A 57243-nucleotide genomic window follows, 5' to 3' on the forward strand; every position below is an offset into this window, starting at 1 on the left:
CAACGTCCCTGGGCATCACACCTAGGAGGCCCCCGTGGACGTCGCCAAGACCCTCGCCGAGATGGCGATCGAGCTCGAGCAGGCGGGTGATCCCGACACCGTCCTGGACCAGGTGAGCCACTACGCGCGCCTGGTGCTGGGCGCCGACGACGCCGGAGTCCTGCGCACCCACTCGCGGTCGAGCATCGAGACCCCGGCGGCCACGTCCGACGTCGTCCACCGCGCCCACCGGCTGCAGGCCGAGCTCGACGAGGGGCCGTGCCTGGACGCGATCGAGGGCCGCGCCACCTACGTCGCCAACGACGTCCGGGCCGACCCGCGCTGGCCCCAGTGGGGTCCGGCCGCCGCCGACATCGGCGTGCTCAGTGCGGTCGGCGTGCGCCTGGCGACCCGCGACCGTGGGTACGGATCGCTCAACATCTACGCCCGCCGGGTCGACGCGTTCACCGACCGCGACGCCGAGGTGGCCGAGATGCTGGCCGCTCACGCCACGGCCGCCTTCGCGGCGGCCCACGAGGCCCAGGGACTGCGGACGGCGCTCGACTCGCGGTCGATCATCGGGCAGGCGCAGGGCATCCTGATGCAGAAGTTCGACATCGACTCCGGTGCGGCCTTCGAGTTCCTCAAGCGGGTCTCGCAGCACGAGAACCAGAAGCTCGTGAACCTGGCCGAGGCGATCGTCGTGCAGCGCGACGCGAACGCGCGTCCGGCGAAGCCCGGCGAGGCGAGTCAGACGACGTAGCCCTCGCGGTAGGTCGGGAAGGTGGGGCGCCACCCGCTTGCGCGGAGCCGGGCGTTCGACAACCGCTTGCCGTGGCCCCGGTCCGGGTCGGCGGCCTCCGGGGGCGCCACGTCGAGCTGGGCCGCGACATGCGCCGCGACGTCGCCCAGCAGGGCCGGCTCGTCGTCGGTGCCGACGTACAGCGGCTCCGGTGGTTCCTCGCGCGTCAGCAGGTGCACGACCGCGGCCGCGGCGTCGTCGCGGTGGATGCGGTTGGTCCATCGGTGCGGGTCGTCGACCCGGCCCTCGCGCACCTGCGTGACGATCCGGCCCGACTCGCCGCGGTAGAGGCCGGAGAGGCGCAGCACCGTGCCGCCGGGGACCCGTCCGGCGAACAGCTCCTCGGCCTCCAGGAGCATGCGGGCGGGGCCGTCGGCCGGTACCGCCGGCGAGGCCTCGTCGAGGACCGGATCGGGGTCGGGGTGTCCGTAGACGCCGGTCGAGGAGACCAGCACGGCCCGGCGGGGGGTCTGGCCGGCCGCAGCGAGGGAGTCGAGCGCCCGAGCCAGGCCGTCGACGTACGTCGCGCGGTACGCCTCCTCGGTGCGGGGGCGGGTCGTGAGGGCCACGACGAGCAGGTCGACGTCGACCCCGGTGAGGTCAGGGCCCTCGACCGTCAGGTCGGCACTGACGCCCCGCATCGGAGACGGCACGAGGTCGCCGCGGCGCCGCACCGCCGTGACGCCGTGGCCGAGTGCGGCGAGCCGGTGGCCGACGGCGGACCCGAGGTCACCGGCTCCGATCAGCAGCGCGTTCGAGCTCATGCTGCGAGGCTAGCCCGCCACTCCGCACCCCCAGGCGCCTCCGGCCCCGGCGGTGAGTGTTCCACCTCCAGAAGCCACCTGCCTGAGTGGGCGGTGAGTGTTCCACCGCACGAGCGCTCAGACGGTGGAAGACTCACCGCCCCGTCGGCGGCCGTCATCGCTGGGTGGAAGACTCACCGCCCCGTCGGCGGCCGTCATCACCGGGTGGAACACTCACCGCCCCGGCGGTCAGCTCGCGCGGCGCCGGCCGGTGGAGGGACCGACCTCGTCCGGCACGAGCCACAGCACCCCGGACGGCGGGAGCTGCACGAGCGCCGAGGCCGGCTGACCGTGCCACGGCGTGCCCTCGGCCTCCACCGCCCCGAGGTTGCCCACGCCCGAGCCGCCGTAGAGGCCGGCGTCGGTGTTGAGCACCTCGCGCCACGCGCCGGCGAGGGGCAGGCCCACCCGGTAGTCGTGGTGCGGGCTGCCGGAGAAGTTGGCGAGACAGGCCAGGCGCGAGCCGTCGCGCCCGATGCGCAGGAAGCAGACGACGTTGCCCTGCGTGTCGGAGGCGTCGATCCACGCGAATCCCTCCGGCACGGTGTCGGCCGAGTAGAGCGCCGGTGCGTCGCGGTAGATCGCGTTGAGGTCCGACACGAGCGTCTGCACACCGCCGTGCAGGGGGTCGGCGACCTGGTCCCAGTCGAGCGAGCGCGACTCGGCCCACTCACCCTCCTGGGCGAACTCGCCACCCATGAAGAGCATCTTCTTGCCGGGGTGCGCCCACATGAACGCCAGCAGCGCGCGCACGCCGGCGGCCTTGTTCCAGTCGTCGCCGGGCATCCGGCCCCACAACGAGCCCTTGCCGTGCACGACCTCGTCGTGCGAGAGCGGCAGCACGAAGTTCTCGGTGAACGCGTAGTCGATCGCGAACGTCATCTCGCCGTGGTGGTACGAGCGGTGCACGGGATCGTTGCCCAGATAGGACAGCGTGTCGTGCATCCAGCCCATGTTCCACTTGAACCCGAAGCCCAGCCCGCCGCTCTCGGTGGGTCGGCTGACGCCGGGCCACGCGGTCGACTCCTCGGCCACCATGACGACGCCGGGATGGCGCTTGTAGACCGTCGCGTTGAGCTCCTGCAGCAGCTGGACGGCCTCGAGGTTCTCGCGACCGCCGTGCCGGTTGGGCTCCCACTCCCCGTCGTTCCGGGAGTAGTCGAGGTAGAGCATCGAGGCGACCGCGTCGACGCGCAGCCCGTCGAGGTGGAACTCCTCGAGCCAGTACAGCGCGTTGGCCACGAGGAAGTTGCGCACCTGCGGGTGACCGAAGTCGAACACGTAGGTGCCCCAGTCGGGCTGCTCGCCGCGCCGGGGGTCGGGGTGCTCGTAGAGCGCGGAGCCGTCGAAACGGGCCAGGGCCCACTCGTCCTTCGGGAAGTGGGCCGGCACCCAGTCGACGATGACGCCGAACCCGCGCTGGTGGAGGTGGTCGACGAACCAGCGGAAGTCGTCGGGACTGCCGAACCGGGAGGTGGGGGCGTAGTACGACGTGACCTGGTAGCCCCAGGAGCCGCCGAACGGGTGCTCGGCCACCGGCATCAGCTCGACGTGGGTGAAGCCCGTGGCCTCGAGGTGGTCGGCCAGTGCCTCGGCCAGCTCGCGGTAGTCCAGGCCCTGGCGCCAGGACCCCAGGTGGACCTCGTAGATGCTCAGGGGGGCGTCGAGCCAGGTCGTGGCGTCGCGCTTCTCGACCCACGCGGCGTCCTCCCACGTGTGCGCCGGATCGACCACGACCGAGGCCGTCGCGGGCGGCAGCTCGGTGCCGAAGGCCATCGGGTCGGCCTTCTCGTGCCACGAGCCGTCGCTGCCCTGGATCCGGAACTTGTAGCGCTCGCCGGCGCCGATGCCGGGCACGAACGTCGCCCACACGCCCGGGCCGCCGACCGGACGCAGCGCGTGGGCGCTGCCGTCCCAGCCGTTGAAGTCGCCCACGACCTGCACCGCCTGGGCGTGCGGCGCCCAGACGGCGAAGGACGTGCCGGTCTGCTCCCCGGTGCGGTGGACGTGGGCGCCGAGCGCCTCCCACAGCCGCTCGTGGCGGCCCTCGGCGAACAGGTGCAGGTCGAGCTCGCCGATCGTGGGCGCGCCCGGCGTTGCCGGATGGGTGTCGGCCACGGTGATCAGCTTCCCTCGGTCGTGAGTCGTCGGATGGAGGCCAGGGGCACGAGCAGCCAGTCGGGCCGGTTGGCGTGCTCGTAGGCGACCTCGTAGACCGCCTTGTCCAGCTCGAACGCCCGCAGCAGGACGTCCTGGTCACGGGGGTCGCGCCCGCTCGCCTTGGCGTAGCCGTCGCAGAACGCGGCCCGGTTGTGCTCGGCCCAGGCGGCGGCCCGCGCGGCCTGGGCGTCGTCGTCGGGCTGCCCCACGAGGAGCTGCTGCGCGGCGTAGTCGAACGAGCGCAGCATGCCGGCGACGTCGCGCAACGGAGAGCGGAGCGACGCACGCTCGACGACGCTCGCGGCCGGCTCGCCCTCGAAGTCGAGCAGGAGCCAGCCCTGCAGCGTGCGCAGCACCTGCCCCAGGTGCAGGTCGCCGTGCACGGACTGCGCCGTGACGGGAGCGGGGACGTCGGCGACGGCGCGGAACGCCGCCACCAGGGGGTCGGTGTGCTCGGCGAGCTCCGGCACCTCGCCGACGACCCGCTCGAGGCGTTCGAGCATCGCGTCGACGGTCTCGGCCAGCTCGTCGCGGCCCGCCTCGCGCGTGCCGAGCGCCTCGGCCAGGTCGGCGTGGACGTCGGCCACGGCCTTGCCCAGGCGGTAGGCCTCGCCGGAGAAGTCGCCACCGAGCTCGCCCGGCGGCAGACCGGACGGGTCCGCCATGAAGTCGCGCACGCTCGTGGTGGCCATGACCCAGCCGTCGGCCGCGTCGGGCATGAACCGTTGCAGCATGCCGAACGTGACCGGCTCGCCGTCCAGCTCGCCCGAGATCGAGCCGAGCGGATCGGCGATGTGGTCCGAGCCGACCTCGCGCAGCGCCCGGTGCAGCACCAGGTCCTTGTTGGTGCCGGGGGTCAGCCGGCGGAAGAGCTTGAGGATGTACTGGCCGCCGAAGACGATCGAGGTGTTGCTCTGCTCGGTGCTGATCGGGTGGCCGCGCAGGCCGGTCTCCAGCTCGGCGCCCGGCTCGGTCGTGAACGCCAGCGCGTCGACGCTCGCGCCCTCGGCCAGGAGGTCGAGCAGGTGGCAGGTCAGGTCGGCGTCGCCGGAGGCCTCGTACACCGCCGGTCCGTCGGCGAGCGGGATCGAGGCCGTCGCCGGAACGTCGGGCACCTGGTCGTCGCGGTGGCCGATCAGCAGCTGGTACGGCTCGCGACGGTCACCCTGCTCGACCTCGACCACGAGGTGCAGCAGCAGGACGTCGTGACCCGCGGACGGCCCCATCGGCAGCTCGGTCGCGGCGAGCGGGCGCACCGCGGTGATCTCGCGGTCCTTGCCGCCGAACCAGCGCTGCGTGGGCAGCCACGTGGGCAGGGCCGCGGCGATCTGCGCCACGAGGTCGTCCTGGGGACCGGTCGGGTCTGCCCGGTGCGAGCCCGGGGTGATGTCTGACGTCATGCCATGCTCCTGCGTTCGCCATCGTCCTCGGTCTCGGTCAGCTCGAACCAGTAGAAGCCGTGCCCCGGTAGGGTCAGCAGGTACGGCAGCTCACCGACCCGCGGGAACCGCACGCGTCCGGTGAGCTCGACGGGTGTGCGTCCCTCGTGCTCGGCCAGGTTCAGCTCGACCGGCTGCGGGAACCGCGACAGGTTGTTGACGCACAGCACGACGTCGAGCTCGCCGTCGGGGCCGACCATCCGCCGCTCGTAGGCCAGGATGCTCGGGTTCGAGCCCCCCAGGTCGATGAACTCGCCCTCGGCGAAGGCGGGATGCTCCTTGCGGACCGCGATCATCTGCCGGGTCCAGTTCAGCAACGACGCGGCGCTGCCCTGCTGGGCCTCGACGTTGATCGCCTCGTAGCCGTACGTGGCGTCCATGATCGGTGGCAGGTACACCCGGCCCGGATCGGAGCGCGAAAAGCCCGCGTTGCGGTCGGGCGACCACTGCATCGGCGTGCGCACCGCATCGCGGTCGCCCAGCCAGATGTTGTCGCCCATGCCGATCTCGTCGCCGTAGTAGAGCACCGGCGAGCCCGGCAGGCTCAGCAGCATCGCGGTGAACAGCTCGAGCTGGTTGCGGTCGTTCTCCAGCAGCGGAGCCAGGCGCCGGCGGATGCCGATGTTGGCCTTCATCCGCGGGTCCTTGGCGTACTCGCGGTACATGTAGTCGCGCTCGTCGTCGGTGACCATCTCGAGCGTCAGCTCGTCGTGGTTGCGCAGGAAGATGCCCCACTGCGTGCCGTCGGGGATCGGCGGGGTCTGCGCCAGGATCTCCGAGATCGGGAAGCGGGACTCGCGGCGCACCGCCATGAAGATGCGCGGCATGAGCGGGAAGTGGAACGCCATGTGGCACTCGTCGCCGCCGACGGCCGGGTCGCCGAAGTACTCCACGACGTCGGCGGGCCACTGGTTCGCCTCGGCGAGCAGCACCCGGCCCGGGAACTCGCGGTCGATCGTGGCGCGCACCTCGCGCAGGTACTCGTGCGTGCGGGGGAGGTTCTCGCAGTTCGTGCCCTCCTCCTCGAACAGGTACGGCACGGCGTCGAGCCGGAAGCCGTCGATGCCGAGGTCGAGCCAGAAGCGCAGCACGTCGAGCATCGCCTCGCGCACGGCCGGGTTCTCGAAGTTGAGGTCGGGCTGGTGGCTGAAGAAGCGGTGCCAGAAGAACTGCCCGCGCACGGGGTCGTAGGTCCAGTTCGACGACTCGGTGTCGACGAAGATGATGCGCGCGTCGCTGTAGGCGGAGTCGTCGTCGGACCACACGTAGAAGTCGCCGTACGGCCCGTCGGGGTCCTGGCGGGAGGCCTGGAACCACGGGTGGGCGTCGGAGGTGTGGTTGAGGACCAGGTCGGTGATGACCCGGATGCCGCGGCTGTGCGCCTGCTCCAGCAGGTGCACGAAGTCGTCGACCGTTCCGAACTCGGGCAGCACGGCGCGGAAGTCGCTGATGTCGTACCCGCCGTCGCGCAGCGGGGACGCGTAGAACGGGGGCAGCCAGAGGCAGTCGACGCCGAGCCACTCGAGGTAGTCGAGCTTGTCGGCCAGGCCGCGCAGGTCGCCCGTGCCGTCGCCGTCGGAGTCGGCGAAGGCCCGCACCAGGACCTCGTAGAACACCGCGCGCTTGAACCACTCCGGATCGCTCGGGGCCTGCTCGGCGTGGGCGAAGTCGTCGGCCTGCGGCTCGACGAACGTGCCGTCGGCCTCGACCGCCTCGCCCGTGTGCGGGGTGTCGTCGAGTCCCTCCAGGGCGGCGTCGGGGGCGGTGTCCAGGTCGGGCTGGTCGTCACTCATGCGAGCGGCTCCTCGAGGTCAGGGGCGGAACGTCGGCTCAGGGCCACGACGTGGGCGCAGGCCCGCGTCGGATCGAGCCGGACGTAGTTGTGGGGGCCCCAGGTGTAGGTCTCGCCGGTCACCTCGTCGTGCGCCGTGAGCTGCTCGTCGGGACCGAACCCGAGGGCGGCCAGGTCGAGCGTGAGCGTGCCCTCGCGGGTCTCGTGGGGGTCGAGCGACACCACGACGACGACCGTGTCGTCCGTGGCGGGATCCTGCTTGGAGTAGGCGATCAGGGCGTCGTGGTCGACGTGGTGGAAGTGCAGCGTGCGCATCTGCTGCAGGGCCGGGTGCGCGCGGCGGATCTCGTTGAGCCGGGTCAGCCACGGCTCCAGGGAGCGCCCCTGTGCCAGCGCGGTCGCGAAGTCGCGCGGGCGCAGCTGGTACTTCTCGGAGTCGAGGTACTCCTCGCTCCCGGGCCGCACCGCCTCGTGCTCGAAGAGCTCGTACCCGGCGTAGACGCCCCACGTGGGCGACAGCGTCGCGGCGAGCGCGGCCCGCAGGGCGAACATGCCCGGGCCGCCGACCTGCAGGTGCTCGGGGAGGATGTCCGGGGTGTTGACGAACAGGTTGCCACGGCCCTCGTCCCAGTGCTCGCGCAGGTCCTCGCCGAACTCGGTGAGCTCCTCCTTGGTCGTGCGCCAGGTGAAGTACGTGTAGCTCTGCGTGAAGCCGAGCCGCGCGAGCCCCCACAGCCGGGCCGGGCGGGTGAACGCCTCGGCGAGGAACAGGACGTCGGGGTGGTCGGCCTTGACGTCGGCGATCAGCCGGGCCCAGAAGCTCGGGGGCTTGGTGTGCGGGTTGTCGACGCGGAAGATGCGGATGCCGCGCTCGACCCAGTGCAGCGTGATGCGCAGCATCTCGGCCTGGGCCGATGCCGGGTCGTTGTCGAAGTTGATCGGGTAGATGTCCTGGTACTTCTTGGGCGGGTTCTCGGCGTACGCGATCGAGCCGTCGGGCAACGTCGTGAACAGCTCGGGGTGCTCGGTGACCCACGGGTGGTCGGGCGCCGCCTGCAGGGCCAGGTCGAGGGCGACCTCGAGCCCGAGCTCGTCGGCGTGCGCGACGAACGCGCGGAAGTCGGCGTCGGTGCCGAGGTCGGGGTGGATCGCGTCGTGACCGCCCGCGGCGGACCCGATGGCCCACGGGGAGCCGGGGTCGCCCGGTCCGGGGGTCAGGGTGTTGTTGGGGCCCTTGCGGTTGACCTCGCCGATGGGGTGGATCGGCGGCAGGTAGACGACGTCGAACTGCATCGCCGCGGCCCGCTCGAGCTCGGTGCGGGCGGTGGCGAACGTGCCGTGCACCGGCCGGCCCTGCGCGTCGACCCCGCCGGTGGAGCGGGGGAAGAACTCGTACCAGGAGCCGTAGGCGGCCCGCTGGCGGTCGACCCAGAGCTGCCGGGTCACGCCCTTCGTGACGAGCTCGCGGACGGGGTGATCGTGCATCACGGCGCGCACCTCGGCGCCGAGTGCCGGGCCCACCCGGGCGCCCAGGGGAAGGTCGGCGTCGCGCAGCGCGTCCGCGGCACCCTGGAGCGCGGGTCGCTCGGCGTGTCGGTCGCGCCGGGCCGCGACGCTCTCGAGGAGGCGGGCTGCGAGCTCCAGGTCGTTGGCGAGCTCGGCGGGCGCCTGACCGGCGGCGAGCTTGGCCTCGATCGCGTGGGTCGTGGTGGCCCACGGGTCGCTCCAGGCGTCGACGCGGAAGGTCCACAGCCCGGGCGCGTCGGGCACGATGGTCGCCCCGAACCGGTCCAGGCCGCTGCCGATCTCGCTCGTCCGGGTGGACCGGTCGCGCGTCTCGCCCGGTCCGCGCCAGGCCACGGTGGCCGCGACCGCGTCGTGCCCCTCGCGCCAGACGGTGGCGACGACGGGCACGTGCTCCCCGACGACCGCTTTGGCCGGGTAGGTGGCGTCGCCGGAGACCGGTCTGACGTCGTCGATGCCGATGCGTGCGGTCATGGTCGAGCCTCCCCGTTCGTCGATGTCGTCGTTCGGTGGTGTGCGTCGTGCCGTCCCTCGGTGTCGAACGTACCGAGAGACCGGGGGCGGCGCGATCCGGCGCCGCTGTGTCAGAGCTGCAGCGGCGCGCGGGCGGCCAGGACCTGGCGGACCAGGTCGGACGGCTCGCGGTCGTCGAGCAGGCACGAGGCCGTGAACTCCGCGGCGAGCCGCTCGAACGTCCGGCCCCGGCGCAGCATCGCGTGCTTGCCGCCCGCGACGCGGACGTAGGACAGGTCGGCGGTCCGGGCGACGTTCTGGGCGGCGGCCTCGGACTTCGCAGGGATCGCGACGCGGTCGTCGGTGCCGTGCGCGATCAGCACGCGTCGCCCGGAGAGGTCGAGGTCGCCGTCGGTGGGGTAGACCCAGGGGTTGAGCGCCACGACGCTGCGCACGTCGGCGCGGTCACCGGCGAGCAGCGCGGCCCGGCCCCCGAGGGAGTGGCCCACGAGGCCGATCGGCAGACCGGCGGGCATGCGCTCCTGCAGCTGGGTGATCGCCCAGTCGACATCGTCGACCGGGGTGTGGCGCGTGTCCCAGCCGCGGGTGGAGTTGAGCAGCCGGTAGACGGCGAGTCGCCTCCGACCACTGCGGCCGACGCGCTTCGCGATCGGCACCATGCGCAGCACCGAGAGCTGGGTCGGGCTCACCGCCGGGTCGTCCTCGCGACTGGCGCCGCCGTGCAGCACGAGCACCGTGGCCTCCGGGTTCGCGGGCTCGGCGACGGGGATCAGGCGCGGGGAGTGGCTCACACCCCCAGTGTTGCCTGGCCTCCGCAACCCGGCCCTCCGCCGAAACCGTGACGCCTGCCCCAGCTTTGCGCCGAGATGTGCATTTCGCACGGCGGCCGGCTGCACATCTCGGCGCAAATCTGGCGCCGAGGCGGGAACGGGCTCGCCGGCCCTCCGTCAGTCCTCGCGGGGGGCCTTGAGGAGCAGCAGCGACCGGGGGCCGAGGGTCAGGGCGCTGCCGGCGGGCAGGGGCGCCTCCCACGCGGGCTCCCCGTCGGGGGCGTTCGTGTCGAGCGTCGGCCGGAACGTGGCGCCGAACTCGGGGCCGGGCAGGGCGATCTCGACCGGTTCGGCGCCCGCGTGCAGCAGCAGCAGCCACGAGTGGTCGGCGACGAGCTCGCCCTCACGGGTGCGGGACTGGCTGTTGGAGCCGTCGATCCACATGCCGAGCGTCTGCCGGTGCTCGTCGAGCCAGTCGGGCTCGGTCATCTCCTGGCCGTCGGGCCGGAGCCAGATCAGGTCGGGGCGCCCCGTCGGCGTGGTGCGGCCGTCGAAGAACTGCGCCTGGCGCAGGGCCGGGCTCTTGGCGCGCAGGTGGACCACGCGCCGCGCGAAGGCCAGCATCGCCTCCGCCTCGGCGGTGTCGCTCCAGTCGACCCACGTCGTGGGGTCGTCGAGGCAGTAGGCGTTGTTGTTGCCACCCTGGGTGCGCCAGCGCTCGTCGCCCGCGACGAACATCGGCGTGCCGGTCGAGAGCAGCAGCGTCGCGAACAGGTTGCGGGCCTGGCGCGCCCGGAGCTCGCGGACCTCGGCGTCGTCGGTCTCGCCCTCGACGCCGTGGTTCCACGAGCGGTTGTCGTCGGTGCCGTCGCGGTTCTCCTCGCCGTTGGCCTCGTTGTGCTTGTGGTCGTAGGACACGAGGTCGCGCAGCGTGAAGCCGTCGTGCGCCGTGACGAAGTTGATCGACTGCCACGGCCGGCGCAGCGAGTGGTCGTAGAGGTCCGAGGAGCCCGACAGGCGGTACGCGAGGTCGTCGACGCCCCCGGAGTGCCCGCGCCAGAAGTCGCGCACGGTGTCGCGGTAGATGCCGTTCCACTCGGCCCACTGGGCGCCGAAGTCGCCGACCTTGTACCCCTCGCCGGTCGCGTCCCACGGCTCGGCGATGAGCTTGCAGCGCGCGAGCACGGGATCGGTCGCGATGGCCGTGAGCAGGGCGGCGTCACGGTCGAAGGTGCCGCCGCGCGGGCGTCCCATCGTGCTGGCCAGGTCGAAGCGGAACCCGTCGACGCCCAGCTCGGTGGCCCAGTAGCGAAGCGAGTCGGTCACGAGGCGGATCACGGTGGGCGAGGACGCCTCGAGGGTGTTGCCGCAGCCGGTGATGTCGGCCATGTGGCCGTCCTCGTCGTGCAGGTAGTAGGCGGGGGCCTCGTAACCGCGAAAGCTCAGGGTCGGGCCGTCCGGGCCGCCCTCGCACGTGTGGTTGTAGACGACGTCGACCAGCACCTCGATGCCCGCGGCGTGCAGCGCGGCGACCATCGTGCGGAACTCCTCGACCTCGCGACCCGGCTCGGTGGCGTAGCCCGCGTGCGGGGCGAAGTAGCCGAGCGGGGAGTAGCCCCAGTAGTTGTGGCGGCCGTCGCGGATCAGGGAGGGCTCGTCGCTGAAGGCGTGGACCGGGAGCAGCTCGACCGCCGTGACGCCGAGGCGCAGGAGGTGCTCGATGACGGCAGGGTGGGCCAGGCCCAGGTACGTGCCGCGCAGCTGCTCGGGCACGTCAGGGTGCTGGGCCGTGAGCCCCTTGACGTGCAGCTCGTAGACGACGGTCTCCTCGAACGGCACCTCCGGCTTCGTGCCGGTGTCCGGTCCGCCGGGGCTCGTGACGACGCTGAGCGGGACCGAGCCGAGCGAGTCGGCCGTGGACATCTCCACCCCCTCGGGTCCGTCGGCGTAGCCCAGCGCCGCGTCGAGATCGGTCAGCGAACCGCTGATGCGCCGGGCGTAGGGGTCGACCAGGATCTTGTGCGGATTGCAGCGCAGGCCGGTCTTGGGCTCGTACGGGCCGTGGACGCGGAAGCCGTACTTCTGGCCCGGCAGCACGCCCGGGACGAGGCCGTGCCACACCCCGAAGGTCCGCTCGGTCAGCTCGACGCGGCGCTCGGAGCCGTCGTCGTCGACCAGGCAGAGCTCGACCCGCTCGGCGACCGAGCTCGCCACGGCGAACCGGACGCCACCCGCCTCAGGATGGGCGCCGAGGGGGAACGGCCGCCCGGCGAGGACCTGGGTGTCGTGCGTGGGGGTGACCATCGCCCCAGTCTGTCAGGCGAGGCGCCCCGGCCGCGGCGCTCAGGCGGCGTCAGGCGTAGGGGCCGGTGAACGGCGCGGGCGCGTCCGGGTCGTCGGGCTCGGACTCGGTGCCCGGGTCCGTGGTCTTGTGCTTGGGGTCGTCGTCGGGGTCCTCGGAGATCCGTGGGTCCTCCTGCGGGATGTCGGTCATGCTCGTCAGTCTGTCCCGGGCGGCCAGGCCTCGCGCGCCGAGAACGACCAGACGGTCTCGGCGCCGCGGCGCACCTGGACCGACTCGGCGTCGCGGTCGACGTGGATCGCGAACGGGCCGCGGTGCAGCGTGAGGCGGGGGCCGTCGTGCTCGACACCGACGTCGGCCAGCGACGCGTCGCGCAGCTCGGCGTGCTGCCGGCGCAGGGCCACGAGCGCGCGATAGGCCTCCAGCACCTCGCGGTGGCCGGGTGCCTCCGTCTCGTCCCAGCGCAGCGTCGAGCGCTCGAGCGTCGCGCCGTCCATCGGATCGGGCACGTCGGACTCGCCCCACCCGTGCCGGCCGAACTCGCGCCGCCGGCCCGCGCGGACCGCGTCGGCGAGCTCGGGGTCGGGGAACGAGGCGAAGAACTGCCAGGGCGTGCTCGCGGCCCACTCCTCGCCCATGAACAGCATGGGTGTGAAGGGTCCGAGCAGCACCAGCGCCGCTCCACACACCTGACGTCCCGGGGAGGCCGCGGCGGAGAGCCGGTCGCCCGTGGCGCGGTTGCCGACCTGGTCGTGGTCCTGCACGTACGTCACGAACGCGGTGCCCGGGATCGAGGCGGTGTCGACGGGGCGTCCGTGACTCCGCTCGCGAAATGACGACCACGTGCCGTCGTGGAAGAACGCTCCGCGCAGGGTCTTCGCCACGGCGTCGGGCGCGGCGAAGTCGGCGTAGTAGCCGGAGGTCTCGCCGGTCAGCCACACGTGCAGCGCGTGGTGGACGTCGTCGGCCCACTGCGCGTCCATCCCGAGGCCGTGCTCGTCCCGGGGCGTGACGGTGCGGGGATCGTTGAGGTCGGACTCGGCCACGAGCGACAGCGGCCGGCCGAGGCGTTCGGCGAGCTCGGCGGTCTGCGCTGCGAGCGCCTCCAGCAGGGTCAGCGCCCGGGTGTCGCGCAGCGCGTGCACGGCGTCGAGGCGCAGGGCGTCGACGTGGAAGTGCTCGAACCAGTCGTGCGCGTTGTCGAGCACGTAGCGGCGCACCTCGTCCGACTGCGGGCCGTCGAGGTTCAGACCCGCACCCCAGTCGGTCGTGCCGGCGAAGTAGGGCCCGAACCGGTCAAGGTACGCCCCCGAGGGTCCGAGGTGGTTGTAGACGACGTCGAGCACGACGCCGAGCCCGCGGGCGTGGCACGCGTCGACGAACCGCTTGAACCCGTCGGGCCCGCCGTACGGTTCGTGGACCGCGCCCCAGAGGACGCCGTCGTAGCCCCACCCGTGTGATCCGTCGAAGGCGTTGACCGGGAGCACCTCGACGAGGTCGACGCCGAGGTCGACGAGATGGTCGAGCCGCTCGATCGCGCTGTCGAACGTGCGGCCCGGCGTGAAGGTGCCGAGGTGCAGCTCGTAGACCAGCGACCCCCGCAGCGGCCTGCCCGCCCAGGTGGCGTCGGTCCAGGCGAAGCGGTCGTGGTCGACGGCGCGGGAGGCCGCGTGCACGCCGTGCGGCTGCCACCGAGAGCGGGGGTCCGGCAGGGGCGTCTCGTCGTCGTCCAGCAGGAACGCGTAGTCGGTGCCGTGGTCGACGTGCAGGTCCGCCGCCCACCATCCGCCGGCGTCGCGGGTGAGCTCGTGTTCGTCGTCGGCGACCCGCGCCCGGACACGATCCAGGTCAGGTCCCCACACGCGGATCTCCATGCCTCGAGGCTAGGTCTCGGCGGGTTTCGCCGCGCTCCGAGCGGGTACCGCTGGACGTGACAGAGGTCACGTGAGGTCGATGGTGCGATTCGGGTCTCGCCAGGGGATCCTGACGCTGTCGGTGGTCGGTGACCGCGGATCTCGGGACGGGGGAACGATGCAGGAGACGAAGAGGATCGGTCTGGAGCTGTGGGTCGGTCTGTGGGCCATCGCCGGTCTGACGGCCCTGTGCCTGGCCGTGGTGGGTGCCGGGTGGCACCACCTGCTGATCAGCCTGGTGGCCTTCGCGCTGGCCTACGCGCCGCTGCGGATCGGTGAGGAGATCCGCCGGCGACGCGCCGCCGGCGACGAGGACGGCCCGGCGACGTCATCGAGTCGCGACGTCGACCAGGTCGCCTGAGCCTCAAACCACGCGCGCCTCGGGCGACCGCGTCTTGCCCGGGTCGGTCTCGGGAATGTCGCCGAGGGCCTCGTCGACCGCCCGCAGCACGTCCGCCTCGAGCCTGAGGCCGGCAGCCTCGGCATTGGACTCGACCTGCTCGGGCCGCGAGGCGCCCACGATCGCGCCCGCGACGTTGTCGTTGGCCAGGACCCACGCGACGGCCAGCTGGGCCTGCGTGACCCCGAGGTCGTCGGCGATCGGCTTCAGGCGCTGCACCGCGGTCAGCGTCTCGTCGGTCAGGAAGCGCTTGATCATGTCGGCGCCGCCCTTCTCGTCGGTCGCGCGGCTGCCGGCCGGGGGCTCGGCGCCGGGCTGGTACTTGCCCGAGAGCACGCCCTGCGCGATCGGCGACCACACGATCTGCGAGATCCCCAGCTCGCGCGACGTCGGCACGACCTCGTCCTCGATGACCCGCCACAGCATCGAGTACTGCGGCTGGCTCGAGATCAGCTGGATCCCGAGGTCCTGCGCCAGCGCGTGACCCGCGCGGATCTGGGCGGCGGTCCACTCGCTGACGCCGATGTAGAGCGCCTTGCCCTGGCGGACGACGTCGGCGAAGGCCTGCATCGTCTCCTCCAACGGCGTCTCCACGTCGTAGCGGTGGGCCTGGTAGAGGTCGACGTAGTCGGTACCCAGGCGGCGCAGCGATCCGTCGATCGACTCCAGGATGTGCTTGCGGGACAGGCCGGTGTCGTTGGGCCCGCCGGGTCCGGTCGGCCAGTAGACCTTGGTGAAGATCTCGAGGGAGGCGCGACGCTCCCCCTGCAGGGCCTGGCCCAGCACCGACTCCGCCTTGCCGTTCGCGTACACGTCGGCCGTGTCGAACGTCGTGATCCCGGCGTCGAGCGCCGCGCGCACGCAGGCGAGGGCCGCGTCGTTCTCGACCTGGGACCCGTGGGTCAGCCAGTTGCCGTAGATGATCTCGCTGACCTTGAGGCCGCTGTTGCCGAGGTACCTGAACTCCATGGCTCGAGCCTAGGTCCGCAGACCGAACCCGCACGGTGGGCGGTGAGTCTTGCGCCGAATTCGCGCGGTGGGCGGTGAGTCTTGCGCCGAACCCGGGGGCGGGCGGTGAGTCTTGCGCCGAGTTCGGCTCGGATTTGGCGCCTAGCTCACCGCCCGCTCGTGGTTCGGCGCGTAGCTCACCGCCCGGGGGCGGGTCAGGTGCGGAGGAGGAGGGCGACGGGGTAGGTCGCGAGGAGGTCGGCGACGAGCTGGGGGCCGCCGGCGTGCTGGGCGCCGGTCAGGAGGTCCGTCCACGCGCCCGGGTCCAGGCTCAACCCCGCGTCGTCACCGAGGTCGAGCACCGTGCCGTCCCACCCGGCCGGTCGGCGCTCGAGCCCGACCGGCAGCCGGGTCGCGACCACCACGAGGTCGCGGTGGCGGGTGAACGCCACGACGTGGTCGGCGGCCGACCCGTCGGCGAGGAGCGGCCGGTAGCCCTCGAACAGCTCGGGTCGCTCGCGGCGCAGGCCGAGCACGCGATGGGTGAGGAGCAGCTTGGCCGCCCCCGACGCATCCACCGGCGGGACCCAGCCTCCGGCCACGCGCGACAGCAGGTCGTGGCGAGCCGCGAAGTCGACCTCGCGCCGGTTGTCGGGGTCGACGAGCGAGAGGTCCCACAGCTCGGTGCCCTGGTAGACGTCGGGCACGCCCGGGCCCGCGAGCTGCAGCAGCTTCTGCGACAGCGCCGTGACCCAGCCAGCGGCCTCGAGGCGAGCGACGAAGGACTCGACCTCGTCGCCCACCGTGGCCCGCACCTGCGCCGGCCACGCGCGCACGGCGTCCTCGAACGCGTCGTCGGTCTCGGTCCAGGTCGTGCGCAGCTTCGACTCGCGCGCGGCCTTGAGCAGGTAGTCGATCAGGCGCTCGTCGGAGATGGGCCAGGCGGCGACCAGCGTCTGCCAGGCCAGGAGGTCGAGCGAGGGTTCGTCGATCCCGGCCTGCGCCGACCACCGCTCGACGGCCTCGGCGAGCTCGTCGGCCACCTCGGCGAGCGCGAGCGTGCGGGCGCGGGTGTCCTCGGAGCGCTTGGTGTCGTGGGTCGTGAGCGTCGTCATCGTGGCCGGGCGGTCACGGTCGCGGGCGGCAGCGAGCTCGTGGAACCGGTCGGGGTCGACGCCCCACACGTCGGGCGAGCCACCGACCTCGGTCAGGGCTGCGAAGCGGGTGTACCGGTAGAACGTCGTGTCCTCGGTGCCCTTGGCCACGACCATCCCGGACGTCTGCTGGATCCGGGTCGCGAGCTCGCCGTGCGGGTCGGCCCTGACCTGGTCGTCCAGGGCGCGCAGGGCCGGGGCCAGGTCGGGGCGGCGGGTCAGCGCGCGATCGATCGCCTGGGCCCAGTCGCCCTCGCCCTGGGGCAGGTAGGAGCGGTAGACGCCGAACGCGATCATCGTCTCGGCCACCGCCGTGCGGGCCGGCTCGGGGGCGACCTCGTCGAGCAGCGCCGCGATGCGGTGCACCTCGGCGACGAGGATGCGATCGGTGACCATGCGTCGTGCCTGCTCCTCGACCGCTGCGTAGTCGGTGGGCACGCCCCGACGCTCGGCGAGCGCGGTGATCGGCGCCTCGCCGGCCGGGTCGAGCAGCACGCCAGCCACCTCGCGCAGCGCGTCGTAGCCGGTCGTGCCCTCGACGGGCCAGCTCGGCGGCAGTGCCTCGCCGGGGTGCAGGATCTTCTCGACCACGATCCAGGCCTCGGGAGCCGCCTCGCGCAGGCGCTGCGCGTAGCCGCCGGGATCGGCCAGGCCGTCGGGATGGTCGACGCGCAGACCGGTGACCTCGCCGGCCTCGACCCAGCGCAGCACCTCGCGGTGCGCGTCGTCGAACACCGCCGGGTCCTCGACGCGGATCGCGGCGAGCGAGGTGATGTCGAAGAAGCGGCGGTAGCCGAGCTCGGCATTGCCCCGCCGCCAGCCCACGAGCTCGTAGTGCTGCCGGTCGTGCACCTCCTGGGCGGTGCCCCCACCGGTACCGGGGGCGATCGGGAAGCGGTGGTCGTAGAAGGCCAGCGTGTCGCCGTCGACCCGCAGCTCCGCCACGTCGGCGTCGTCGCCGAGCACCGGCAGCAGCAGGCGGCCGCGCGACCAGTCGATGTCGAAGTGGCGCGCGTACGGCGACGTCTGCCCGTCGCGCAGCACCGACCACCACCACGGGTTGGCGCCCGGCACCTCGACCGACATGTGGTTGGGCACGATGTCGACCACGACGCCCAGCCCGAGCTCGCGCGCCTCGCGCATCAGCGCGGCGCGCTCCGGCTCACCGCCCAGCTCGGGCCGCGCGAGGGACGGATCGGTCACGTCGTAGCCGTGGGTCGAGCCGGGTGTGGCGTCGAGCACGGGCGACAGGTAGACCGCCCCGACGCCGAGGTCGCGCAGGTACGGCAGCAGCGCTCGCGCCTCGGCGAAGCCGAACCCCGGCCGCAGCTGCAGCCGGTAGGTCGAGGACGGAACCCCGGGTGCGGTCACGAGTCCACCCGCTGCAGCACCACGAGGGATCGACCCACGACGTCGAGCGTCTGTCCCGCCAGCAGGGCCTCGGCGCCCGCCGGCTCGACGACCCCCTCGGCCGTGTCGACCACGACCCGCCACCGATCGCCGTACTCGCCGTCGGGCAGCGTGAACGTGATCGGTTCGTGGTAGGCGTTGAACGCCAGCAGGAACGAGTCGTCGGTGATCCGCTCGCCCCGCTCGTCACGCTCGGCGATCGCGTCGCCGTTGAGGAACACCGTGACCGAGCGACCGAAGTCGTCGCCCCAGCTCTGCTCGGTCATCTCTTCCGCTGTCGGCGTGAACCAGGCGATGTCGGGCCTGCCGCCGTCGCGCCGCACAGGCCGCCCGGAGAAGAACCGGCGCCGGCGGAACACCGCGTGCCGGCGACGCAGGCGAGTCAGGGCCGCCGTGAACCGCAGCAGATCGGCCTCGTCGTCGGCCAGGCTCCAGTCGACCCACGCGACCTCGTTGTCCTGGCAGTACACGTTGTTGTTGCCGCCCTGGGTGCGTCCCAGCTCGTCGCCGTGCAGCAGCATCGGCACCCCCTGCGACAGCAGCATGGTCGCCAGGAAGTTGCGACGCTGCCGCTCGCGCAGGGCACGGATCTCGGCGTCGTCGGTCTCGCCCTCCGTGCCGTGGTTCCACGAACGGTTGTCGTCGGCACCGTCGCGGCCGTCCTCGCCGTTGGCCTCGTTGTGCTTCTCGTCGTACGACACCAGGTCGTTCAGCGTGAAGCCGTCGTGGGCGGTGACGAAGTTGATCGAGGCGTAGGGGCGGCGGCCGTCGTCCTGGTAGAGGTCGGACGACCCGGTGATGCGCGAGGCGAACTCCCCGAGCGTCGCGGGCTCCCCGCGCCAGAAGTCGCGCACGGTGTCGCGGTACAGCCCGTTCCACTCGGTCCACAGCGGCGGGAAGTTGCCGACCTGGTAGCCGCCGGGGCCGACGTCCCACGGCTCGGCGATGAGCTTGACCTGGCTGACCACCGGGTCCTGCTGCACGAGCTCGAAGAACGTCGCGAGCTTGTCGACGTCGTAGAACTCGCGCGCGAGCGTGGCGGCGAGGTCGAAGCGGAAGCCGTCGACGTGCATCTCGGTGACCCAGTACCGCAGCGAGTCCATGATGAGCTGCAGCGTGTGCGGGTGGCGCACGTTGAGCGAGTTCCCGGTGCCGGTGTAGTCCATGTAGTACTGCGGGTCGTCCTCGACCATGCGGTAGTAGGCACAGTTGTCGATGCCGCGCATCGAGAGCGTCGGCCCGAGGTGGTTGCCCTCCGCGGTGTGGTTGTAGACGACGTCGAGGATGACCTCGATGCCCGCGGTGTGCAGGGCCCGCACCATGCCCTTGAACTCCTGCACCTGGCGCCCCGGACGCGAGGCGTACGCGTCGTGCGGCGCGAAGAAGCCGATCGTGTTGTAGCCCCAGTAGTTCGTGAGGTCCTTCTCCACGAGGTAGTGGTCGGTCAAGAACTGGTGCACCGGCAGCAGCTCGATCGCCGTGACGCCGAGCTCGCGCAGGTGCTCGACGATCGCCGGGTGGGCGATCCCGGCGTAGGTGCCGCGCAGCTGCTCCGGGACGTCGGGGTGGGTCATCGTGAGGCCCTTGACGTGGGCCTCGTAGATCACGGTCTCGTGGTACGGCCTGCGCGGCAGACGGTCGTTGCCCCAGTCGAAGTACGGGTTAGTGACGAGCGAGAACGGCACGTGCCCGGCCGAGTCGTCGTCGTTGCGCGCCTCGGACTCGTCCATGTCGTAGGCGAACAGGGAGGGGTCCCAGTCGACCTGGCCGCTGAAGGCCTTCGCGTAGGGGTCGATCAGGAGCTTGGCCGGATTGCAGCGCAGGCCCTGCTCCGGGTCCCACGGCCCGTGCACGCGGTAGCCGTAGCGCTGGCCCGGGGCGATGCCGTCCAGGAAGCCGTGGTGGACGAATCCGTCGACCTCCTCCAGGCGCACGCGCGTCTCGGTGCCGTGATCGTCGAACAGGCACAGCTCGACCTTCTCGGCGATCTCCGAGAACAGGGCGAAGTTGGTGCCCGTGCCGTCGTACGTGGCGCCGAGCGGGTAGGGCGTTCCGGGCCACGCGTGAAGGCGGGGTGGGTGCACGGTGGGGGTCTCCTCAGGGAGGCGGGTCACGTGGATGGGTCGGTGGGGGACGTACCCCGATGGGGAGGTCGCGCTTCGCGCTGTGTCGTCGCGGGTCGCGCTTCGCGCAGGGGGGCGATCGCGGCCGCGACCCGGGGATCGGTGAAGAAGTCCTCGAGCCGCACCGGCAGGGGGATCCGCCAGTTCGGGTACTCGTCGACCGTGCCGGGCAGGTTGGGCTGGTCGAGCTGGCCGACGGCGTCGGCGGGGGAGCTCAGCACCAGGCGGGAGGCGGCCGGGGCGATCACGGCGTGCAGGGCCACGACGAGGTCGTCGCCGGCGATCCCCTCGTCGCGCAGCAGGTCCAGGAGCGCGGCCCGGTCGGCGGCCGCCGTGGCGAGCGCGTCCGACAAGGACTCCTCGAGCAGGCCGAGCCGGTGCTGCACCCGGACCCGCTCGTCGGCGATCCAGCCGGCCACCGTGGGCAGGTCGTGCGTGCTGATGCTCGCCATCGTCTCGGGCTCCCACCGCTGCGGCGGGACGTGCGGCTGACCGGGCGCCTCCCAGTCGCGCTCGAACCAGAGCACGGCCGAGCTGAGGATGCCGCGCCGGTGCATCGTCTCGGTCACGACCTCCTCGACCGTGCCGAGGTCCTCGCCCACGACGATCGCGTCCTCGCGCGTGGCCTCGAGCAGGAGCGCGGCGAGCATGACGTCGGCGTCGTAGTGCACGTAGGTGCCGCGGTGAGCGGGCTCGCCCGGCGGGATCCACCACAGGCGCCACAGCCCCGCGACGTGGTCGACCCGGATGCCGTCGCCGTGGCGCAGCACGCTGCGGACGACGTCGCGAAAGGCCGCGTAGCCGGTCTCGGCGAGGCGGTCCGGGCGCCAGGGCGGCAGGCCCCAGTCCTGGCCGAGCGGGTTGAACGCGTCGGCGGGGCAGCCGACCCGGACGTCGGAGGCGAACACGTCCTGCTGGGCCCACGCGTCGGCCCCGCCCGGGTCGACCCCGACCGGCAGGTCGTGCACGAGGCCGACGGCCATGCCGGCGTCGTGGGCTGCGGCACGGGCGCCGTCGAGCTGCTCGCGGCAGAGCGCCTGCAGCCACAGGTGGAACGCGACGCGGTCGTCGAGCTCGTCGCCGGCGGCTGCGACGGCGGGCGAGGCGGGGTCGCGCAGCGGCTCGGGCCAGCGGCGCCAGTCGGACCCGTGCACCTCGGCGAGGGCCGACCAGATGGCGAAGGCGCGCAGGTCGTCGTCGGCCTCGGCCGGCACAGGACGTTCGGTCGTGTGCTCCCACAGCAGCTCGAGCGCGGTGCGCTTGGCGCGCCAGACGTCGTCGTGCTCGATCAGGGCGGTGGCGTTCGGCGGTGCGAGCCGCTCCACGGCGGCCCGGACCTCGCTCGATGCGTCACGGAACGCCGCGGTGTCCGCGACCCGGAGGTAGAGCGGACTCGCGAACCGGCGGCTGGCGGGGGAGTAGGGCGAGCGCTGCAGCGGGGTCGACGGCACGAACGCCTGCACGGGATTGACCAGCAGCACGCCGGCGCCCTGCTCGGTGCCCGCGCGGCGCGCGATCTGCGCGAGGTCGCCGTAGTCGCCCATGCCCCACGAGGCGTCCGACCGCAGGGAGTAGAGCTGCAGCATCCAGCCCCACGTGCGCGGCACGTCCGGCAGGCGCGCGGGGCCCACGACGACCGTGACGTCCCTGTCGTCGGTCGAGAGCCGGTGCCAGCCGAGCGGAAGGTCGGCCGGGAGCGCTCCGTCGACCTCGACGCCGCCGCCGTCCTCGAGGTGGAGCGTGCCCGCGATGCCCTCGCCCAGCTCGCGCCCGAGCCCTTGCGTCGCGGCGATCGTGCCGGGAAGTCGGCCGCTCGTGCGCTCGGCGGCCTCGATCGCGCGGGTGACCGCGGCGTCGCTCGTGGCGTCGACGCCGAGCTGGCCCAGCACCGCCACGACGATCTCGTCGTCGACCGTCACCGGCGTGCGGTCGGAGCCCTCGTAGCTCGTGGCCACCCCGTGGGCCGCCGCGAGGCGCGCGAGCGCGTCACGGTCCGGGGCGGGGGGCATGTCTCAAGCATCGGGGCCGGGCCAACCCGGCGCACCCCCGCACGCCGTGACGCGCGTCGCCCCACCGGCACGTGTTACGGAGTTCACTCCGTCACACGTGACTTCGCACGGGACATGTGCCGTGGGAAGTCACGAGCTCCCGTGCCCAGTGCCGACGGTTCCGGCCGGTGGCGCGTTCTTCGCGCAGCGCTAGCGTCGAGGGAGTTCTCCTGTTGGCTCCACGTCTCACGGAAGTCGGTATTCATGTCCCTGCCCCAACGCTCCCTCGGTGACGTCCAGGTCTCGGCGATCGGGCTGGGGGGCATGCCCATGTCGGTCGACGGACGGCCCGACGAGGACCGGTCGATCCGCACGATCCACGCCGCGCTCGACGCCGGGCTGACCCTGATCGACACCGCCGACGCCTACCACCGCGCGACGGCCGACGTGGGGCACGACGAGTCGGGTCACAACGAGCTCCTGATCGCGAAGGCGCTGCGGGCCTGGGGCGGCGACGCGAGCTCGGTCCTGGTCGCGACCAAGGGCGGACACACGCGCACCGCGTCCGGCGACTGGCCGCTCGACGGCAGTCCGGAGCACCTCCAGTGCGCCGCCAAGGCCTCGGCCCAACGGCTCGGCGTGGAGGCGATCGGGCTCTACCAGCACCACCGGCCCGACCCGGCCGTGCCGTACGAGGAGACGATCGGCGCCCTGCGAGACCTCCTCGACGAGGGCGTCATCCGCCAGGCGGGCATCTCCAATGCCGATCTCGACCAGATCCGGCTCGCGCACACCCTGCTCGACGGTCGACTCGCGTCGGTGCAGAACCAGTTCTCGCCCGCCTTCCGGTCCAGCCGCGCCGAGCTCGAGCTGTGCGCCGATCTGGGCGTCGCCTTCCTGCCGTGGAGCCCGCTCGGTGGCATCGGCAGCGCGGCCGAGCTGGGCGACCACTACGCCGAGAACGCCGCGATCGCCCACGAGCGCGGGGTCAGCCCCCAGCAGGTGGCGCTGGCCTGGGAGCTCGCACTGTCGCCCACCGTCATCCCGATCCCGGGGTCGTCGCGCCCCGAGAGCATCCTCGACTCGATCGCCGCCGCGCACCTCACGCTCACGCCCGACGAGATCGCGCGCCTCGACGCCGTGGCCTGAAGCCGGACTGCGCCGCCACCACTCCCGTGCGACGGTGGAGGGATCGTCCCGGACCCGTGAGCCGGGACGTTCCTGACCACCACACCGAACAGGGGAACCGGCATGGCCGTCAAGGTCGCGATCATCTACTACTCCTCCTACGGCGCCACGCACGCGATGGCCGAGCGCCTGGCCGAGACCGCCGAGAAGCAGGGCGCCGAGGTCCGCCTCCGCCACGTCCGCGAGACCGCGCCGGCGGAGGCCTACGAGTCGCAGGATGCCTGGAAGGCCCACCTCGACGAGATCGCCGACCGTGCAGTCGCCGAGCCTGAGGACATCGAGTGGGCCGACGTCGTGGTCATGGGGTCGCCCACACGGTACGGACACGTGACGAGCCAGCTGCAGGGCTACCTCGACACGCTCGGCCCGCTGTGGTCGGAGGGCAAGCTCGCCGACAAGGTCTACACGGCCTTCACCTCGACGCAGACCAAGCGTGGAGGGCAGGAGACGACGCTCCTCGCGCTCCACACAACCTTCATGCACCTCGGCGGCATCATCGTCGCGCCGGGCTACACCGACCCGTCGAAGTTCGTCGACGGCAACCCCTACGGCGCGAGCAAGGTCACGGGCGAGTCCTCCGAGCTGGACGGCACCGACACCGACGCCCTCGACCACCTCGTGACCCGGGCGATCGGCGTCGCGCAGAAGCTGACCGCCTGACGGCGTGATGGCGTGACTGCGTGATCGGGCTCGGGGCTAGTGCGACGACCCGAGCTCGATCAGCAGGACGCCGCCGATGATCAGGGCGATCCCGGCTCCCATGAGCCGCGTGAGCGGGTCGCGGAAGATCAGCCGCGACAGGATCGCCGTGGCGGCGACACCGGCGGCCGCCCAGATGCCGTACGCGACGTTGAGCGCCAGGCCCTCGCGCAGGCCGAGCGAGAGCATCGCGAACGCCGTGACGTAGCCGATCAGCACTCCGGCGGCCCAGCGACGGCGACCCTCGGCCACGACCTTGAGCGACATCGTGGCCGTGACCTCGGCGGTGATCGCGAGCGCGAGGTAGACCCACGCCATCAGCCCGCCCCCGTCGGTCGGGAGGCGCGTTGCGAGCCGATCTCGACCAGCAGCACGCCCGCCATGACGAGCACCATCCCCGCGATCATGAGCCGGGTCAGCGGTTCGTCGAACAACGCCGACGACAGCACCGCCGTGCCGGCGACGCCGAGTGCGCCCCAGATGCCGTAGGCCACGCCGAGGGGCATGCCGGCCCGCAGCACGAGGGCGAGCAGGAGGAACGAGGCGAGGTACCCCGCGACGACGACGGTGTAGAGCCACGGTCGCTCCAGGGCGCCCTTGAGCGAGAGCGAGGCCGTGACCTCGACGCTGATCGCCCCGAGCAGCAGGGCCCACGTCCTCACGGGACGACTGTGCCACGGCCCCGGCGGACCGGTGCTGCCGGGACGCCGGCCGCGGCGTGCGCGAGACTGGGCCGCGTCGCGTCAGTCGAGAGCCCGGGAGGCGCCATGCAGGAGATCGTCGAGATCGGGACGGGCACGAGCCTGGCCGTGGAGACCGCCGGCGCGGGCGAGACCCTGCTGCTGATCCAGGGCATGTCGGGGCACGGCGGCATGTGGGGCCCGGCCCTGGTCGACGAGCTGGCTCGGGACTTCGAGGTCGTGACGTACGACCACCGCGGCATCGGAGAGAGCGCCCGAGCCGACGACCCGTTCTCGATCGCCGGCCTCGCGGCCGACGCCGACGGTCTGCTGGCCGCGCTCGGGCGGGAGACGGCCCACGTCATGGGCATCTCGATGGGCGGCATGGTCGCGCAGGAGCTGGTCCTGCGCTGTCCTGAGCGCATCCGCACCGTGACCTTCGGCTGCACGAGCCCGGGCGGCCCCGGGGCGTTCGACGCTCCCGGGCCCGGCCGCGTGGTCGAGGCGATCAGCACCCGCGACCCCGAGCTCGCGACGCGGGTCGGGTTCGAGGTCAACGTGTCGGCCGAGTTCGCCGCCCGCCCGGGCGAGCTCGATCGGTTCCGCGCGACCTCGCTCGCGCGGCGCGTGCCGTTCCCCGTCGTGCGGCAGCAGTCGATCGCGTGCCTCGAGCACGACGCGACGGACCGGCTGGGCGACCTGCGCGTGCCGGTCGCCGTCGTGCACGGCGAGGAGGACCAGATGATCCTGGCCACCGAGGGCGAGCGGCTCGCCGCGCTGGTGCCGGGCGCCGAGCTGCACCTCTGGCCCGGCGTCGGCCACCTGTTCTGGTGGGAGCGTCCGACCGAGACGGCTGCGGTCGTCCGCGAGCTGGCCGCCCGGGCCTGAGCCGGGCCGGCCGCCGGCTCTCGCGAGTCGAGTGCCCGGCGGGCGGTCGAGTGCTCGGCGAGCCCTGGCGAGCCGGCGTATCGAGACCCCGCGGGTCGACCCGGGCCTCGGCCGCGGGCTGGTCCCACGCCGTGCCGTCACCGGGCCCGGTCAGCTCCGCGCGACCGAGGCGTCGATCAGGTCGGCGAGCAGACGGTACGCCGTGGCGTCGTTCAGGGAGGTCGAGGCCTCCATCTCGCCGGCCTGGATGCTGGCCATCACGGCGGCCGCGACGGCCCCGACGAAGGTGGCGTCGACGGCGCGATCAGGTCCCGTCGCCTGCGACACGAGCTCCTGCACCCGCCGCGCGGCGATCGCGGTGTTGCGACGGTAGACCTCCCGTGCCGGGGCGAAGTCGTTGACGTCGGCGTAGAAGGTCGCCGAGGCCGGGGCGAGCGCCTCGGCGATCGCGTCGAGGTACGTGCGGATCCGCCGGCGCGGGTCCGGCTCGGCGGCGAGGCGCTGCTCGACCTGCTCGGTCGAGCGCCGGAAGAACTCCCGCGTCACGGTCGTGATGAGCTGCTCCTTGCTCGGTGCCACGACGTAGAGCGTCGACTTCGAGCACCGCAGGCGCGCCGCGATCTCGTCCAGGCCCAGGTCCAGGAAGCCGTCGGCGAGGAACATCGCCACGAGACCGTCGAGCACCTCGGCACGGCGGGTGCGGGCAGGAGTCACCATGAGGCAACTGTACTCAGTGGTGGCCTGCAGTACAGTTGTTGGTACACGACCGCCGTGCCGGAGAGGAACGTCCGCGATGCCCGCTGAGCGCCTGATGCCCACCGAGGAGTCCACCGAGCTGATCGACCTGACCCGGTCGATCGTCGACAAGGAGCTGCGGCCGATCGTCGACGAGCACGACCGCGAGGCGCGGTTTCCTCGCGAGGTGTTCCGCACGCTCGGGCGCGCGGGTCTGCTGGGCCTGCCGTACCCCGAGGAGGTCGGCGGTGGCGGCCAACCGTACGAGGTCTACCTGCAGGTCGTCGAGGAGATCGCCTCGGCCTGGGCGGCCGTGGGGGTCGGGGTGAGCGTGCACGCGCTGAGCTGCTTCGGCCTGTTCGAGCAGGGCACGACCGAGCAGCAGCAGGCGTGGCTGCCGGAGATGCTCGCCGGTGACCAGCTCGGCGCGTACTGCCTGTCGGAGGCGCACGCGGGATCCGATCCCGCGGCGATGCGCACCAGGGCGGTGCGCGACGGCGACGACTACGTCCTCACCGGCGCCAAGGCCTGGACGACCCACGGCGGACAGGCCGACTTCTACAAGGTCATGGCCCGCACGTCCGACGACGGTGGGAAGGGCATCAGCTGCTTCCTCGTGCCGGCGGACTCCGCGGGGCTCACGGCCGACGTGCCCGAGCAGAAGATGGGGCTGATGAGCTCCACGACCGCGACGATGCTGTTCGACGGCGTGCGCGTCCCCGCCGAGCGTCGCCTCGGGCAGGAGGGGCAGGGCCTGCCGATCGCCCTGGCGGGGCTCGACGCCGGCCGGCTCGGCATCGCCGCCGTCGCCACGGGGGTCGCGCAGGGCGCGCTCGACGCCGCGATCGCCTACGCCCAGGAGCGCGAGGCGTTCGGCAAGGCGATCATCGACCACCAGGGCCTGGGGTTCCTGCTCGCCGACATGGCCGCTGCGGTCGAGTCGGCCCGCGCCACCTACCTGCACGCCGCGCGGCTGAAGGACGCCGGGCGCCCCTACGGGCGCCAGGCGTCGGTGGCCAAGCTCGTCGCGACCGACAACGCCATGAAGGTCACGACCGACGCGGTCCAGGTGCTCGGCGGCGCGGGCTACACCAAGGACTTCCCCGTGGAGCGGTACATGCGCGAGACCAAGGTCATGCAGATCTTCGAGGGCACCAACCAGATCCAGCGCATGGTCATCGCCCGCCACCTGGCTCGCTGATCGGGGCCCGTTGACCTGGCCCGCGGGTCAGGCGGGCTCGAGGCCGACGCGCAGGATCCGGTCGTCGCCACCGGCCGGGTCCCCGCGTCCGTCGGTGTTGTTGGTGAGGAACCACAGATCGCCGTCGGGTGCCACCACGACGTCACGCAGCCGGCCGTACTGGTCGGCGAAGTGCTCGATCGAGGTAGTGGGGTCGGCCACGGGCACCGAGCGCAGCACGGCTCCCCGGAGGTTGGCGATGAATACGGTGCCGTCGGCCACCGCGATCCCGCTGGGGCTCGCGGTGCTGGGCTCCCACTGCTGCACCGGGTCGACGAAACGGTCGTCGCCGCCGATGCCCTCGACCTCGGGCCAGCCGTAGTTGGCGCCCGGGGTGATGATGTTGAGCTCGTCCCACGTGTCCTGGCCGAACTCCGCGGCGAACATCGTGCCGTCGTCGGCCCAGGCGATCCCCTGGGGATTGCGGTGGCCCAGGGTGTAGACGATCGATCCGGCGACGGGGTTGTCGTCCGGGGCGGCGCCGTCGGGCGTCAGGCGCAGGATCTTGCCCGCGAGGCTGTCGGGGTCCTGGGCGGCGGGGCGGTCGTTGGCGTCGCCGGTCGCGACGTAGAGCATCTGGTCAGGACCGAAGGCGATGCGTCCGCCGTCGTGGTTGCGGGCCGCGGGGATGCCGTCGAGGATCGTCTCGACCGCGCCCAGCTCGTACGACCCGGGTGCGCCGTCCAGCGCGAAGCGCTGCACCCGGTTGCCGCCGGCGGCCGTCGAGTACGCGTAGAGCCGGTCCTGCTCGTCGACCGCGAGGCCCAGGAGCCCGGACTCGCCCTCGTGCACGACCCCGTCGACCGTGCCGACGAGGCGGGTCGAGCCGTCGGCGGTCAGCTCCCAGATGTCGCCGTCGTCGCGCGAGCTGATCAGGGCGGTGTCACCGACGAAGGCGATCGACCACGGCGCGGTCAGGTCGGTGGTGACGTCCTGCGGCGAGCCGGCCGGCAGGACGGCTGTGCCGCCGTCGGCCGGTTCTGCCGGAGCGCTCGAGGTGGGCCCGGGGTCGCCGTCACCGCCGCCGCAACCGGCGACCACGAGCGCGAGCGCGGGCAGCAGCGTGAGGATCCGGGACCGGCGGGCGAGCAACCTGGGGGTCATGCCCTGACGCTACGTGCCCCACGGTCGTCCCGCTGGCCAGCTGCCGCGTGCCGCTCGCGAGAGAGTTTGTGTGTGCACAGGAGAGACTTCGTGCGCACGAACTCTCTCGTGACCACCAACAAACTCTCTCGCGAGCGGAACTTCAGGAGGTGGCGCGGTCGTGGCCCTCCCAGTGGGGGCGACGCAGCTCGCGCTTGAGGATCTTGCCGGAGGGGTTGCGCGGCAGGATCTCGACGACCTCGACCGACGTCGGGCACTTGTAGCGGGCGATGCGCTCGCGCGTGTGCTCGATGATCTCGGCCTCCGTCACGGTGTGGCCGGGGCGCGGCACCACGACCGCGTGCGGCGTCTCGCCCCACTTCGGCGACGGGATGCCGATGACCGCGACCTCCAGGACGCCGGGGTGCGACATGATCGCGTTCTCGACCTCGGCCGGGTAGACGTTCTCACCGCCCGACGTCAGCAGGTCCTTGATCCGGTCACGCAGGTAGACGAAGCCCTCGGCATCGACGTACGCCGCGTCGCCGGTGCGGAACCAGCCGTCGGCGTCGAGCGACTCGGCGGTGGCCTCCTCGTTGCGCCAGTAGCCCGGCGTGACGCACCCGGCGCGGACGACGACCTCGCCGGTCTCTCCCGGCGCGCACCGGGCGCCGGTCTCGGTGTCGCGGATCTCGAGCTCGACGCCGTCGACCGGCCGGCCGGCCGACCGCAGGAGCCCGCTCGTGGCCGAGGTGTGGCACTCGGGCCCGAGGATCGTGGCCACCCCGATCGTCTCGGTCAGGCCGTAGGTCTGGGCGAGCCTGGCCCCGAAGACCTCCTGGGCGCGGACCATGACCGACTCCGAGATGGGGGAGCCGCCGTACACGAGCCACTCGACGCAGGAGAAGTCGACGGCGGAGACCTCGGGGCTCGAGACGAACGCCTGGATCACGGTCGGGACCATGACGACGTGGGTCGTCTGGTGCTCGACCATGTGGGAGACCATCTTCTGCGGCGCGACCTCCGTGAACTGCACGATCCGGCCTCCGGCGGCGATCGCGATGAGCGACCACCCTCCGGCGGCGATGTGGTAGTACGGCGTCGGCACGAGGCTGACGGAGGCGGGCGACACGTCGAAGTTGGCGCCGAAGCGCTCGACGGCCCAGAGGAATCCGGCCACGGTCGTCATGACGCCCTTGGGCCGTCCGGTCGTGCCCGAGGAGTACATGATGAACGCGAGGTCGTCGCCCGTCGCGTCGCGGCGGGGGTCCTCCTCCGCCGCGGCGCCGGCGACGAAGTCCTCGAACGCGGCCCACGCGGCCGGGACCTCGAGCGGCTCGGAGCCCTGGGTGAAGGCCAGCAGCGGTCCGTCGACCACGGCCGTGGCCGCCTCCGTGACGTTCTCGAGCAGCACGTCCTCGACCAGGAGCGCGCGCGGGGCGACGTCGGAGACGATGAACTCGACCTCGGCCGGCGCGAGCCGGAAGTTGATCGGCACGATCACGAGCCCGGCGCGCGAGGCCGCGAAGAACAGCTCCCAGTACTCCGAGGCGTTGCGGGCCAGCATCGCGACGCGGTCGCCCGGCTCGAGCCCGGCCGCCACGAGCCCTGCGGCGATCCGGCTCGACCGCGCGTCGAGCTCGCCGTGGGTCAGGCTGCGGCCGTCGCCGACCACCACGGGGGCGTCAGGACGGTGCGCCGCCGTCGTGCGCAGCAGGTCGGCCACGCTCGCGGCGCCGCGGACGGTGGCGAGGAAGTCCAGGTCGAGGCCCTCGGTGGTGCCCATGGTCGTGTCCGTTCGATCGGGAGCAGTCGGCTCAGGCGTAGGTCGACCGCAGGGCGGTCTTGAGGAGCTTGCCGCTCGCGTTGAGCGGCAGGGCGTCGACGAAGGCGACGTCGACGGGGCACTTGAAGCCGGCGAGCCGCTCGCGCGACCAGCCGATGAGTCCGGCGGACGTCAGCTCGGCGCCCTCGGGCGTCGCGGCGCGCACGACGACCGCCATGGGGGACTCGCCCCAGCGCTCGGACGGGACCCCGATGACGGCGACCTGGGCCACGCCCGGGTGTGCCGTGAGCACGCTCTCGATCTCGGCCGGGTACACGTTCTCGCCGCCGGACACGATCATGTCCTTGAGCCGGTCGTGCAGGTACAGGTACCCGTCGGCGTCCATCGAGCCGCCGTCGCCGGTGCGCAACCAGCCGTCGGGGGTGATCGCGCCGGCCGTGGCGTCGGGATTGCCCCAGTAGCCCTTCATGACGTGGCCACCGCCGATCAGCACCTCGCCGCGCTCGCCGAAGGGGAGGTCCTCCAGCGTCACCGGGTCCACGATCCGCACGGGCACGTTCGGCATGGGGCGACCGACCGAGCGCAGGCGGTGGGCGGTCTCGGGGGTGGGCAGGTGGTCCTCCGGCGACAGCATCGTGACGCCGCCGGTCGACTCGGTCAGGCCGTAGCTCTGCAGGAACTTGCAGCCGAGCACCTCGGTGGCCTCGCGGAGCACCGGCTCGGGCATGGGCGAGGCGCCGTAGATCAGGAAGCGCAGGGCCGACCAGTCCGCCTGGCGCGCCTCGGGCAGGTTCAGGATGAACTGGATCACCGTGGGGACCGCGACGGCGTGCGTCACGCGGTCCTCCTGCAGGATCTGGATCAGCTGCTGCGGCGACTCGGGGTTGCGCAGCAGCAGGGCCGCGCCGTTGACCGTGGCGATGATCGCCAGGCCGAAGCCGCTGACGTGGAAGAACGGGACCGGTGCCATCGCGACGGCGGTGGTGTCCAGGTCCAGCAGGTAGTGCATCGCGGCGATGGCCTGGCCCAGGTTGTCGCCCGTCAGCTCGATGCCCTTGGGGAAGCCCGTGGTGCCGGAGGAGTAGAACATCAGGGCCGTCTCGTGCGGGTCGCGCGCGAAGCCGGGGTCGACGGGCGAGGCCGCGCCGAGCCAGGCGTCGTACCCGGTCGAGTGTTCGCTCGCGTCGACCGTGACGACGCGGCGCACCGAGGCCTGCGCGGCGGCCATCTCGGCCAGACGCTCCTGGCCCCGGCCGAGCACCACGACGGTGGGGCTGCTGTGGCCCAGGATGTACTCGACCTCGGGGCCGGTCAGGCGGAAGTTGACCGCCGTGGGGATCGCGCCGGCCTTCGAGGCGCCGTACAGCACCGCCAGGAACGAGGGCGCGTTCTCGCCGATGTAGGAGACCCGGTCGCCCGGCTGCAGGCCGTCGGCGAGCAGTGCCTGGGCGACCCGGTTGGCCATCTGGTCGAGCTCGGCGAACGTCGTGGTGCGTCCCGGCTCGATCACGGCGGGCAGGTCCGGCGTCGCCGCCGCGCGCTGGCGCAGGATGTCCTCCACGCGCTCGACGCGCGACCCGTCGGGATGCAGGGCGTAGTGCGGGTCGGTGTACTCCGGTGGGGTCGGCGTCATGTACGGCGCGACCTGGGGGCGCGTGTCCATGGTCATGCCTTCGTGCTCAGGGCGTCGGCGAACAGGAGCTTGCCGAGGCCTCGCTCGTAGCGGACCGGGTCGAGGGCCATCCGTGCCCGCGACTGGAAGGCCATCGTGTCGGTGTCGGCGGTCCAGTCGCCGCGCTGCATCGCCTTGAGGCCGGCGACCGCGATGTCGCGCGGGTCCTCCTTGTGGCCGTCGACGTGCGCCGCCATCTGGGTGTCGACCGAGCCGACGATGAGCGAGGTCACGGTGATGCCGTCGGGCTCGAGCTCGGCGCGGGCGATGCCGCCGAGGTAGAGCGCCGCCGCCTTGGCCGGGGAGTACCCGCCCATGAAGGCGGTCGGGGCGATCGCCGCCACGGAGAGCACGTTGACGATCGAGCCACCGCCGTTGGCGGCGATGACCGGCGCGAAGGCGCGCGTCGTGGCGAGCGGGGCGAAGTAGTTGACCTCCATCTCGCGCCGGGCGGCCTCGTCGTCGCTGCACTTCACGAGCCGGTCCTGGGCGTGCAGGCCGGCGTTGTTGATCAGCACGGTGGCGTCGGAGCAGGTGTGGGCCGCCGCGGCGACGTCGGCGGCGTCGGTGACCTCGAGCTGCACGATCTCGGCGCCGGTGGCCCGGAGCTCGTCCGTCACGGTCGTGGTGTCGCGGACGCCGGCGTAGACCTTCGCGGCCCCGCGGGCCAACGCCTCGGTGACGAAGGCCAGTCCGATGCCGCGGTTCGCCCCGGTCACGACGATGGTGGCTCCCGCCACGCTCGCTCCTCGCACGCTGATCACCGGCACCTTTCGCTCGACGGCGCAGAGTGCTTGGCTTATCACTCTGCTTGATGTAGTAATCTCTATCACACTGCTTGCTGAAGTGTCACGAGCTGATCACGACGGAAGGACGAGCGAACGATGGCGATCTCCCGAGGACTGCACGCGCCCGACAAGGTGGCGGACTACCAGGCGCGGGGCTGGTGGTCCGACGAGACCGTCGACCAGCTCCTCGACCGTCAGGTCGCCGACCGACCCGACGAGCTCGCGGTCGTCGATCCGGCCAACCGGGCCGACCTGATGGGATCGGCGCCGCGCCGCCTCACCTGGCGAGAGCTCGACGCCGAGGTCGTGGCGCTGGCCGCCCGCCTCGACGACCTCGGCCTGCAGCGCGGTCACGTGCTCGGGGTCCAGCTCCCCAACGCGATCGAGCTCGTCGAGGTGTACCTCGCGGCCTGGTCGCTCGGCATCGTCGTCTCGCCGCTGCCGATGCAGTACCGCCAGCGCGAGATCCTCGGCATGGCGAACCAGGCCGAGTTCGCCGCCTTCGTCACGAGCGCGACGTTCGGCGGGCGCAGCCCCGTGCTGGACGTGCTCGACGTCCGCGAGCAGATCCCGAGCCTGCGCACCGTCGCGGTGTTCGGCGACCCGGCCGAGCTCGAGGACGTCCCGGGCACCGTCGTGGCCTGGGCCCCGGCGGTGGCCACGGACGCCGAGCGCGCGCAGGTGGCGAGCCGTCGCGCAGACGACCCCAACGACGCCAACGACTGCCTGACGATCTGCTGGACCTCGGGCACCGAGAGCGAGCCGAAGGGCGTGCCGCGCGCCCACCTGGAGTGGCTCGCGATCTGCCGCGCCACGGTCGAGGCTCCGCGGGTCGTGGCCGAGGACGTGCTGCTCAACCCCTTCCCGATGGTCAACATGGCCGGCATCAACGGCATGTTCCTGCCGTGGCTGCGGACCGGCTGCGTGCTCGTGCAGCACCACCCGTTCGACCTGCCGACGTTCCTGCAGCAGATCGCGGTCGAGCGCGTGACCTACACCGTCGCCCCGCCGGCGCTGCTGTGGATGCTGCTGCACAACGAGGAATTGCTGGCTCGAGCCGACCTCTCGAGCCTGACGCGGCTCGGGTCCGGCTCGGTGCCGCTCCAGCCGGCGATGGTCCGGGGCTGGCAGGAGAAGTTCGGGATCGGCGTCATCAACTTCTTCGGGTCCAACGAGGGCATCGGCCTGCTGTCGAGCGTGGAGGACTTCCCCGACCCGGACGACCGCGCCCAGTACTTCCCCCGGTACGGGGCCCCCGGCATCACGTGGTCGTCGAGCCTGTCCGATCAGGTCGGGGTGACTCTGGTCGACCCGGCCACCGACGAGGAGATCACCGAACCCGGCGTGCCGGGCGAGCTGCGCCTGAGCGGTCCGACGGTGTTCGCGGGATACCTCAACCCCGAGGGTCGGGCGAATCCGTTCGACGAGCAGGGTCGGCTGCGCACGGGCGACATCTTCGAGATCGCGGGTGACCGGGACCAGTTCCTGCACTACCTCGACCGGGCCAAGGACCTCGTGATCCGGGGCGGTATGAACATCGCGCCCGCCGAGCTCGAGGGCCTGATCGGCGACCACCCGGACGTCGTCGACGTCGCCGTGATCGGCGATCCGGACGACGTGCTCGGCGAGCGCGTCGCCGCGGTCGTGACCTTGCGCCCCGGCGCCACGATGACCCTGGAGGAGCTCGTCGCCTTCCTGCGCGGGAAGCAGATCGCCTCCTACAAGCTGCCCGAGCGGCTCGCGGTGATGGGCGAGCTGCCGCGCAACCCGGTGGGCAAGATCCTCAAGCGCGAGCTGCGGCAGGGAGCGTGACCGTGACGGCCGAGCCGACCTGGGCCACCCCGGTCGCGGACGCGATGGCCCGAGCGGGGCATCGCGTGGCCTTCCGGACGCCGGACGCCACCCGGACGCACGCCGAGTCGCTCGCCCGGGCCTCCCGACTCGCGCACGCGCTCGCTGGCCAGGGCATCGGTCCGGGCGACCGGGTCGCCCTCGTGGTCGACGCGGAGGCCGACGCCGTCGAGTCCTATCTCGCGGTCGGCCTGACGGGGGCCACCGCGGTGCAGGTCAACGACCGGCTGCAGGGCCCGGAGATCGCCGAGGTGCTCGACCTTGCTGCGCCACGCGCCGTGATCCACACCGCCGCGCACGCCGAGCGCCTCGCGCCGCTGCTGGCCGGCAGTGGCGTGCTCGTCGTGGGGCACGGCGCCGCGGGCCGGCTCGACCTCGACGCCTCCGCCGCGATGGCCTCCTCCGGCACCGCCAGGCCTCCGCGGGTCCTCGTGCCGGCGGGCACTCCGGGGATCGTGGGCTTCACGAGCGGCACGACCGGACGTCCGAAGGGGGTCGTGCACACCCACGCGAACCTGGCCCGGATCGTGCGGCACATGCCGGCCCACGACGGCCTGCGCTGGGGCAGTCGCTGCGGCTTCACCGGCACCCTGGCGTTCGCGGCCGGCATCTGGGGCGTCGTGCTGCCGCACCTCTACGTGGGCGGCGAGATCTCCTGGATGGCCGGGCTCGCGCCCGATGCCTGGGTCGACCGCATGATCGCCGAGCGCACGACCTTCACCTATGCGCCGACCCCGCTGATGGGCGCGTTCGCCGATGCCGTGCGGCGTCGACCCGAGGTGCTCGACCACCTCGACGGGGTGCTGCACTCCGGCTCGCTCGCGCCGCGGGAGGCCACGGTCGACCTCGTCGACGCGATCGGCCACCGCTACGTCGAGACGTACGGCATGACCGAGACGGGAGCGCCGGTCACGGCCACCGTGCCGGCCGACTGGCGACCGGGCGCCGAGGCCGACGATCCGTTCTCCTCCGCGGGACGGGCCACCTCGATCGCGCGGGTGCTGGTGCTGGACGAGCACGGGGCCGAGCTCCCCGCCGGTGAGGTCGGTGAGGTGGTCGTGGAGAGCGAGACGCTGTTCGCCGGCTACCTCGACGACCCGGTCCAGACGGCCGAGGCGCTGCGCGACGCGGGCTCGGGCAGGCCGCGTCTGCACACCGGCGACCTCGGGAGCCTCGACGCGGCCGGTCACCTGTACGTCAGGGGGCGGGCCAAGGACATGATCGTGACGGGTGGCATGAACGTGTACCCCGCGGAGGTCGAGCGGGTCATCGCCCGGGCCGAGGGCGTCGCCGACGTCGCGGTGCTGGGCGTGCCCGACGAGCGCTGGGGCGAGACCGTCGTGGCGGCCGTGGTGCCGACCCCGGGCGCGTCGCTCGACCTGACCGCGCTCGAGGCCTTCGTGCGTGGGCAGCTCGCCGGCTACAAGAAGCCCACGCGCGTGCGGGTCGTCGACGAGCTGCCCCGCAACGCGAGCCTGAAGGTGCGCAAGGACGTCCTGCGCCGAGAGTTCGAGGAGACCCCGTGACCCAGACCCTGACGAACCGGCCGGCCTGGATCGACACCCTCACGGTGCCCGTCGTCGCCGCACCCATGTTCCTGGTGTCCGGGCCCGATCTCGTGATCGCCACGAGTCGGGCGGGGGCGGTGGGCACCTTCCCGGCGCCGAACTGCCGCACGCCCGAGGAGCTGGACGCGTGGATGGGCACGATCGGCGACGCACTGGTCGACGAGCCCTGGGCCCTGAATCTCGTGACGCACCGCACCAACGCGCGCCTGGAGGACGACCTGCGCCTCGTGGCCGAGCACCGACCGCCGGTCGTCATCACGGCGCTCGGCTCGCCCCGACCCGTGATCGAGACGGTGCACGCCTATGGCGGCCTGGTGATCGCCGACGTCGTGACGCTGGGGCTGGCGCGCAAGGCCATCGCGGCCGGCGTCGACGGTCTCGCGTGCGTCTCGGCGGGGGCCGGCGGGCACACGGGCTTCCTCTCGCCCTTCGCGTTCGTGTCGGCCGTGCGTCGCGAGTTCGACGGACTCGTGACGATCGGCGGCGGCATCAGCGACGGGTTCGGGGTGGCCGGCGCGATCGCCGCGGGTGCCGACCTGGTGTACATGGGCACGAGCTTCCTCGCGACCCGCGAGAGCATGGCCGTGCCGGAGTACAAGCAGATGGTCGTCGACCACGAGGTCGACGACCTCGTGGTGAGCGACGGCATCACCGGCACCGCGGCGTCGTGGCTGCGTCCGAGCCTGGTGGCGAACGGGCTCGACCCCGACGCGCTGGTCGGGCCGGCCGAGCGCGTCTACGACGCGACGCAGTCGCCCGCGAAGCGGTGGAAGGACGTGTGGGCCGCGGGTCAGGGGATCGGCGCGGTCACGGCGGTCGAGCCCGCTGCGGACGTCGTGGCCCGGCTCGCCGAGGAGTACCGCCAGGCGCTGGAGCGGATGCGCACCCGCTGACCCCGCCGCCCCGCCCACCCGGCGGGGCGGGCGCGCGGTGAGTCAGGTCAAGGGGCGGATGAGGGCCTCCTGGGTGATGCGGCACGCCTGGGCGCCGTCCGCGCCGAACACCGCGGCGTCGATCAGCGCGCGCGAGTCGTGCGCCGCCGACGTGGCGTGCTCGAAGAGCAGCCACTCATCGGCGCGGACGTCACGGTGGAACCACATGGTGTGGTCGAGCGAGACGGCCCACCAGGTGCGCCCGAGCGTCGTCTCCGCGCCGGTCGTGTGACCGTGCGGGGTCACGGCGGTCGACATCAGCATGAGGTCGCTCGCGTAGGCCACCGCCGCGCGGTGCAGGAGCGGGTCGTCGCCGAGCGGATCGACGGCCCGCATCCAGATGTTCTGCGGTGGCGCCGCGCCTGGCGCGACGGCGTCACGGTCTGCGCCGGGCGCCGGCTCGGGCTCGACCCGGATCTCGATCGCGCGGAAGTCGTCCCAGAACCGGCCCAGGCCGCCGTCGGGCTCGGCCAGGACCCGCAGGTCGACCGCGGCCTCGGGACCGAGGGCGCGCGGCGTCGGGCGGGAGTGGCTCAGCCCGGAGTCGATCCTGGTGCAGGAGACGACCGTGCGGCACAGCAGCCGGTCGTCCTGCCACGCGCTGACCTCGCGGGTCGAGACGCTGCGGCCGTCGCGCAGACGTTCCACGCGGAACGACACCGGCTCCCCCGAGCGCCCGCCCCGCAGGAAGGTCGTGTGCAGCGAGTGCGGCAGGCATCCCTCCGGCACGGACCGACCGGCCGCCATGAGCGACTGGCCCACGAGCTGGCCCCCGAACAGCTGGGGGAGCGCCAGCACGTCGACCGCACCGACCCAGAGGTCGTCGTCTCGCTGCTCGACGTGGAGGACCTGCGACAGGTCGGCCTGCGCCGGGCCTGCGGTCGTCACCGGTCCGAGGTCGCGCGAGGCGTGCGGCGCGGCGGCATCGGGAAGAAGCCGCTCGTCGTGGCGATGTAGTGCTCGTACGCCTCGCCGCGCTTGCGCCGCATGCCCTTCTCGAGCAGCTTCTTGCCGCTGTACGAGACCAGGAGCTTGGTCATGACGATGGGCGCGATGATCGTGACGAGACCACCCCAGTGGCCCAGGGCCAGCAGGAACAGCCCGACCCACACGCACGAGTCGCCGAAGTAGTTGGGGTGACGGGTCCAGGCCCACAGGCCCCGGTCCATGATGCGCCCCTCGTTGGCCGGGTCGGCCTTGAACCGGGCCAGCTGCCAGTCACCGACGGCCTCGAACGTGAAGCCGATGGCCCACACCGCGATGCCGAGCCAGCCCAGCACGCCCAGCGGCGCGTCCTGGTACATCGCGAACTGCACGGGCAGTGAGACGACGACGATCAGGAGTCCCTGCAGGCCGTAGATCTGCTTGACGAGGAACACCACGAGGCTGCCGCCCTGGCGCGACGCGAGCAGGCGGGTGTAGCGCGGGTCCTGGCCGTGGCCGAGATTGCGCCGACCGATGTAGAGCCCGAGGCGCAGGCCCCAGACCGCGGTGAGGGCGAGCACGACGAGACGCCGGGCGTCGTCGCCGTCGGCGCCCATCGACGCGAGGTACGAGACCACGGCGACGACGACGAAGCCCGGTCCCCAGCAGATGTCGATGATGGAGTGGTTCGAGATGGCGGAGGCGATCGCCATGACGACGCCGATGAAGACGACGACGGCGGCGATGCTGATCACCAGGTTGAGGGCGAGGTCGCCCCAGGGGAACGCGGAGTTCATGGATCGGTCCTTCGGGATCGGTCGAGATGGTGCAGGGTCGAGGTGAGGGGCGTCAGGCGAGGTCGGCGAGAAGGCTCTGGAAGGCCTCCTGGGCGCTGCTGTAGGTGTGCGGCTCTCCCTCGCGGCTCCGGTCGAGCAGGTCCTCGAGGTCGCGCGGGTCCAGGCGCCCCGGGGGGTGTGCGACCGTGGCGTGCTCGACGACGTCAACGGCTCGGACGGCGGACCCTGCGGCCACGACGACCTGGCCGTTCAGGACGCAGGCCGGATCGGCCAGAGCGCCGATGACGGGCGCGACCAGCTCGGGGCGCAGGTGCTCGGCCTGCTCCGGCGCGATGCCGTCGGTGGTCATCTGGGTCAGGGCGTAGGGGAGCAGCACGTTCGTCAGCACGCCCTTGGGTGCCCCTTCGAAGGCGGCGGTGCGCGCGAGCGCGATGACCGCACCCTTGCTCGCCGCGTACGCCGCGGCCGCGAGCTCGCCGTGCAGGCCTGCGCCAGAGGCGACGACGATGATGCGGCCGTGCCCGGCCGGACGCATGGCGGCTGACGCGGCAGCCACGACCAGCGCGGTGCCGGTGACGTTGACGTCCATGACGTGGCGGAACGTCTCCGGGGAGGACTTGTGCAGCATCTCCAACGGGTTGATCGCCGCGCTCGTGACGCAGATGTCGAGCCGCCCGAAGTGGCGCGTCGCGTCCTCGACGAGGCTCGCGGCGGTCGCGGGGTCGGCGACGTCGCCGTGATGGGCGACGGCGCGGCCTCCGGCGGCCTGGATCTCGGCCACGACGTGATCGGCCGGACCGAGGCCGTTCTCGTCGACCTGCCGGTTGCGGTTGTTGACGACGACCGCCGCGCCGAGCTCGGCGAGATGGAGCGAGAAGGCGCGGCCGAGGCCCTTGCCACCTCCGGTGACGATCGCGACCTGCCCGGCGAGGGGCTGGTCGGGCTGGGCTTCGGACATGCGACACCTCTGGCGTTTCGGGGTCCGGGCGTTGCCTGGGGCAACTTTTCTGGCCTCGGACGGTGGAGTTACTCTGATAGTAGTAGTACGGTGTGACGCAGATGACAAGGCCCCGGCGGAGATCGGTGGGGCGAGACGAAGGGGAACTTCCATGGATGTCGAGCTCGTCGGACGCCTCCTGTCCACGCTGCCGGAGGACGACGACCACCCGTACCGCACGGGTCCGTGGCAGCCGCAGACGAACGAGTGGAAGGCCGACGGCCTCGAGGTCGTCGAGGGCGAGATCCCGACCGATCTGGACGGGGTCTACCTGCGCAACACCGAGAACCCGGTGCATCCGTCGCTGAAGAACTACCACCCCTTCGACGGCGACGGGATGATCCACGTCGTCGGCTTCCGCGATGGTGAGGCGTTCTACCGCAACCGCTTCATCCGCACCGACGGGCTGCTGGCCGAGCAGGAGCACGGCGGGCCGCTGTGGGCCGGGCTGGCCGAGGCGCCGCAGTGGGCCCTGCGCGAGGACGGGTGGGGCTCGCGCACCCGGATGAAGGACGCCTCCAGCACCGATGTCGTCGTGCACCGCGGTGTCGCGCTCAGCAGCTTCTACCAGTGCGGTGACCTGTACCGGATCGATCCGTTCACGGCCGAGACGATGGGCAAGGAGAGCTGGAACGGGCACTTCCCCTTCGACTGGGGCGTGTCGGCCCATCCGAAGGTCGACGGCCGCACCGGCGAGATGCTGTTCTTCAACTACAGCAAGGAGGCGCCGTACATGAAGTACGGCGTCGTCGACGAGAACAACGACCTCGCGCACTACATCGACGTCCCGCTCCCGGGTCCGCGTCTGCCGCACGACATGGCTTACACCGAGAACTACGCGATCCTCAACGACTGTCCGCTGTTCTGGGACGAGGAGCTGCTCAAGCGCGACGCTCACGTGGCACGGTTCCGTCCCGACCTCCCGACCCGTTTCGCGGTCATCCCGCGTCGCGGCCAGACCTCCGACATCCGCTGGTTCGAGGCCGAGTCGACCTACGTGCTGCACTTCGTCAACGCCTACGAGGACGGGGACGAGATCGTCCTGGACGGCTTCTTCCAGGGCGACCCGGAGCCGGCCGACAACGGCATGGGCGACAAGTGGCAGCGCGCGTTCCGCTTCCTCGCACTGGATCGCATGCAGTCACGCCTGCACCGCTGGCGCCTCAACCTCGTGACCGGTCAGGTCAAGGAGGAGCAGCTCAGCGAGTCGATCACCGAGTTCGGGATGATGAACGGCGACTACACCGGCGAGAAGTACCGCTACGCCTACGCCGCGACGGGCAAGCCCGCCTGGTTCCTGTTCGACGGTCTGACCAAGCACGACCTGCACACCGGCACCGAGGAGCACTACAGCTTCGGCGACAACGTCTACGGCAGCGAGACCGCGATGGCACCGCGCGTCGGATCGACCGCGGAGGACGACGGATACCTCGTGACCTTGACGACCGACATGAACCAGGACGCCTCCTTCGCCGTGGTGTTCGACGCGGCGCGCGTCAGTGACGGGCCGGTCTGCAAGCTCAAGCTCCCCGAGCGGATCTCCTCCGGCACGCACTCGACGTGGGCGCCAGGGGCCGAGCTGCGTCGCTGGCAGACCGCCGACTCCGCGGCGTCTGCCGTCGGGCTCTAGCCCGGCGGATCGGGGATGGGCGACGACGTGGTGGCGCAGGGGGTTGATCCGGCTCGTGCGACCCTGCTGGAGGCCGGCGGCACCAACGCGGTGGGCCGGATGCTGGGCCTGCTCGGTGACGAGTGGACCCTGCTGATCCTGCAGCACTCGATGTGGGGCCTGCGACGGTACGGGCAGTTCATGGCGGCGATCCCGATCTCGAACGCGGTGCTCACCTCCCGTCTGGCGCTGCTGACGCGTGAGGGGCTGTTCGACCGTCAGGTCTACCAGCACAACCCGCCGCGGGCGGAGTACCGCCCCACCGCACGGTCACGATCGCTGTGGACCGTGCTGCTCGCGATCTGGGACTGGGAACGCCAGTGGGTGCCCGAGCACGCGCAGCGGCTGCCCGTCATGCGGCACGCCGCGTGCGGTGCCGACTTCGCCCCGGTCGTCGGGTGCGCCGCGTGCGGCGAGGCCGTCGCGCTCCGCGACGTCGGGGCCGAGTGGGGCCCCAGTGGCAGCTGGGAGCGGTCGGTCCCGGCCGCGGCGACCCGCCGTCGGTCCGAGGTCGAGGGGGGCGGCGTCCAGTCGGGGATGTTCCCCGACACGATGGCGATCTTCGGCAACCGGTGGTCGTCGGCCCTGATCGGCGCCGCCTTCCGTGGGGTGAGCCGCTTCTCGGAGTTCGAGGCGAGCCTGGGCGCGCCACCGACCCTGATCGCCGACCGGCTGCGGGTCTTCCAGGCCATCGGCGTGCTGCAGCCGGTCGACAACCTCGGGCGCTCGGACTGGATGCAGTACCGGTTGACCGCCAAGGGGCGGGCGTTCTTCCCCGTCGTCCTGCTGACGCTGCAGTGGGCCGACCGCTGGTACCACGCTCCGGAGGGCCCGGCGCTCGCGATGACGCACCGGGCCTGCGGTGCCGCGCTCACGGCGGTCCTGCAGTGCGACCAGTGCGAGCGGCAGCTCGCGGGCGCCGACGTCGTCGTGGCCGACGACCACCCCGATCCGCTCATGGCGGGCAGCGAGCACATCGACGCCGCGGCGATCGAGGACGTGCTGATGGAGCACCCCGACGTCCGCGAGGTCGCCGTGATCGGCGCGCCCGCGGATCCGGCGGGGGAGACGCCCGTCGCGTTCGTCGTCGGGGCGGACGGCCTCACGGTCGAGGCGCTGATGGAGTTCGTCGCCACACGCCTCCCACCCGCTCGGCGACCCACCGTCGTCGAGCTCATCGACTCCCTTCCCCGCACGTCCGTGGGGAAGGTCTTGAAGCGGGACCTCCGCGCGCCCTACTGGGCCGGACACGACAGGAGCACGACATGACCTGGGCCACGATTCGTCAGGTGGTGATCGGGGCCGAGGACCTCGACGCCACGAGCAAGGAGATCCGCGAGGGGCTCGGTCTGTCCAGCGGCTTCGCCGATCCGTTGCTGGAGGACATCGGCCTGGCCGACGAGACGATCCGCGTGGGTGGTGAGGCGCACCTCGAGGTCGTCGCCCCGCTGAACACGACGGCGTCGATCAACGGCTGGCTCGCGAAGGTGGGCGGCGGGGGCGGGTACGCGCTGTCGATCCAGGTGCCGGACGCCGCGACGTTGGTGGCCAACGCCGAGTCCGCCGGCGTCCGTGTCGTGGCCGATCTCGAGGCGTACGGCCGCCGGATCGTGCAGCTGCACCCCGGCGACATGGGCCTGCTGGTCGAGCTCGACGAGATCCCCGAGCCGGACCAGTGGTTCTGGGACGACATCGCCACCGAGACCCCGGAGAACCCCCTGGTCGACGACGTCCTCGCGGTCGACGTCGAGTCGCCGGACCCGCAGGCGCAGGCCGCGCGGTGGGCCGCGGTCATGGGCGTCGAGGTCGAGCCCGGCGAGGTGCCCTCGATCCGGGTCGGATCACGCACCGTGCACTTCGTGCGCGGCGCGCGTCGCATGCTGAGCGCGGTCGACCTGCGCACGGTCGCCGGCGCCGATGCCCCCGCCACCCTGTCGGTCAGCGGCGTCCTGCTGCGACTGCGATGACCCGGACCACCCGATCGAAGGAGAACGAGATGACCGATGACGAGAAGATCGCCCTGACCCGCCAGATGCTCACGGCGTGGGACGAGCTGCGGTGGGACGACGTGGCGGCGATGTTCGCCGAGGACGGCGTGCTGCACAGCGTTATGAAGGACCCGGTGGTCGGGCGCGCGACGATCGACGAGCACCTGCGGCCCTTCCGGGAGAACGCCGCCAACGTCGACCTCCAGGTCAAGTCGATCGGCGTCATCGGCGGGCGGGTGTTCGTCGAGCGGGTCGACGTCTTCGACTACGCCGAGCACCACGGTGAGGTCCCGGTCGTCGGGATCTTGTCGTTCGAGGACGGCCTCGTGACCGAGTGGCTCGAGTACTACGACCGGGCCACGCTGCTCGCGGGCATGGGTGCGAGCTAGCGGTACCCGGCTGGCGGGGGCTGCGGTGCCTCAGCCGAGGTGCTGGAGCAGGTCGCTGCCGCGCAGGACCTGGTGGCACTGGTCGCAGCGGAAGACGCCGGTGAACGCCGCGCCGCACGAGCGGTGCGTCCAGTCGAGCACGTCCCCCGCCGGCTCGTGGTACCAGTGCTCGGCCCAGCTCGCCGTGGCGCCGATGACGGGGAAGAAGTCCAGCCCCTTGGCCGTCAGCCGGTACTCCGACCAGTCGGGTCGGTCCGGCAGCACGACCTGGTGCAGGATCTCGTGCTCGCACAACGACGTGAGGCGCGCGGCGAGCAGGGTCGGGGGGACCTTGAGCTTGTCGTGGAAGTCGTTGAACCGGGTCAGGCCCATGAAGGCCGCCCCGACGATCGCCGACGACCAGCGATTGCCGAAGACCGCCATCGTGGCGGGGTAGAAGTACTCCTGCTGCCGCCGGCTGCCTGACCGGCGGCGGGTGTGGACCGCGGGCACAGAGCGTCGCCAGCCGCCCGCGGGTCCCCACGAGCTCGCGATGTCCTGGGCCGTCACGGGCTCGGCGCAGGCGCTGCAGCAGAAGTCGGGCGTGAACTCGCGACCGCACGCCGCGTGCAGCATCGACGGGGTCGTCGTGGTCGGCTCGGGGGTCCAGCGCCGTTCCCAGCGCCACAGCGCGGTCAGCACCGGCCAGAGTCCGCGGCCCTTGGCGGTCAGCAGATACTCCGATCGCACGGGGTTGCGCTGGTAGACCTCGCGGCGCAGCACGTCCTCGGCGACGAGGGCGTCGAGCCGCGTCGTGAGGACGGCGTGCGAGATCGGCATGGCTGCGCCGAACTCGGCGTACCGGCGCGCTCCGTTGAGGGCCGCGCGCAGGATCAGCAGCGTCCACTCGTCGCCGATGATCCCGAACGCGAGACCCAGGGCGTTGGGTCCTGGGGCCTCCGGCGTCTGGTCGCTGCCGGTCCGCTCATCGGTCACCCGGGCAGGATAGTCCGCCCGCGGGCGGAGGGCGGTCCGGCTGAGAGAGTCGCCGGGCGTGGTGGGGCTACGACCAGACCCGCACGTAATCGATCTCCATCGTGGCGGGGAAGGCTGTCGCGCTCGACGGGAGGTTCCCCACCGTGCCGACACCCTGGGTCAGGGTCAGGGTGAACGGCTGATCGAAGGGGGCGCCGAGCGGCGTTCCTGCGACCTCCTCCCAGGTGTGTGTGAGGCACACCTGACCGTCGTACAGGATGGTGATGCCCGTCCTGGACCACTCGGCGGTGTACGCGTGGAACTGCGTCGGGTCGGCGATCATGCAGTGATGGTTGGTGCGGGCCGCGCCGTTCTCGGAGGGGCCGTAGTGCAGCATCGGGATGCCTCGATCAGGCCAGGACGAGAAGTACTCGACGATGTCGATCTCCCCCGAGTACGGGAAGGCGCCGTACGTCCCAGGATGCTGGGGATAGAGCCAGAACGCGGAGTGGGTCCCGGGCGCCGTGACCGACGGCATCTTGGCCCGCATCTCGAAGCGCCCGTAGGTCTGACTGAACAGCGCCCAGGTCGAGACCGACCCCGCCGTGTGCTCGGACGGGTAGTCCCCGATCGGGCTCTGGCACGTCATGGGATCGACGGTGCGCGCGGTGAGCTTGAGCGTCCCCGAGCCGACCGCGATGTTCTCGGGGGAGTCGAGGTAGCAGTCGTTGCCGATGGAGTACCCGGACTGCGCCGTCTCCAGGGGCAGCCACTTCGACCGGTCCAGCGTCGTTCCGGTGAAGTCGTCGGCGAACGTGCAGGTCCACGGCGTGCCGTCCGGCTTGACGATCCTGACGCCGCACGGCCCTTCCGGGATCGGAGGCGGGGTCTCGGGCCGGGTGGTCTCAGGCTGGCTGGCTCGGCGGTAGAGGAAGGCGGCGATCTGCTCGCGCTGGGCGATGCCGGTGGGGCGGAAGGTGCCGTCGTCGTAGCCGGTGGTGATGCCGGTCGAGGCGAGCCAGACGATCTCGCGGTAGAAGTGCGCGGTGGTGGGGACGTCGGTGAAGGGTGAGGTCGAGGGCAGGGTGACCTCGGGTCGCCCGGCGAGGCGGTAGAAGAAGGCGGCGATCTGCTCGCGCCGTGCCAGGCCGGTGGGGCGGAAGGTGCCGTCGTCGTAGCCGGTGGTGATGCCGGTCGAGGCCAGCCACGCGATCTCCCAGGCGAACGGGTGCAGGAGGGGGGTGTCCTGGAAGGTGTACTGCGAGCCGGAGCCCAGCGTCGTCGCGCGGACGGGGAGCGAGGCCCCTGACCATCCGGCGTCGTTCCAGGCCTGCACCGTGACGCCGTAGGTCACGTTGTCCGCCAGGCCCCTGAGGGTGGTCGACGTCAAGGTCGACCAGGCCGTGACGGGATCGCCCCCGGCGACGGGTGTCGCGGTCGTCCGGTAGGTCCGCGCGCCGTCGACGCCGGACCACGTGATCGTGAGTGTTCCCGGCGCCGGACCTGCCGTCCGGTCCAGACGCACCTCGTGCGGGACCGTCGCTGTCGTCGCCGCGCTCGGGCCCGTTGCCACGACGTCGACCACGAGCAGGCCCGCGGCCAGGCTCAGGGCCACGGCGTGGCCCACCATCTCCGTCAGCATGCGCATGACGTCTCCCTCCCTGGGGGAGGGTCCGCGGCCGAGCCCGTGCCGTCAGCACGGGTCAAGGGCGTCTCCGAATCTCCCAATTCGGCGGCGCCACGTGATCTCCCTCGGGCGAACGGTAACCCGCGCGGGCGCCGACGCGCACCTTGTCACGGCAGGACGGACCGATGAACGTTCTCACTCTGCTTGACGTAGCGATGCGATCCTCCCTAGAGTCACACTATTAGTTGTAGTGACCCACCTCACGCGACCAGGAACGGACATCGCCATGCTCAACGTCTCGGACGTGGCCCTGACATTCGGGGGCATCCGCGCCCTCGACGCGGTCGGCTTCACGGTCGGCCCTGACGAGATCTGCGGTCTGATCGGGCCCAACGGTGCCGGCAAGACGTCGATCTTCAACTGCATCACCCGCATCTACCAGCCGGACTCGGGCACGATCACGTATGGCGACACCGATCTGCTGACGGTCCCGCGCCACCGCGTCGTCGGCCACGGCATCGCGCGCACGTTCCAGAACCTCGCCCTCTGGCCCCAGCAGACCGTGCTGGAGAACACCATCGTGGGCGCGCACAGCACGGCGACCCCCGGTCTGCTCGCCTCGGCGATCGGCTGGCCCGCGACGCGCAAGGCGGCCAAGCAGGTCGAGCGCGACGCGTGGGACCTGCTCGACCACCTCGGCATCGCCGACCTCGCCTCGCACCAGGCCGCCGGCCTGCCCTTCGGCACGCTGAAGCGGGTCGAGCTGGCCCGGGCCCTCATCAGCCGTCCGTCCCTGCTGCTGCTCGACGAACCGGCCGGCGGCCTCACGCACTCCGAGGTCGACGAGCTCGGCGACCTGATCCTGGGCCTGCGCCGCGAGCTCGGCTTCAGCGCCCTGCTGGTCGAGCACCACATGGGCATGGTCATGCGCATCTGCGACCACGTCGTCGCGATGGAGTTCGGCCGCACGATCGCCGACGGCACCCCCGACGAGGTCAAGCGCGACCCAGCCGTGGTCGCGGCCTACCTCGGGACCGCGGCATGAGCGCCCCGCTGCTGCAGGCGAAGGGACTCTCGGCCGGCTACGGCCAGGCGATGGTGCTGCGCGACGTCGACGTCGAGGTCGCCCCCGGCCAGGTCGCGGTCGTGCTGGGCGCCAACGGCGCCGGCAAGACGACCCTGATGCGCGCGCTCGCCGGGCTGCTGCCCTTCTCGGGCGAGCTGCTGATCGACGGTCAGGCCGTCCGCAACTCGCGGCCCGACAAGATGGTCGGGCACGGCGTCAGCCTCGTCCCGCAGGGCCGCGGCACGATGTCGGCCCTCTCGGTCGTCGACAACCTGCGGGCCGGGGCCGTGAGCCGCCGCGACCGGGCGGGCGTCGAGGAGGACATCGAGCGCTGGTTCACGACGTTCCCCCGCCTGGCCGAGCGGCACGAGCAGCCGGCCGGCACCCTGTCGGGCGGTGAACAGCAGATGCTCGCGATCGCCCGGGCCCTGATGAGCCGGCCCCGTCTGCTGCTGTGCGACGAGATCAGCCTCGGACTCGCCCCGCGCATCGTGCAGGAGCTGTTCGAGACCATCGCGCAGATCAACGCCGAGATGGGCACGGCGCTGCTCCTGGTCGAGCAGAACGCCGCCCTCGCGATGAAGATCGCGTCCTCCGTCTACCTGCTCGAGGTCGGTGAGGTCGTCGAGTCCGGCGACGCTCGCGACTTCGAGCAGAGCGAATCCATCCGCCGCGTCTACCTCGGCTACTGAGAACACGAAGGGAACGACGACACGATGGACATCTTCCTGACCCGTCTGTTCGCCGGCATGACCGCCGGATCGATCTACGCGATGATCGCGCTGACGTTGGTGATCGTGTTCCGCAGCTCGGCCACGATCAACTTCGCGCAGGGCGAGTTCGCCCTGTTCACGACCTATGTCTCCTGGTGGCTCACCGAACGCGGCTGGAACATCTGGGTGACCCTGATCCCCGCGGTCGTGATCGGCTTCGTGCTGTGCGCGGCGGCCGAGCGCTTCCTCGTGCGCCCGGTGCGGCGCCGCGACGAGGCAGCAGTCCTGATCGTGGGGTTGGCCCTCTTCACCGGACTCAACGGGCTCTCCGGCACGATCTGGGGCTCCGCCGACAAGGTCTACCCCCGCCTGGTGCCGGTGTCGGTCGACTCCTTCCTGGAGATCGCCGGGGCGCGGCTGTTCTACGACTCCCTGTTCGTCATGGGCGCGCTGGTCGCCATCGTGGGCGGCATCACGTTGCTCATGAGCCGCACCAACCTCGGGCTGCAGATGCGGGCCGTCGCGACCAACCAGGAGTCGGCGGGACTCTGCGGCATCAAGGTCGGACGCGTCTTCATGATCAGCTGGGGCCTGGCCGGCGCGATCGGTGCGGTCGCCGCGGCGATCCTCGTGCCGATCCTGCCGCCGGGCCAGCTCGGCCTCCCGGGCATGTTCCACATGCTGATCTTCGGCACGGTCGCCGCGATCCTCGGCGGGCTCGACAGCATCAAGGGCGCGGTCGTGGGTGGCCTGTCGCTCGGCGTCGGCCTGGCCATGATCAACGGCTACGGATCGGCCCTCGGCGGATCGATCTCCCTGACGGTCGCGCTCGTCGTGGTCGTCGCCGTCCTGGGGCTGCGCCCCAGCGGACTGTTCGGCAGCAAGCGTCTGGAGCGTGTGTGATGAGCACCCTGATCGACAAGACCTCCGCAGCGCGCCCGTCCGGCGAGGCGCCTGAGGGCTCGGGCCGGCGCGGACCCCTCGTGATCTTGCGGGGCACGGGTCGCTACCGCGGCATCGTGGCGGTGTGCCTCGTGCTCGCCGCCGGCTTCGTCGCCTGGGGCGGCACGCTCCAGCCGTTCGAGCAGGGTCAGCTGACCCGTGCCGCGATCTTCGCGATCGCGATCCTCGGCCTCAACTTCACCACCGGGTACGTCGGGCTGCTGTCCGTGGGGCACTCGGCCTTCCTCGGCCTGGGCGCGTACACGACCGGCGTGCTCGTCGTGAGCTACAACCAGACCGCCCTCTCGACGATCCCGGTCGCGATGGCCATCTGCTTCGTGCTGGGTCTGCTCGTGGGCATTCCGGCCCTGCGCATCCGCGGTCTCTACCTGGCGATCGTGACGCTGGCGCTCGGCGTGGCCTTCCCCGAGATCGTGGCGCGCCTGGGCGACCTGACCGGCGGTGCCGAAGGACTCACGATCCGCCGCACGCTGCTGCGGCCGCCGGAGTGGTCGGGCTTCACCCTCGGTGAGAAGGACCAGTGGCTCTACTGGCTCACGATCGTCTGCCTGGTGCTGGCGTTCGTGGTGCTGCGCAACGTCATCACGGGTCGTTACGGCATGGCGATGAACGCGGTGCGCCAGAACGAGATCGCCGCGGCGGCCTCGGGGGTCAACATCGCGACCGTCAAGATCTTCAGCTTCGCGGTCTCGGGCGCCATCACGGGCCTGGCCGGCAGCCTCTTCGCGATGTACATCGGCAGCCTCTTCGCGGAGGGCTCGTTCACGGTCCTGGCTGGCATCACGCTGCTGATCGGCCTGGTCGTGGGCGGCGAGCGCACGATGCTCGGCCCGATCCTCGGTGGCCTGATCGTGGTGTTCCTGCCGTACTACACCTCCGACCTCGGCGGCGGTCAGTTCTCGGCGGTCCTGTTCGCGATCGTGCTCATCGCGGTCGTCTTCGTGGCGCCCGACGGCATCGCGGGCGGGCTGGGCCGGGTCATCGCCAAGTTCGTCCGGATCGAGGCACGCCGGCCGGAAGGCCGTGACGGCGGGTTGCTCGGGACCCGCGCGTCCGATCCCGAGCCCGCCGCCGACCCGGGGGCCGGCCGATGACGGCCGAGGCGTTCGTCTACGACGCCATCCGCACCCCGCGGGCTCGCGTGCGGCGCGACGGCGGCACGCTCGCCGGCGTCCCGCCCTACGACCTGCTGGCCCAGCTCCTGGTCGAGCTGACGCGGCGCGGACTTCCGGCGAAGGTCGTCGACGACGTCGTGATGGGCGTCAGCACGACGGTCGGTGAGCAGGCGGGCGACCTCGCCCGCGTCGCGGTCATGCGAGCGGGCTGGCCCGACGAGACGCCGGCCGGCGTCGTGTCGCGCCTGTGCTGCTCGGGTCTGGACGCGATCGCGAGCGGGGCCGCTCAGGTGCGCACCGGCATGGCCGGGGCGGTCGTGGTCGGCGGCGCCGAGTCGATGTCCCGCACGCCGATGATGGCCGACCGCCCCGCCTTCGCGCTCGAGGACGACCTCGGCAGCGCGACCGGCTTCGTGACGATCGGCGTCTCGGCGGACGCGACCGCCGCGAAGCACGGCTTCACCCGCGCCGAGCTGGACGCGTGGGCCGTGCGCTCGCACGCGCGCGCCGCTGCGGCCGACTGGCGCTGCGTCGTCCCCGTGACCTCCGGGGGCGAGACGCTCCTCGAGCGCGACGAGGGCGCCCGGGACGGTGTCACGGCCGAGAGCCTCGCCGCCCTGCCGGCCCTCTTCGCCGACGACCCCTTGTGGTCGCGCGTCGAGGAACGCTTCGCCGGATTCGTCCGCCCGGCCGGCGGTCTGCACACCGTGGCGACGGCACCGCAGATGTGCGACGGGGCCAGCGCCGCGCTGCTCGGCTCGGCCGACCTGGAGCAGACACTCGGTCGCGCCCCGATCGGGCGGATCGTGGCGTGGGCCCACGCGGCCGTCCGGTCGCCGGGGCTGGACGGCACGATCACGGCCGCACGCACGGCGTTGTCCCGGGCCGGCATCGAGGCCGACGATCTCGTCGTGGCCGAGGTCAACGAGTCGTTCTCGGTCACGCCGTTGCTGGTGGCCCGTGAGCTCGGGCTCGGCGACGACGTCATCAACGTCCAGGGCGGTGCGGTCGCGGTCGGTCACCCGCTCGGCGCCAGCGGCGGCATGCTCCTGGCGCACGCGATGGAGCTGCTCGGTCGTCGCGGCGGCCACGGCCTGCTCGTGATCCCGGGGGCGCTCGGCGTCGCGACGGCGGTCGTGGTGGAGGGCTTCGCCCAGGAGGACGCTCTACCCGGAGGTGGCGCATGACGTACCGCGTGGTGCAGTGGGCGACGGGCGCGATGGGCACGGCGTGCCTGCGCATGATGCTCGACCACCCGGGCGTCGACGTCGTGGGCGTCCACGTCTACAGCGAGTCGAAGGCCGGGCTGGACGTCGGCGAGATGGCGGGCCGACCCGCCACCGGCGTGCGCTCGACCCGCGACCCGCAGGCGATCCTCGACCTGCGGCCCGACGTCGTCGTGCACGCCGGCCGCATCGGCACGTACGGCAGCCACGACGCTGAGATCATCGCGCTGCTCGAGGCGGGCATCAACGTCGTCTCGATCAACGGGTACAGCCATCCCGAGCACCTCGAGGGTCCGCGTGCGGCCGCTCTGCGCGAGGCGTGCTCGCGAGGCTCCTCCTCGCTCGTGGCGGCGGGTCTCAACCCGGGCTTTGCCGCCGAGCAGCTTGCCGTCGTGGCTAGCGGGCTCGTCGGCCGGCTCGACCACGTCGAGATCGTCGAGCACGCCGACAGCCGGGCCGTGCGCGACCCGGAGTACCTCTTCGGCGTCCTGGGCTTCGGGCAGACCCCTGCGCAGCTCGAGGGTCGAACGGACGGACCGGACGTCGCGCTCCACGGGATGTTCGCCGAGGTCGTGGCGGCGACGGCCCAGCACCTGGGCCTGGCGCTCGACACGATCGAGCCCGATCACGTGCTCCACCTGGCCGAGCGCGACCTCGAGGTCAAGGCGGGCACGGTCGCCGCCGGCACGGTCAGTCACTTCAACTGGCGGTGGCACGGGGTCAGCGACGGCGCCCGGCGCATCACCCTCTCGATCCACTGGTACCTCGAGACGACCCACCTCGACACCGACGAGCCGCCGCTGTGGCAGCTGCACCTGACGGGACACCCCGGCGTCCGGGTCGACGTGGAGCTGGAGAAGCATCCGGACGACACGAGCCGCATGCCGGCCGAGCCGTACGCGGTGGGCGCATCAGTCGTGAACGCGGTCCCGTGGGTCGTGGCGGTGGCGCCCGGCCTCCACGTGCGTCCGGTCGTCACGCCGAGCTGGACCTGACGCGACCCGTTGTCATCGGGGCGCCACGGAGTTACTCTGTTACATGTAGCACACATTGGACGGGTCTCCCGGAGCCGTCCCCGGCGTGAGTGAGGTTCGTATGTCCGCTTCCAACGTGTGGATCCTGGGGGGTCACCAGACGGACTTCGCGCGCAACTGGGTGCGCGAGGGCAAGGACTTCGCCGATCTCACCTCCGAGGTCGTCGACGCCACGCTCGCGAGCTCGGGCGTGGACCCGACCACGATCGGTGTCGTGCACGTGGGCAACGCCTTCGGCCAGCTCTTCACGGGCCAGGGCCACCTCGGCACGATGCCGGCCACGGTCCGGGAGGAGCTGTGGGGCCTGCCGTCGTCGCGGCACGAGGCCGCGTGCGCCTCCGGCAGCATCGCGCTCCTGAGCGCGATGTCCGACCTGCAGGCCGGGCACTACGACGCCGCGCTCGTCGTCGGCGTCGAGCTGCAGAAGTCGGTCCCCGGCGACAAGGCCGCGGAGTACCTCGGCGCCGCCGCCTGGATCGGCCACGAGGGCCAGGACGCCACGTTCATGTGGCCCTACATGTTCTCCAAGATCGCCGAGGAGTACGACCGCCGCTACGGCCTCGACCTGAGGCACCTGCACGCGATCTCGGCGAAGAACTTCGCCAACGCCAAGGTCAACCCCAACGCCCAGACGCGGGGCTGGGACATCCCGGACCTGCTGGCCGCCGGCGGCGACGACACCGTCAACCCGCCGGTCGAGGGTGTCCTGCGACGCTTCGACTGCAGCCAGATCACCGACGGCGGTGCGGGACTCGTGCTGGTGACCGACGCGTACCTGGCGGCCCACCCGCACGTGAAGCCCCTCGGGCGGCTCGCGGGCTGGGGTCACCGCGCCGTCGGCACGGGCCTGGCCCAGAAGCTGGAGCGCAGCGCCGACGACGACTACGTCATGCCGCACCTGCGCCAGACGGTGCTGGACGCCTTCGGCCGCGCCGGCATCGACCTGGACTCCCTCGACGGGCTCGAGACGCACGACTGCTTCTCGGCCAGCGAGTACCTGGCGATCGACCACCTCGGCCTGACCGAGCCCGGGGCGTCCTGGAAGGCGATCGAGAACGGTGAGACCCAGATCGGGGGGACGTTGCCGATCAATCCCAGCGGTGGGCTGATCGGCGGCGGCCACCCGGTCGGAGCCAGTGGCGTCCGCATGCTGCTCGACGCGACCAAGCAGGTCAGTGGAACCGCCGGGGCCTACCAGGTCGAGGGGGCCGAGCACTTCGCCACGCTCAACTTCGGCGGCAGCACCGCCACGACCGTGAGCTTCGTGGTCGCCCGCGACTGACCCGCCGTGCGGCGCACGACGACGCCCACCGAGCCTTCGGGGCTCGGTGGGCGTCGTCGTGGTGCCGGGGCGAGGGCGGCCCCGCCCCGGCGGTCTGAGGGGCTGCGGTCTCAGGGACGCATCGCCGCGGCCTGGCGGGAGTCCAGGTACTCGTCGAGGCGCGAGATGCGGCCCTCGTCGTTGACCTGCACCACGACGCACGCGTGCAGCTCGACGGGCTCGCCGGAACGGATGTGCACGCCGCGCAGGACGTGCTGCTGCACGACGCCGCCGTCGAACAGCTGGATGCGGCGATCGTCGTAGGAGCGGTCGCGTACCCAGGTGTGCATCTTCTCGAGCACCACGGCGTTCTCGGCCACGGTCTGCACGCGGTTGTCGTGGTTGTGCCAGATCACCGCGTCGTCGGCGTAGATCGAGAACAGGTCGGTGGCGTCGCCGGCCTCGGCCGCCGCGATGATGCGGTCGAGGAGCTGGACGTGGGGGTGGCGGCCGGTGTCAGTCATGCCGGGGACTGTAGCCGAGTCACTTTGATAAGTGAAGTAATCGGCCGTTCGTCCTTGTTTTCCAGGAATAGTTCGGACGAGGGCTTGACGGCGAGTCACTCTGCTTCGTAGAGTCCCACCGTTAGTTGTAGTGACGCGTGTCACTCAGTCCGCGATCTCGGCGCCCCGCGCTGCGACGCGGCTTCCCACCACCGAGAGGTCAATCATGAGCAGCTACCGTCGTCTGGGTCGGGTGATCCCAGCAGGTGCCGTCGCCGCAGTCCTGGTGCTGAGCGGGTGTTCGCAGGGGTCGAGTGACGACTCGGCGGGATCGGATTCGGACGGCTTCTACAGCGTCGACGACTGCACCGATCCGGCGGCCGCCACCGCGGAGATCACCGGTGACATCAAGGTCGGGTACAGCCTGCCGCTCTCCGGTCCCGTCGCCGGCCCCGCCGCGATCAGCACGGCCGGCTACGACGCCCGCATCAAGGCGTACAACGACGCCGGCGGGCTCGACGGCCAGAAGATCGAGGTCGTCTACAAGGACGACGCGTTCGCGCCCGACAAGGCCAAGTCCAACGCGGTCGACCTGATCCAGAACGACGAGGTCGACGTCGTCACGACCTTCGGTGGCGGGCAGGTCGCGGCCATGGCCGACGAGCAGAACGCCGCCTGCGTCCCGATGCTCTACCCCAGCGCCTCCAACCCGCTGACGTACAACATCGACGACTACCCCTGGACCGTGCAGTTCCTGCCGGAGTCCAGCCGCGAGGCCGACTTCGTCCTGCAGGCGATCCAGAAGAAGATGGGCGACGAGGACTACACCCTCGGCCTGGCCGTCAACCAGACCGCGAGCGGTGAGATCAACGCCGAGAGCTTCAACGAGGTGGCCGAGGAGGCCGGTGTCGAGATCGCGGCCGAGGTCCCGGCCACGGATCCGACGGCGGCGGCCACGCAGCTCAAGGAGGCCGGAGTCGACGTGGTCTACCACGTGGGCCTCACGGGCACGTGCGCACCGCTCAACGGCGCCATGGCTCGCCTCGGCTACGAGCCGAAGTACGTGATCCTGCCCGCCAACTGCGCCAACAAGGCGGAGTGGTCGGCGGTCGGCGAGGCCGGCGCGGGTGCGGTCGTCCCGCTCTTCCTGAAGAACGCGAACGATCCGGGTGCCGCGGACGACGAGGGCCTGCAGGAGTACGCCGAGCAGACCAAGGACGTCGCGTCGTCGACCGACGCCGTCACCGCCGCCGGCTGGGCCATGGCCGACATGCTCATCGCGACGATCGAGCAGGCCGCGGAGTCCGAGGACGGCCTGACGCGGGCCAGCCTGATCGAGGCCGCGCGCAACCTCGACTACACCTCGCCGATGTTCCTCGAGGGCATCTCGTGGGTCAGCACGCCCGACAAGCTCACGGGCCTGAGCGGGTTCGAGACCGGCGTGTGGTCGGTCGAGGCCGGGGCGTTCGTCCCCGAGGGCGGCGTCATCCAGGTCGACTGACGCAGGGATCACGCACCTCCTGGCGGAGTGTGTGAGGGCCCCCGGCCCGGAGAGCGGCACCGCCGCTAACTCCGGACCGGGGGCCTTCCCCATCTCCGCCTCCCCCACTCCCCGTGCCGCTCGCGAGAGAGTTTGTTGGTGGTCAGGAGAGAGTTTGTTGGTGGTCAAGAGAGACCGTGCGCCAACAAAGTCTCTCCTGTGTACACACAAACTCTCTCGCGAGAGCAACCCGGTCAGGAGGGGGTGGGTCGGCGCTCGACCAGGAGGTTCTGGGTCACGCGGCCGATCGGCCCGTCCGCGCCGTGGAGCACGGCGTCGGCCATGCCCACTCCGTCGGCCCCCACGGAGGTCTCCGCGGCCATGCCGAACCAGGGGCCGACCGGCTCGCCGTGCACCTGCAGGGTCAGGTCGGTGTTGAGGTAGGAGAACCGGGTTGTGTCGAGCCGCGCGCCGAGGCCGTTGGCGGCGTCGGCGATCGCGATGAGCTGCGCCAGGCCCGACGTGGTCTCGTCCTGGACGAGATCCACGTCGAGGCGGACCCAGGCCGTCGTGGGCTCGCCGGGAGCCGTGCCGAGATGGACGGCCTCCCACGTGGCCGCGGCCACGAAGCCGCCGGGGTGCCAGGACTCCGGGACCGGGAAACCGGCCAGCCCGTCGACATCGCTCTCGCGCGGTCCGAGCGGGGTGTCGGCGCACCGGGCGACGTCGCCGGTCGGCTGGGTCGCGAGCCGCCAGGCCGTGGCCCGGGCCGCGGTGCGCCAGGTGCCGTCCGGGAGCCGTGCCTCCAGGGTCGCGGCCAGCTGTTCGACGCGGCGCCCTGGCCGGAGGGTGTGGGCGCTGACTCGCACGTCGGAGACCGGGACGGCGCCGAGGATGTCGACGCAGACGCGCGTGATGCGGGTTCGCTCGCGGGGGTCGAGCCGCTCCATGGCCCTGACCAGGAGGGCGGCCACCGGGCCACCGTGCTGGATCTCGGCGCCCCACGGGCTGGCGGTGTGATGGCTCGACGCGAAGGTCTCGAGCGTCCGGCCATCGGCCGTGGTGGTCTGGTCGGTCTGCCGGTAGAACGCCTCCGTCATGAGGAGATCCTCCCAGCGGGCCGAGGGCTGCCCGAGGGGGGCCTGTCAGGATGACGGGATGAGCCACGCCGACGGAACCGCCGCCAGCACGACCGTGACGACCGGGGTCGAGGCGAGCCTCGACGGATCGGTGGGGCGGATCGTCCTGGACCGCCCGCGATCCCTCAACGCGCTGACCCTGCCGATGGTCCAGGAGCTGGAGCGCGTGCTCCTGGCCTGGGTCGACGAGCCGCTGCGCGCCATCACGATCTCGAGCACGAGCGAGCGCGCCTTCTGCGCCGGAGGCGACATCCGGCAGGTGCGGCAGAACACGCTCGACGGCGCGGAGTCGGCGAGTCTGGAGTTC

General features: G+C 72.0%; 49 protein-coding genes (1 of these 49 only partly in view). 22 read left to right on the forward strand and 27 right to left on the reverse strand.

The window, feature by feature from the left end; translation table 11 throughout:
• The first annotated feature begins 34 nt into the window (after positions 1–34).
• Positions 35–742 (forward strand): GAF and ANTAR domain-containing protein, encoded by a 708-nt coding sequence (locus tag KAG51_RS11585; protein WP_290583817.1) that lies wholly within the window; start codon positions 35–37, stop codon positions 740–742.
• Here the strand turns inward: KAG51_RS11585 and KAG51_RS11590 are convergent.
• From KAG51_RS11590 to treZ, 9 genes are all read right to left on the reverse strand, one after another.
• The gene (locus KAG51_RS11590; protein ID WP_290583819.1) at positions 730–1545 is read right to left on the reverse strand and encodes an NAD-dependent epimerase/dehydratase family protein; all 816 of its coding nucleotides are present in this window, start codon (positions 1543–1545) and stop codon (positions 730–732) included. The two genes, KAG51_RS11585 and KAG51_RS11590, sit on opposite strands and share 13 nt — an antisense overlap.
• 228 nt (positions 1546–1773) lie before the next feature.
• On the reverse strand, positions 1774–3702 hold the full coding sequence (glgB, locus tag KAG51_RS11595; protein ID WP_290583821.1) for a 1,4-alpha-glucan branching protein GlgB: 1929 nt from the start codon (positions 3700–3702) through the stop codon (positions 1774–1776).
• A gap of 5 nt (positions 3703–3707) precedes the next feature.
• Complete coding sequence (locus tag KAG51_RS11600; RefSeq protein ID WP_290583823.1) at positions 3708–5144, reverse strand: aminoglycoside phosphotransferase; 1437 nt, start codon at positions 5142–5144, stop codon at positions 3708–3710.
• A complete protein-coding gene (gene treS / locus KAG51_RS11605) occupies positions 5141–6976 on the reverse strand; it encodes a maltose alpha-D-glucosyltransferase (RefSeq protein ID WP_290583825.1) in 1836 nt (611 codons plus the stop codon). The genes KAG51_RS11600 and treS overlap by 4 nt, the downstream gene beginning before the upstream one ends.
• Positions 6973–8973 carry a maltotransferase domain-containing protein gene (locus KAG51_RS11610; RefSeq protein WP_290583827.1) on the reverse strand — a complete coding sequence of 667 codons (2001 nt, stop codon included), beginning with the start codon at positions 8971–8973 and terminating at the stop codon, positions 6973–6975. Before KAG51_RS11610 ends, treS begins: the two co-directional genes overlap by 4 nt.
• Before the next feature lie 110 nt (positions 8974–9083).
• Entirely contained in the window at positions 9084–9764 is a 681-nt protein-coding gene (locus KAG51_RS11615; protein WP_290583829.1) for an alpha/beta fold hydrolase, read from the reverse strand.
• A 156-nt stretch (positions 9765–9920) separates the two neighbouring features.
• Positions 9921–12047: a glycogen debranching protein GlgX gene (gene glgX, locus KAG51_RS11620; RefSeq protein WP_290583830.1), complete on the reverse strand. Its 2127-nt coding sequence runs from the start codon at positions 12045–12047 to the stop codon at positions 9921–9923.
• 49 nt (positions 12048–12096) lie between these two features.
• The gene (locus KAG51_RS11625) at positions 12097–12237 is read right to left on the reverse strand and encodes a hypothetical protein (protein WP_290583831.1); all 141 of its coding nucleotides are present in this window, start codon (positions 12235–12237) and stop codon (positions 12097–12099) included.
• A gap of 5 nt (positions 12238–12242) precedes the next feature.
• Complete coding sequence (gene treZ / locus KAG51_RS11630; protein WP_290583832.1) at positions 12243–13919, reverse strand: malto-oligosyltrehalose trehalohydrolase; 1677 nt, start codon at positions 13917–13919, stop codon at positions 12243–12245.
• A gap of 157 nt (positions 13920–14076) precedes the next feature.
• Here treZ and KAG51_RS11635 point away from each other — a divergent pair, with 157 nt between their 5' ends.
• The gene (locus KAG51_RS11635; RefSeq protein WP_290583833.1) at positions 14077–14319 is read left to right on the forward strand and encodes a hypothetical protein; all 243 of its coding nucleotides are present in this window, start codon (positions 14077–14079) and stop codon (positions 14317–14319) included.
• Between the two features lie 3 nt (positions 14320–14322).
• Here the strand turns inward: KAG51_RS11635 and KAG51_RS11640 are convergent, their stop codons facing one another.
• The 4 genes from KAG51_RS11640 to malQ form a co-directional block, all read right to left on the reverse strand.
• Positions 14323–15327 (reverse strand): aldo/keto reductase family protein, encoded by a 1005-nt coding sequence (locus KAG51_RS11640; RefSeq protein WP_290583834.1) that lies wholly within the window; start codon positions 15325–15327, stop codon positions 14323–14325.
• A gap of 194 nt (positions 15328–15521) precedes the next feature.
• Positions 15522–17831 (reverse strand): malto-oligosyltrehalose synthase, encoded by a 2310-nt coding sequence (gene treY, locus KAG51_RS11645; RefSeq protein ID WP_290583835.1) that lies wholly within the window; start codon positions 17829–17831, stop codon positions 15522–15524.
• Positions 17828–19954, reverse strand: coding sequence for a glycogen debranching protein GlgX (glgX, locus tag KAG51_RS11650; protein WP_290583836.1), 2127 nt, complete (start codon positions 19952–19954; stop codon positions 17828–17830). The genes treY and glgX (KAG51_RS11650) overlap by 4 nt, the downstream gene beginning before the upstream one ends.
• Positions 19955–19980: 26 nt before the next feature.
• Positions 19981–22002, reverse strand: coding sequence for a 4-alpha-glucanotransferase (gene malQ, locus KAG51_RS11655; RefSeq protein ID WP_290583837.1), 2022 nt, complete (start codon positions 22000–22002; stop codon positions 19981–19983).
• Positions 22003–22251: 249 nt separating this feature from the next.
• On the opposite strand from malQ, the gene KAG51_RS11660 reads away from it, so the two are divergent.
• On the forward strand, positions 22252–23130 hold the full coding sequence (locus KAG51_RS11660; RefSeq protein WP_290583937.1) for an aldo/keto reductase: 879 nt from the start codon (positions 22252–22254) through the stop codon (positions 23128–23130).
• 102 nt (positions 23131–23232) lie between these two features.
• Positions 23233–23829, forward strand: coding sequence for an NAD(P)H:quinone oxidoreductase (gene wrbA, locus KAG51_RS11665; protein WP_290583838.1), 597 nt, complete (start codon positions 23233–23235; stop codon positions 23827–23829).
• 36 nt (positions 23830–23865) lie between these two features.
• On the opposite strand, the gene KAG51_RS11670 is transcribed toward wrbA, so the two are convergent.
• Positions 23866–24186, reverse strand: a complete 321-nt coding sequence (locus KAG51_RS11670; RefSeq protein ID WP_290583839.1) for an SMR family transporter — start codon at positions 24184–24186, stop codon at positions 23866–23868.
• Entirely contained in the window at positions 24186–24530 is a 345-nt protein-coding gene (locus tag KAG51_RS11675; protein WP_290583841.1) for an SMR family transporter, read from the reverse strand. The genes KAG51_RS11670 and KAG51_RS11675 overlap by 1 nt, the downstream gene beginning before the upstream one ends.
• Positions 24531–24635: 105 nt before the next feature.
• Here KAG51_RS11675 and KAG51_RS11680 point away from each other — a divergent pair, with 105 nt between their 5' ends.
• Positions 24636–25436 carry an alpha/beta hydrolase gene (locus KAG51_RS11680; RefSeq protein WP_290583843.1) on the forward strand — a complete coding sequence of 267 codons (801 nt, stop codon included), beginning with the start codon at positions 24636–24638 and terminating at the stop codon, positions 25434–25436.
• Between the two features lie 150 nt (positions 25437–25586).
• Here the strand turns inward: KAG51_RS11680 and KAG51_RS11685 are convergent, their stop codons facing one another.
• Entirely contained in the window at positions 25587–26153 is a 567-nt protein-coding gene (locus KAG51_RS11685) for a TetR/AcrR family transcriptional regulator (RefSeq protein WP_290583845.1), read from the reverse strand.
• A 76-nt stretch (positions 26154–26229) separates the two neighbouring features.
• Here KAG51_RS11685 and KAG51_RS11690 point away from each other — a divergent pair, with 76 nt between their 5' ends.
• Positions 26230–27372 carry an acyl-CoA dehydrogenase family protein gene (locus KAG51_RS11690; RefSeq protein WP_290583847.1) on the forward strand — a complete coding sequence of 381 codons (1143 nt, stop codon included), beginning with the start codon at positions 26230–26232 and terminating at the stop codon, positions 27370–27372.
• Positions 27373–27399: 27 nt separating this feature from the next.
• Here the strand turns inward: KAG51_RS11690 and KAG51_RS11695 are convergent, their stop codons facing one another.
• The 4 genes from KAG51_RS11695 to KAG51_RS11710 all read right to left on the reverse strand — a co-directional run bounded on the left by KAG51_RS11695 (position 27400) and on the right by KAG51_RS11710 (position 32692).
• Positions 27400–28515, reverse strand: a complete 1116-nt coding sequence (locus tag KAG51_RS11695) for a PQQ-dependent sugar dehydrogenase (RefSeq protein ID WP_290583849.1) — start codon at positions 28513–28515, stop codon at positions 27400–27402.
• Positions 28516–28657: 142 nt separating this feature from the next.
• Complete coding sequence (locus tag KAG51_RS11700) at positions 28658–30280, reverse strand: long-chain-fatty-acid--CoA ligase (protein ID WP_290583851.1); 1623 nt, start codon at positions 30278–30280, stop codon at positions 28658–28660.
• 31 nt (positions 30281–30311) lie between these two features.
• Positions 30312–31949, reverse strand: a complete 1638-nt coding sequence (locus KAG51_RS11705) for a long-chain-fatty-acid--CoA ligase (RefSeq protein WP_290583853.1) — start codon at positions 31947–31949, stop codon at positions 30312–30314.
• Positions 31946–32692: an SDR family oxidoreductase gene (locus tag KAG51_RS11710; protein WP_290583855.1), complete on the reverse strand. Its 747-nt coding sequence runs from the start codon at positions 32690–32692 to the stop codon at positions 31946–31948. The genes KAG51_RS11705 and KAG51_RS11710 overlap by 4 nt, the downstream gene beginning before the upstream one ends.
• Positions 32693–32836: 144 nt before the next feature.
• Here KAG51_RS11710 and KAG51_RS11715 point away from each other — a divergent pair, with 144 nt between their 5' ends.
• The 3 genes from KAG51_RS11715 to KAG51_RS11725 are packed head-to-tail and all read left to right on the forward strand — an operon-like array spanning position 32837 to position 37052.
• Positions 32837–34552, forward strand: coding sequence for a class I adenylate-forming enzyme family protein (locus KAG51_RS11715; protein ID WP_290583857.1), 1716 nt, complete (start codon positions 32837–32839; stop codon positions 34550–34552).
• Positions 34553–34554: 2 nt separating this feature from the next.
• Positions 34555–36117, forward strand: coding sequence for an AMP-binding protein (locus tag KAG51_RS11720; RefSeq protein WP_290583859.1), 1563 nt, complete (start codon positions 34555–34557; stop codon positions 36115–36117).
• Entirely contained in the window at positions 36114–37052 is a 939-nt protein-coding gene (locus tag KAG51_RS11725; protein WP_290583861.1) for a nitronate monooxygenase, read from the forward strand. Before KAG51_RS11720 ends, KAG51_RS11725 begins: the two co-directional genes overlap by 4 nt.
• 42 nt (positions 37053–37094) lie before the next feature.
• On the opposite strand, the gene KAG51_RS11730 is transcribed toward KAG51_RS11725, so the two are convergent.
• Genes KAG51_RS11730 through KAG51_RS11740 form a run of 3 tightly spaced genes read right to left on the reverse strand, consistent with a single transcriptional unit; the run spans position 37095 to position 39770 of the window.
• Positions 37095–37979, reverse strand: coding sequence for an acyl-CoA thioesterase domain-containing protein (locus KAG51_RS11730; RefSeq protein ID WP_290583863.1), 885 nt, complete (start codon positions 37977–37979; stop codon positions 37095–37097).
• Positions 37976–38812 (reverse strand): DUF1295 domain-containing protein, encoded by an 837-nt coding sequence (locus KAG51_RS11735; RefSeq protein WP_290583865.1) that lies wholly within the window; start codon positions 38810–38812, stop codon positions 37976–37978. Before KAG51_RS11735 ends, KAG51_RS11730 begins: the two co-directional genes overlap by 4 nt.
• Before the next feature lie 52 nt (positions 38813–38864).
• Positions 38865–39770 carry an SDR family NAD(P)-dependent oxidoreductase gene (locus tag KAG51_RS11740; RefSeq protein WP_290583867.1) on the reverse strand — a complete coding sequence of 302 codons (906 nt, stop codon included), beginning with the start codon at positions 39768–39770 and terminating at the stop codon, positions 38865–38867.
• Between the two features lie 151 nt (positions 39771–39921).
• On the opposite strand from KAG51_RS11740, the gene KAG51_RS11745 reads away from it, so the two are divergent.
• Genes KAG51_RS11745 through KAG51_RS11760 form a run of 4 tightly spaced genes read left to right on the forward strand, consistent with a single transcriptional unit; the run spans position 39922 to position 43855 of the window.
• On the forward strand, positions 39922–41439 hold the full coding sequence (locus KAG51_RS11745) for a carotenoid oxygenase family protein (RefSeq protein ID WP_290583869.1): 1518 nt from the start codon (positions 39922–39924) through the stop codon (positions 41437–41439).
• 15 nt (positions 41440–41454) lie between these two features.
• Positions 41455–42747: a winged helix-turn-helix transcriptional regulator gene (locus KAG51_RS11750; RefSeq protein ID WP_290583871.1), complete on the forward strand. Its 1293-nt coding sequence runs from the start codon at positions 41455–41457 to the stop codon at positions 42745–42747.
• A complete protein-coding gene (locus KAG51_RS11755) occupies positions 42744–43445 on the forward strand; it encodes a hypothetical protein (protein WP_290583873.1) in 702 nt (233 codons plus the stop codon). The genes KAG51_RS11750 and KAG51_RS11755 overlap by 4 nt, the downstream gene beginning before the upstream one ends.
• 29 nt (positions 43446–43474) lie before the next feature.
• Positions 43475–43855, forward strand: a complete 381-nt coding sequence (locus KAG51_RS11760; protein ID WP_290583875.1) for a nuclear transport factor 2 family protein — start codon at positions 43475–43477, stop codon at positions 43853–43855.
• A 30-nt stretch (positions 43856–43885) separates the two neighbouring features.
• Here KAG51_RS11760 and KAG51_RS11765 read toward each other — a convergent pair whose 3' ends face one another.
• Positions 43886–44830, reverse strand: coding sequence for a helix-turn-helix domain-containing protein (locus tag KAG51_RS11765; RefSeq protein ID WP_290583877.1), 945 nt, complete (start codon positions 44828–44830; stop codon positions 43886–43888).
• A gap of 67 nt (positions 44831–44897) precedes the next feature.
• On the reverse strand, positions 44898–46457 hold the full coding sequence (locus KAG51_RS11770) for an S-layer homology domain-containing protein (RefSeq protein ID WP_290583879.1): 1560 nt from the start codon (positions 46455–46457) through the stop codon (positions 44898–44900).
• A gap of 229 nt (positions 46458–46686) precedes the next feature.
• Here KAG51_RS11770 and KAG51_RS11775 point away from each other — a divergent pair, with 229 nt between their 5' ends.
• The 7 genes from KAG51_RS11775 to KAG51_RS11805 all read left to right on the forward strand — a co-directional run bounded on the left by KAG51_RS11775 (position 46687) and on the right by KAG51_RS11805 (position 53835).
• Positions 46687–47481 carry an ABC transporter ATP-binding protein gene (locus tag KAG51_RS11775; protein ID WP_290583881.1) on the forward strand — a complete coding sequence of 265 codons (795 nt, stop codon included), beginning with the start codon at positions 46687–46689 and terminating at the stop codon, positions 47479–47481.
• Complete coding sequence (locus KAG51_RS11780) at positions 47478–48194, forward strand: ABC transporter ATP-binding protein (protein ID WP_290583883.1); 717 nt, start codon at positions 47478–47480, stop codon at positions 48192–48194. Before KAG51_RS11775 ends, KAG51_RS11780 begins: the two co-directional genes overlap by 4 nt.
• 24 nt (positions 48195–48218) lie before the next feature.
• Complete coding sequence (locus tag KAG51_RS11785) at positions 48219–49118, forward strand: branched-chain amino acid ABC transporter permease (protein WP_290583885.1); 900 nt, start codon at positions 48219–48221, stop codon at positions 49116–49118.
• The gene (locus KAG51_RS11790) at positions 49118–50272 is read left to right on the forward strand and encodes a branched-chain amino acid ABC transporter permease (protein ID WP_290583887.1); all 1155 of its coding nucleotides are present in this window, start codon (positions 49118–49120) and stop codon (positions 50270–50272) included. Before KAG51_RS11785 ends, KAG51_RS11790 begins: the two co-directional genes overlap by 1 nt.
• Positions 50269–51480, forward strand: a complete 1212-nt coding sequence (locus tag KAG51_RS11795; RefSeq protein ID WP_290583889.1) for a thiolase family protein — start codon at positions 50269–50271, stop codon at positions 51478–51480. Before KAG51_RS11790 ends, KAG51_RS11795 begins: the two co-directional genes overlap by 4 nt.
• Entirely contained in the window at positions 51477–52514 is a 1038-nt protein-coding gene (locus KAG51_RS11800; protein ID WP_290583891.1) for a hypothetical protein, read from the forward strand. Before KAG51_RS11795 ends, KAG51_RS11800 begins: the two co-directional genes overlap by 4 nt.
• Before the next feature lie 100 nt (positions 52515–52614).
• On the forward strand, positions 52615–53835 hold the full coding sequence (locus tag KAG51_RS11805; RefSeq protein WP_290583893.1) for an acetyl-CoA acetyltransferase: 1221 nt from the start codon (positions 52615–52617) through the stop codon (positions 53833–53835).
• Positions 53836–53945: 110 nt separating this feature from the next.
• Here KAG51_RS11805 and KAG51_RS11810 read toward each other — a convergent pair whose 3' ends face one another.
• Positions 53946–54338 carry a nuclear transport factor 2 family protein gene (locus KAG51_RS11810; RefSeq protein ID WP_290583895.1) on the reverse strand — a complete coding sequence of 131 codons (393 nt, stop codon included), beginning with the start codon at positions 54336–54338 and terminating at the stop codon, positions 53946–53948.
• A gap of 205 nt (positions 54339–54543) precedes the next feature.
• On the opposite strand from KAG51_RS11810, the gene KAG51_RS11815 reads away from it, so the two are divergent.
• Positions 54544–55818: an ABC transporter substrate-binding protein gene (locus KAG51_RS11815; protein WP_290583897.1), complete on the forward strand. Its 1275-nt coding sequence runs from the start codon at positions 54544–54546 to the stop codon at positions 55816–55818.
• 233 nt (positions 55819–56051) lie between these two features.
• On the opposite strand, the gene KAG51_RS11820 is transcribed toward KAG51_RS11815, so the two are convergent.
• On the reverse strand, positions 56052–56897 hold the full coding sequence (locus tag KAG51_RS11820; RefSeq protein WP_290583899.1) for a thioesterase family protein: 846 nt from the start codon (positions 56895–56897) through the stop codon (positions 56052–56054).
• A gap of 58 nt (positions 56898–56955) precedes the next feature.
• On the opposite strand from KAG51_RS11820, the gene KAG51_RS11825 reads away from it, so the two are divergent.
• Positions 56956–57243, forward strand: partial view of an enoyl-CoA hydratase/isomerase family protein gene (locus KAG51_RS11825; RefSeq protein WP_290583901.1) — the 5' portion only. Its footprint extends 771 nt past the window's final position; only the first 288 of its 1059 coding nucleotides appear in the window; its start codon is at positions 56956–56958; the stop codon falls past the right edge of the window.

The organism is Aeromicrobium sp. (assembly GCF_023146395.1).
Classification (GTDB): domain Bacteria; phylum Actinomycetota; class Actinomycetes; order Propionibacteriales; family Nocardioidaceae; genus Aeromicrobium.

Coding starts and splice junctions, on each gene's coding strand:
- KAG51_RS11590 (WP_290583819.1), bottom strand. CDS start 1,545: ATGAGCTCGAACGCGCTGCTGATCGGAGCCGGTGACCTCGGGTCCGCC.
- KAG51_RS11600 (WP_290583823.1), bottom strand. CDS start 5,144: ATGACGTCAGACATCACCCCGGGCTCGCACCGGGCAGACCCGACCGGT.
- treS (WP_290583825.1), bottom strand. CDS start 6,976: ATGAGTGACGACCAGCCCGACCTGGACACCGCCCCCGACGCCGCCCTG.
- KAG51_RS11610 (WP_290583827.1), bottom strand. CDS start 8,973: ATGACCGCACGCATCGGCATCGACGACGTCAGACCGGTCTCCGGCGAC.
- glgX (WP_290583830.1), bottom strand. CDS start 12,047: ATGGTCACCCCCACGCACGACACCCAGGTCCTCGCCGGGCGGCCGTTC.
- KAG51_RS11625 (WP_290583831.1), bottom strand. CDS start 12,237: ATGACCGACATCCCGCAGGAGGACCCACGGATCTCCGAGGACCCCGAC.
- treZ (WP_290583832.1), bottom strand. CDS start 13,919: ATGGAGATCCGCGTGTGGGGACCTGACCTGGATCGTGTCCGGGCGCGG.
- KAG51_RS11635 (WP_290583833.1), top strand. CDS start 14,077: ATGCAGGAGACGAAGAGGATCGGTCTGGAGCTGTGGGTCGGTCTGTGG.
- KAG51_RS11640 (WP_290583834.1), bottom strand. CDS start 15,327: ATGGAGTTCAGGTACCTCGGCAACAGCGGCCTCAAGGTCAGCGAGATC.
- malQ (WP_290583837.1), bottom strand. CDS start 22,002: ATGCCCCCCGCCCCGGACCGTGACGCGCTCGCGCGCCTCGCGGCGGCC.
- wrbA (WP_290583838.1), top strand. CDS start 23,233: ATGGCCGTCAAGGTCGCGATCATCTACTACTCCTCCTACGGCGCCACG.
- KAG51_RS11670 (WP_290583839.1), bottom strand. CDS start 24,186: ATGGCGTGGGTCTACCTCGCGCTCGCGATCACCGCCGAGGTCACGGCC.
- KAG51_RS11680 (WP_290583843.1), top strand. CDS start 24,636: ATGCAGGAGATCGTCGAGATCGGGACGGGCACGAGCCTGGCCGTGGAG.
- KAG51_RS11685 (WP_290583845.1), bottom strand. CDS start 26,153: ATGGTGACTCCTGCCCGCACCCGCCGTGCCGAGGTGCTCGACGGTCTC.
- KAG51_RS11690 (WP_290583847.1), top strand. CDS start 26,230: ATGCCCGCTGAGCGCCTGATGCCCACCGAGGAGTCCACCGAGCTGATC.
- KAG51_RS11695 (WP_290583849.1), bottom strand. CDS start 28,515: ATGACCCCCAGGTTGCTCGCCCGCCGGTCCCGGATCCTCACGCTGCTG.
- KAG51_RS11700 (WP_290583851.1), bottom strand. CDS start 30,280: ATGGGCACCACCGAGGGCCTCGACCTGGACTTCCTCGCCACCGTCCGC.
- KAG51_RS11705 (WP_290583853.1), bottom strand. CDS start 31,949: ATGACCATGGACACGCGCCCCCAGGTCGCGCCGTACATGACGCCGACC.
- KAG51_RS11715 (WP_290583857.1), top strand. CDS start 32,837: ATGGCGATCTCCCGAGGACTGCACGCGCCCGACAAGGTGGCGGACTAC.
- KAG51_RS11735 (WP_290583865.1), bottom strand. CDS start 38,812: ATGAACTCCGCGTTCCCCTGGGGCGACCTCGCCCTCAACCTGGTGATC.
- KAG51_RS11740 (WP_290583867.1), bottom strand. CDS start 39,770: ATGTCCGAAGCCCAGCCCGACCAGCCCCTCGCCGGGCAGGTCGCGATC.
- KAG51_RS11745 (WP_290583869.1), top strand. CDS start 39,922: ATGGATGTCGAGCTCGTCGGACGCCTCCTGTCCACGCTGCCGGAGGAC.
- KAG51_RS11750 (WP_290583871.1), top strand. CDS start 41,455: ATGGGCGACGACGTGGTGGCGCAGGGGGTTGATCCGGCTCGTGCGACC.
- KAG51_RS11755 (WP_290583873.1), top strand. CDS start 42,744: ATGACCTGGGCCACGATTCGTCAGGTGGTGATCGGGGCCGAGGACCTC.
- KAG51_RS11760 (WP_290583875.1), top strand. CDS start 43,475: ATGACCGATGACGAGAAGATCGCCCTGACCCGCCAGATGCTCACGGCG.
- KAG51_RS11770 (WP_290583879.1), bottom strand. CDS start 46,457: ATGCGCATGCTGACGGAGATGGTGGGCCACGCCGTGGCCCTGAGCCTG.
- KAG51_RS11780 (WP_290583883.1), top strand. CDS start 47,478: ATGAGCGCCCCGCTGCTGCAGGCGAAGGGACTCTCGGCCGGCTACGGC.
- KAG51_RS11785 (WP_290583885.1), top strand. CDS start 48,219: ATGGACATCTTCCTGACCCGTCTGTTCGCCGGCATGACCGCCGGATCG.
- KAG51_RS11790 (WP_290583887.1), top strand. CDS start 49,118: ATGAGCACCCTGATCGACAAGACCTCCGCAGCGCGCCCGTCCGGCGAG.
- KAG51_RS11795 (WP_290583889.1), top strand. CDS start 50,269: ATGACGGCCGAGGCGTTCGTCTACGACGCCATCCGCACCCCGCGGGCT.
- KAG51_RS11800 (WP_290583891.1), top strand. CDS start 51,477: ATGACGTACCGCGTGGTGCAGTGGGCGACGGGCGCGATGGGCACGGCG.
- KAG51_RS11805 (WP_290583893.1), top strand. CDS start 52,615: ATGTCCGCTTCCAACGTGTGGATCCTGGGGGGTCACCAGACGGACTTC.
- KAG51_RS11810 (WP_290583895.1), bottom strand. CDS start 54,338: ATGACTGACACCGGCCGCCACCCCCACGTCCAGCTCCTCGACCGCATC.
- KAG51_RS11815 (WP_290583897.1), top strand. CDS start 54,544: ATGAGCAGCTACCGTCGTCTGGGTCGGGTGATCCCAGCAGGTGCCGTC.
- KAG51_RS11820 (WP_290583899.1), bottom strand. CDS start 56,897: ATGACGGAGGCGTTCTACCGGCAGACCGACCAGACCACCACGGCCGAT.